The following is a 41946-nucleotide window of genomic DNA, read 5'->3' as shown; positions in this document are numbered from 1 at the left end:
GGGCCGACGTGGTCGTCGTCGACGCGGACGCGCGCCCGACCCGGGTCATGAGACGCGGGCGCTGGCTGGACGCGGCGCTGCCCTAGGCTCGGTCGGTGACTTCTCCCCGCTGGTCCACCGCTGTCTTCGACCTCGACGGCACGCTGGCCGACACGATCAACCTCATCGTCGAGTCCTACCAGCATGCCTTCCGCACGATCCTCGGTCGCGAGGAGGACCCGACCGTCATCCGCTCGTGGATCGGCCGACCGCTCCTCAGCGCCTTCCGCGACCACTCGCCGGAGCAGGCGGACGAGCTCTACGCAACGTACCTCCAGTGGAACGCCGACAACACCGAGCGGCTCATCCGGGGCTACGACGGCGTCCGTGAGGTGCTCCGCGAGCTGCGCGCGGCCGGCGTCAACGTCGGCGTCGCCACCTCGAAGCGCCGCGAGTCGGCGCAGCAGGCCATGGACATCCTCGGTCTCAGCGAGCACGTCGAGGTCCTCGTCGCCATGGAGGACACCGAGCGGCACAAGCCGGACCCGACCCCGCTGCTGCTCGCGCTCGAGCGGATGGGCCGCGGCTCGAACGACGCGGTCTACGTCGGTGACGCCGTCGTCGACGTGCTCGCCGGCAAGGCGGCGGGCATGGACACCGTCGCCGTCACGTGGGGCGCGGGGCTGCCCGAGGCGCTCCACGGCGTGCGGCCGACGGTCGTCGCGCACGACGCCGACGAGCTGCGCACCGCCCTCCGGGGCTGAGGCGCGGCTCCGCCCCGCCCGCGCTCGGACCCATCCCGCCCCATCCCGCGCGGTCCCGCGCGATCCCGCCCCATCCCGCCCCATCCCGCCTCATCCCGCCCCATCCCGCGCGAAGCGTCCGAGGGCCGGAGGGGTCGGGCCGTAGGGCCTAGCATCTGTGCGTGCACAGCTTCGACAAGGACGCCGACCACGTCGCCGTCGACAAGGTCCTCCGCTACGCCCGCGAGCGCCTGCTCATGGACCCGATCCCGCTCGACGGCGCCCAGACCGAGAAGCACCTCCGGTCGGCCGCCGGGCAGACCATCACCGCGGCGGGCCTCGGCTCGACGCGGGCGATGGAGCTCTTCGAGCACACCCTGGCGCCGGCCTGCCTGTCGACGGACCACCCCCGCTACCTCTCCTTCATCCCGTGCGCGCCGACACGTGAGGCCGCGGCCTTCGACGTCGTCGTCGGCGCCTCGTCCATCTACGGCGGGTCGTGGATGGAGGGCGCGGGCGCGGTCTACGCCGAGAACCAGGCGCTGCGCTGGATCAGCGACCTCGCGGGCCTGCCCGAGTCCGCGGGCGGCGTCTTCGTGCCCGGCGGCACGGTGGGCAACCTGTCCGCGCTCGTCGTGGCACGGCATACGGCCAGGGCTCGCGCCACGGAGGCCGGCACGGGCGCCCGGCCCTTCCGGATCGCCGCGACCGACAACGCGCACTCGTCCGTCGTGTCCATGGCGGCCGTCATGGACGCCGAGGTGTGCGGCGTGCACGTCGACGAGAAGCTGCGCCTGACCGGCCCCGAGCTGCGCAAGACCCTCGAGGAGCACGGTCCCGAGACCTTCTTCGCCGTCGTCGCGACGAGCGGCACGACGAACTTCGGCGTCGTGGACGACCTGGCGTCGGTCGCCGAGGTCTGCCGCGAGTTCGGCCTGTGGCTGCATGTCGACGGCGCCTACGGTGGCGCCGGGCTCGCCGCACCTTCCGTGCGGCACCTCTTCCAGGGCATCGAGCACGCCGACTCGTTCATCGTCGACCCGCACAAGTGGCTCTTCGCCCCCTTCGACTGCTGCGCCCTCATCTACCGCGAGCCCGAGCTGGCCCGCGTCGCGCACACGCAGGAGGCGGGCTACCTCGACGTCATCACGAAGTCGGCCGAGTGGAACCCCACCGACTACTCCATCGGGCTGACGCGCCGGGCGCGAGGGCTGCCGCTCTGGTACTCCCTCGCCGTGCACGGCACCGACGCCTACGTCGAGGCGATCGAGAGCACGCTCGAGGTGACGCGCTTCGCCGCGGACGAGATCGGCCGCCGCGCCTACCTCGAGGCGGTGCGCGAGCCCGACCTCTCGGTCGTGGTCTTCCGGCGCCTCGGGTGGGGCCCGGCGGACTACCAGGAATGGACCGACCGGCTGCTGGGGGAGGAGTTCGCGTTCGTCGTGCCGACGACCTTCCGCGGCGAGACGCTGACGCGCTTCGCCATCGTCAACCCGCAGACGACGAAGGAGGACGTCAACGCCATCCTCGACACGATGTCGTAGGGGTCGAACTGGTGTGGGAGTGACCGGTGTGACGGGTGTTCCAGACGGGTCGAAGCGGCCCCGCGACGCGCCCGCGCCTGCGGCGGGCGGCGAATGACACCCCTGTCATTTGGGTCTAGGGTGTGACCGGAGCCAACGCACGGCGCGAGACGCAGCACGACTGCAGCGAGACGGGGACATGAGCACAGAACACGCCACGGCGCAGCCGGACCGCCACGACTCCGAGAGCGGCCTCAGCGCGCGCGACCTCGAGATCCTGGCCTTCGAGCGCCAGTGGTGGAAGTACGCCGGCTCCAAGGAACAGGCGATCAAGGAGCTCTTCGACATGAGCTCGACCCGGTACTACCAGGTGCTCAACGCGCTCCTCGACAGCCCGGAGGCCCTCGAGGCCGACCCGATGCTCATCAAGCGACTGCGCCGGATGCGCGCGAGCCGTCAGCGCGCGCGCACGAGCCGCCGCCTCGGCATCAACGTCTGAGATCAACGTCTGAGCCGTCCCAACGGTTGAGCGGACCCACCCGGCGGGGCCACGGGTGCGCGCCCTTCTTGCGCAGGCATGGTTCACTTCCCTCATGGCCGAGGTGACCATCCGTCGCGCGTCGGCTGACGACGCCCTCGTCGTCGCCGCCCTGCACCTGCAGTTCGCCCGCGAGCTCGGTATGCCGTCCGAGCCCGGCTACCTCGACCGTTTCGTCGACGCGTGGCTGGCCGAGCGGCCCGACCGGCCGACGTGGATCGCGGAGAGCCGCGGCCAGCACGCCGGCATCCTCGAGACCCGACGCATCCGGGCGCTGCCGTGGCCGGGGCGCAAGGACGTGTCGTGGCTGCACGTCGGCGGCCTGTTCGTGGCGCCCGGCTGTCGTGACCGTGGGGTGGGCCGGGCCCTCACCGAGGCCATGATCGAGTGGTCGCGCACGACCGACGTCAAGTGGATCCGGCTCAACGCGCCCGACGACCGTGCGCAGGAGTTCTACGAGCGACTCGGCTTCACCTTGCCCGGGCGGCTCATGGAGTTCGACCTGCGGGACCCGCGGTGAGCGGTCCGGCCTGGGTCCCCGCGCCCGGCCCGACGAACTCGCTCGTCGACGTCGCGGGCCTGCGGGTCGGCCACTGCACCCGGGACGAGCCGGGCTGGCTGACGGGCGTCACCGTCGTCGTCGCGCCGCCCGGTGGAGTGGTTGCCGGCGTCGACGTCCGCGGCGGTGGTCCCGGCACGCGGGAGACCGACGTCCTCGACCCCCGCAACCTCGTCGACCGGGTGCATGCCGTCGTCCTCGGAGGCGGGTCCGCCTTCGGGCTCGCCGCCGCCGACGGCGTGATGGACGCGCTGGTTGCCGAAGGCATCGGCTGGCCGGTCGGCGAGCGCGGACAGGTCGTGCCGATCGTGCCGTCCGCGATCCTCTTCGACCTGGGGCGCGGCGGCGCGTGGGGTCACCGCCCGCGCGCGGAGGACGGCAGGGCGGCATACGCCAGCGCGTCGGCAGCCGCCGTGGAGCAGGGCTGCGTCGGCGCCGGCACGGGAGCGAAGGTGGGCGGCTTCAAGGGCGGCATCGGCTCGGCGAGCGTCGTGCTCGCGTCGGGCACCACCGTCGCCGCGCTCGTCGCCGTCAACGCGGTCGGCTCGGCCGTCGACCCGGCCACCGGCCTGCCGTATGCCGTCGGGCTCGGCCTCGGGGACGAGCTGGCCCAGGTGAGGCGCCCGAGTGCCTCTGAGCTCGAGGAGTCACGGGCCCGGGCCGAGGCGCTGCCCGCGAACGCCGGCCGCCCCGGCCTGGCGACGACGATCGGGGTCATCGCGACCGATGCGACGTTGACGAAGGGGCAGTGCCAGAAGGTGGCCGGCATCGGTCACGACGGGTTCGCGCGGGCGCTCAAGCCGGTGCACACCCTCTTCGACGGCGACACGCTCTTCGCCCTGGCGACGGGCGAGCGGTCGGCGCCCGATCCCGTGGAGCAGACGCTGCTCATGGAGGCCGGGGCCGACTGCGTCGCGCGGGCCATCGTCCACGCCCTGCTCGCCGCGACGTCGGTCGACCGCTCGGCCGACGGCGGCGTCGCCCTGCGGTCGTGGTCCGACGCCTTCCCGTCCGCGATCCCGGGCTGAGTCCGGCCCGAGGCTTGCAGTTGAGGTGGTGGAGTTCTTTCGCCACCTGGTGCCGATGAAGCTCCTCGACCGTGGAGCACCACAGCCGCCCACATCCCCTCACCGGGGCCCTCGGTCATCCACAGGCGCGGCCGGCACTGGGCCGCCTGAGGCGCAACTCGGTCACGCTCTCGGGCATGGACCTGTCGCCGGTCGACCGCGTGCTTCGACATCAGGACGGGGTGGTCTGGAGAGCGCAGGCACTCGAGTGCGGCCTCGACGACAACGCCCTCGAGCGACTGCTGCGCCGCCGACAGCTGGCTCGGGTCCACCCCGGCGTCTACGTAGGCCACACCGGGCCCCCACGTGGTCGCAGCGAGCCTGGAGCGCCGTGCTCTTCCACTGGCCCGCGGCGCTTGCGGGACCCTCAGCGCTGCGTGCGCACGGGCTCAGACCCTCTCCGACCCACGACCCCCGGGGCGCTCTCACGGTGATGCCGCCTGGACCGCAGGAACCGCAGGACGCGCAGGCACCGAACCGGTCCACGTCGTCGTGGCGGCGAGCCGGCGCGTCGTGCCACCGTCCGGGGTGATCGTGACGCGCCGAACCGACTTCGACGGGCGCGTCCAGCTCCATCTGTCGCCGTCCCGGCTCCGTCTCGACGAGGCTCTGCTCGACGTTGCCTCTGCCTGCTGGGACGAAGCAGGCGCCGTCGCACTGCTGGCCGATGCCTGCCACGAAGGGGCGACGACAGCCGCTCGCCTGCACGCCACGCTGTCCGGGTGAGGTCGACTGCCCCGGCGGCGCCTGCTGCTGGCCATCCTCGATGATGTCGCTGCGGGCTCGATGTCGGTGTTCGAACGTCGCTACCGGCGCGATGTCGAGCGGTCGCACGGCCTTCCGGTGGCCCGGCGCCAGGTTCGGGGGGTGACGAGACAGGGCGTGACGTTCCGAGACGTGGAGTACTCGGACTTCAGAGTCGTCGTGGAGCTCGACGGACGGCTGGTCCACTCCGGTCTCCGACGGGAGTGGACCGATCTGGAGCGGGACGTCGAAGCCATGGTGCGGGGCGAGGCGACCATCCGGTTCGGGTGGGGGCAGGTCCTCGAACCCTGTCGGGGCAGTCGCGTCGTCGGGCGCCTGCTCCAGTCCCGGGGTTGGACGGGTGACCTCAGACCGTGCGGTCCTGTCTGTGACGCAGTCCCCTCACGACGTCGAGCGGCCTGAGGGAATGACTGGCGGGTGACCTCGTGGAGTTCTTCCGGCACCTGATGCCGACGAACCTCCATGACGTCTGCGTGTCAGGTCAGGTCAGGTCAGGTCAGGGGGGCGGGCGGGCGGGGCGACGTGGTCCCAGCCGCGCCGGATCGCCGAACCGAGGTGATCGAGCGGGTAGGGCAGGCGCGGGTCCGGTTCGCGCAGCGCCTCCTCGAGGCGGACCTCGCCGAGCCGGCGCTCGCGGATCACCGCCGCGACGGCAGCGACGTCGTCGCGCTGACGCGTCACGAAGGCCTCGTCCACCGGACGCCCGTGCCCCGGGACGACGACGGTGCGCTCCGACACCTGGACGAGGTGGGATGTCAGGGTGTCGGCCCACTCGAGGGGCCAGCAGTCGTCGCCGAACGACGGGGGCGCGCTCTCCTCGACGAGGTCGCCGAGGAACATCGTGTCCGTGTCGGGCACGAGCACGGCCACGTCGCCGTCGGTGTGGCCGCGGCCGGCATACGCCATCGTCACGACCCGGTCACCGAGGTCGATGGTCGCGTTGGAGCCGAAGGTGCGGTCGGGGCCGCGCACCACCGTCGCCATCACCTCGGCGGCGTCGCGCTCGGTGTAGCCGTACTCCGGTCCCGCTCCGGGGTCCGCGCGGAAGGCGGCCTTGATGTGCTCGGCCGCGGTTACGGTCGTGCGCCCGACGTTGTCGTGGGCGTGGACGATGGCCGTCTCGAAGGCGGCGTTGCCGAAGGTGTGGTCGAAGTGGACGTGCGTGCTGACGACGTGGCGCACGACGACGTCCCTGCCGAGGCGGCGGATGTCGTCGAGCACCTGGGCGCCCTGGACGTCACTCGCCCGCGTGTCGACGACGACCGCGCCGTGGCGTCCGAGCACGAGGCCGACGTTGACGTCCCACTGGCGGTAGCGCGCGACGAAGACCCGGTCGGCCACCTCCACGAAGCCCGCCGTCGACGGGCCGAGGTCGCCGCCGGACGCTCGGGCGGTCACGCGGCCCACTCCGACGTGACCCACGGCTCATTGAGCATGGAGCCACCGTAGCGGCCTCCATCGGCCTGGGCGCGGTCCCCGCGTTTGTCGCAGACGGCACGGCTCGCCGGCGCGTGGGAGCCTGTCGCCATGGACTGCGTCTTCTGCTCGATCGTGTCCGGTGAGACGCCCGCCGACGTCGTGCTCGACGAGCCGGACCTCGTCGCCTTCCTCGACCGGCGCCCCGTCTTCAAGGGCCATGTGCTGCTCGTGCCGCGCCGGCACGTCGACACCCTGCTCGACCTGCCCGCGGAGCTGCACGCCACGCTGCTGGGGGCGGCCCAGCGGCTCGCCGCGGCTGCCGTCGAGGGGCTCGGCGCCCAGGGCAGCTTCGTGGCGGTGAACAACGTCGTGAGCCAGTCGGTGCCGCACCTGCACGTGCACGTCGTGCCGCGCACCAAGGGGGACGGGCTGCGCGGTTTCTTCTGGCCCCGCACCAAGTACGCCTCGGACCAGGAGTCAGAGGAGTATGCCGCCCGTATCGCAGGCGTGCTGGCCCCGGCCGTGGGCGCCTGAGCCGGGCACACGGCATACGCACGGTCGTGCGTGGCGGTTCGGGGGTGCTCGGGGGCGCAGGCCGGCTACGGCCGTGAGCTCCCGAGTGTTTGCACTCTCACCCCGAGAGTGCCAATAATGGCGTTAGCACTCTCCCTAGGGGAGTGACAGAAATGGGCCGTATGCCGAGGGGTCGGGTCCGCAGCGACATGAAGCTGGGGAGACCGGTCCCGTCCGTCGCGGGCGTCGTGCGGTCCACCACCAACGTTTCGTGTGGGAGGAACCACCCGAATGGCCAAGACCATTGCTTTTGACGAAGAGGCACGCCGCGGTCTCGAGCGGGGCATGAACATCCTCGCCGACGCCGTCCGCGTGACCCTCGGCCCGAAGGGCCGCAACGTCGTCCTGGAGAAGAAGTGGGGCGCCCCCACGATCACCAACGACGGCGTCTCGATCGCCAAGGAGATCGAGCTCGACGACCCGTACGAGAAGATCGGCGCGGAGCTCGTCAAGGAAGTTGCCAAGAAGACCGACGATGTCGCCGGTGACGGTACGACGACGGCCACCGTGCTCGCCCAGGCGATGGTGAAGGAAGGCCTGCGCAACGTGGCCGCCGGCGCCAACCCGATGGCGCTCAAGCGCGGCATCGAGAAGGCCGTCGAGGCCGTCACCGCCCGCCTGCTCGAGCAGGCCAAGGAGATCGAGACCAAGGAGCAGATCGCCTCGACCGCCAGCATCTCGGCGGCCGACGAGGAGATCGGTGGTCTCATCGCCGAGGCGATGGACAAGGTCGGCAAGGAAGGTGTCATCACCGTCGAGGACTCCAACACCATGGGCCTCGAGCTGGAGATGACGGAGGGTATGCGCTTCGACAAGGGCTACATCTCCGCCTACTTCGTCACCGACACCGAGCGCATGGAGGCCGTCCTCGACGACGCCTACGTGCTCGTCGCGAACTCCAAGATCGGCAGCATCAAGGACCTCGTCCCGCTGCTCGAGAAGGTCATGCAGTCCGGCAAGCCGCTGCTGATCATCGCCGAGGACATCGAGGGTGAGGCCCTCGCGACGCTCGTCGTGAACAAGATCAAGGGCACGTTCAAGTCCGTCGCCGTCAAGGCTCCGGGCTTCGGCGACCGCCGCAAGGCCATGCTCACCGACATCGCCATCCTCACCGGTGGCCAGGTCATCTCCGAGGAGGTCGGTCTCAAGCTCGAGAACGCCACCCTCGACCTGCTCGGCCGCGCTCGCAAGGTCGTCGTCACCAAGGACGAGACGACCATCGTCGAGGACGCCGAGGACCGCTCGCAGATCGAGGGCCGCATCGCCCAGATCAAGGCCGAGATCGAGAAGTCGGACTCCGACTACGACCGCGAGAAGCTCCAGGAGCGCCTCGCCAAGCTCGCCGGCGGCGTCGCCGTCATCAAGGCGGGCGCGGCCACCGAGGTCGAGCTCAAGGAGCGCAAGCACCGCATCGAGGACGCCGTCCGCAACGCGAAGGCTGCCGTCGAGGAGGGCATCGTCGCAGGTGGTGGCGTGGCCCTCATCCAGGCCGCCAAGGCGCTCGACGAGCTCACGCTCGAGGGTGACGAGGCGACCGGCGCCAACATCGTGCGCGTCGCGACCGAGGCTCCGCTCAAGCAGATCGCGATCAACGCCGGTCTCGAGGGTGGCGTCGTCGCGGAGAAGGTGCGCGGTCTCGAGGCCGGCCACGGTCTCAACGCGGCCTCCGGTGAGTACGGCGACCTGCTGGCCGCCGGCATCATCGACCCGGTCAAGGTGACCCGCTCGGCGCTGCAGAACGCCGCCTCGATCGCGGCGCTCTTCCTCACGACCGAGGCCGTCATCGCCGACAAGCCGGAGAAGGCCGCTCCGGCCATGCCCGGTGGCGACGACATGGGCGGCATGGGCGGCATGGGCTTCTGAGCCCAACGACCCACGGTCACCCAGCACCACGCTGGAAGGGCGGTTCCCCTCAGGGGGAGCCGCCCTTCGGCGTCTGAGGGAGCGGCCACGGGCCCGCGTCGACCGCTCAGCGGGCGAAGAGGGCGCGCGTCGCGTTCTCGTGCTCGGCGTAGGCCGACGACGCCTTGAGCGTGAGCTGGCCGACGTCGGCGAGCGCCTCGGTCATCTGCGCCTGGATGCGCTGGTAGTCGTGCATGACGCGCTCGAACTCGACCTTGGCCGGGCCCTGCCAGTCCGCGCCCATGCCGGCCAGCCGGCCGCGCAGCTCGGAGGTGCTCGACGTGATGGTGTCGGCGAGCCGGTTGATGTCAGCGGCCGCTGCGGCGATGCGTTCGGTGTCAACGACGGAACGGGACATGGGTCTACTCCTCGATCGGGGCCGGCAGGACGCCGGCCACTGCGTTCGAGGCTAGGTGGAGCCGAAATCCTGCGACCGGCGTCATCCACAGGGCCCGGCGGCAGACGCCCCCACGCTGGCCTAGGCTGCGAGTCATGACCGTGTGGATCGACCAACCGATCTGGCCTGCCCACGGTCGGCTCTTCGCCCACCTCGTCAGCGACGTCTCCTACGACGAGCTGCACGAGGTCGCGCAGGCCGCCGGCCTGCACCCGCGCTCGTTCGACGGCGACCACTACGACGTGCCCGAAGGTCGGTGGCAGGACGCCGTCGACGCCGGCGCGACCCCGACCGGTGGGCTCGAGCTCGCCCGTCGCCTCAACGCGTCGGGCCTGCGGCTGCGCAAGCGCAAGCGCGACCGAGGAGTGCGCCGCATCCTCGACGTGAGCTTCCCCAACGGGGCGAGCGACGTCGACCTCGTTGCGTCCGACGACCCGGTCGACTCGACGCGCGTGCTGGCGGCCATGGTGTTCGTTCGCGACCGACGGGGCGACTTCGTCGTCGTGCACAGCGTGCGCCGGAGTGAGTGGGGCTCGCCGGGCGGGTGGCGCGAGGGCGACGAGACGCCCGTCGAGAACGCCGTCCGCGAGACGTTCGAGGAGACAGGCCTCCGGCTGCGCCACCCGGACGTGCTCCCTTGCGGCTACGAGCGTTTCACGGCCCGGACCGAGGACAACCTGTTCTCGCGCGACAAGCCCTACCTCCAGGTCTTCCGCACCCGGCTCGACGATGCCCGACCGCCCATCAGCGACGGCGACGACGGCATCCATGAGACCCGTTGGGTCACACCGGAGGAGTATGCCGAACTCTGCGGCCACCTCTTCTGGTGGCCGCTCGCGGTCGAGGTCTTCCCGGACCTGCGCGGTCTCGCCCGCCCACTCTGAGACGCACGTATGCCGCCCGCTGCGGCGGACGGCATACGTGGTCTGTCGTGGTCGGTCCGCCTGTGCGCCAAGCGAACCCGTGGTGTCAGCGCTGGTTGGTGAATGTCAGCGCGACGTCGAGGTCGGCCTCGCGCAGCATCCGCTGGACGGCCTGGAGGTCGTCGCGGGACTTGCTCGAGACGCGCAGCTCGTCACCCTGGATCTGGCTCTTGACGCCCTTGGGCCCCTCGTCGCGGATCAGCTTGTTGATCTTCTTCGCGTTCTCCTGGGAGATGCCCTCCTTGAGGGGCGCGTCGAGGTGGTACTCCTTGCCGGAGAGGCGCGGCCCGGCGTCGGGGACGTCGAGGTGCTTGAGGCTGACCTTGCGCTTGACGAGGTGCGTCTGGACGACGTCCAGCACGGCGAGACAACGCTCCTCGGTGTTCGCCTTCATCTTGATGACCTCCCCGGCGAGGTCGACGGAGGCACCGACGTTCTTGAAGTCGTAGCGCGTCGCGATCTCCTTGCTGGCGCTGTTGACCGCGTTGGCAATCTCCTGCTTGTCGAACTTGCTGACGATGTCGAACGACGAGTCGGCCATCGGTGGGGTCCTTCCGCGTGCTGTTGTCTGGTCTGTCGGACGGTGCCGAGGGGCTCACCTGGTGGCCCACGGACACGACGAAAGCCTCGCCGGGGTCCCGATTTCGGACCGCGCCCGATCTCTTGCTATCCTTCCAGACGCACCAAGGCAGGTTGTCCGAGCGGCCAATGGAAACGGACTGTAAATCCGTCGCGAGAGCTACGAAGGTTCGAATCCTTCACCTGCCACCCAGTGCCCCGAGGGGCCCTGACCAGCGGAAACGCCGGTCAGGGCCTCTCGCATGTACCTGGGAGGGGTATTTGGTGCTGCGGATTCCGAAGGCTTTTGTGCAAGCCCCTGACCTGCGGAAACGCGGCGGCCCGATCGCTCCGTGGGGAATACGTTCGGAGATTCTGCTGGTGACAGGTTGCGCGCTGCGGGGCCGCAACGCCTGACCTGCGCTGACGCGGGGGGTATGCAATCGCGGCGGACTTCTGCGCCGCCGCGATTCTCTGGGCCGGCGCGGTGTGGACCACCTCGGCGGCAAGCAGGGTGACGACCCGCTGGCCAGCCCGGCGCACACCGACTTGAGCGGGCTTCCGCCCCTGATCATCGAGGTGGGCTCGCACGAGGTGCTGCGCGACGACGCGATCCTGTTCGGCAGGGCCGCGCGGGCCCAGTCCAGGTGACACTCACGGTCACCGCGGGGGTTTCGCACGTCTTCCCTGCGTTGGCCGACGTTCTGGACGAGGGCGGCAGCGCGCTCGAACGCATCGGCACCGACCTCGACGCGGCGCCGGCGGCCCCGACCGTCGGTGACAGGACGGTGAGCGACGAGATGTGGTTAAGCGCGGATCACGTCGCCCGAGCGCAACGCGTTCGACCTCGTCACGGACGCCTACTCACCGCGCAGGACGCCCTTGGTGAGCAGGAAACAGGAAAACGGGCGGGGATCGGAGGTGTGGACGACGGCGAATGCCGTTGCTGCTGCCTCGTAGAACGCTGACCGTTCCAGCGGGTGGGCGCGAACCTGACGTCCCTCTGCCCTCGCCAGCTCCGCCTCGAAATCGTCGTGGGACGGGGATCGGAAGCTGCGGTCTCCGTCCGGGACCATCCGCAGTGCGGCCGGCTCGACGAAGTCGTCGAGAGGCAGGAGCGCCATGACCGCTTGTGTGGCTTGGAACGTGTCCGCGCCGAAGATCGTGTGCACCCGCGGGTGTCGGGACGCCGCGGGGTAGTTGCTGTCCACGACCGCAAGGCGATCTCCGTGCCCCATGAGCCCAAGGGAGTGGAGCAAGTCGGGGCTGATCAGGGACGGGATGTGCTTGAGCATCGTCAGTCTCCTCCATTTGCTTCTGAGCCCTCAAGGGGTGGACGTGCGCCGCGCCATGTGACGGCCTCGCTCGCGGCGGAGACCGCCGCTCCGACTGCGATGGTCAATTCCTCCCCGCGCGCGAGATGCGCGGCGAGTGTGCCGACGAAGGTGTCGCCGGCGCCGGTGGTGTCCACGACCGTCGATGCCGCTAGGGCGGGCACGAAGTCATCGCCACCGTTCGCGCTGATCGAAACGCCGACCGGCCCCAACGTGACGAGGACCGTGCGGGCCTGCGTAACCTCGCGCACTCTTCGAGCGAGGTTCTTCGGCGGCAGATCTGCCCCCGCCAAGCCGCAGGCGTCACGGGCCTCGAGCTCGTTCACGACGAGAGGGTCGGCTCGGCGCAGTGTGCTCGGGGCCAGGCCCACCCAGGGCCCGTTGTTGAGGACCACCCTGCTGGCGGACGCCTGACTGGCGGCGCGGTCGACCAGCCGCGGATTGATCTCCGTCTGCAGGATGAGAACGGCAAGCTCACCGGCCTGGGCCATGGACGTGTCGACGTGCCCGACATCGAGGTGCTCGTTCGCTCCGGGGACGATCACGATGGCGTTCTCGCCGTCAGGCGTGACCGTGATCATGGCGATGCCAGTGGGTGCATCTGCGATGGTGGCGACGGAGTCCGTGCGCACAGCCCGGCGGCGCAACTCGTCGAGCTCATGGATGCCCGCCTCGTCGTCCCCGGCCGCGGCGACGAGCGCGACGTCGGCTCCGGCACGCGCCGCCGCCGCCGCCTGGTTGGCGCCTTTGCCGCCGGATGAGCGCTGGTAGCCGGTCGCGATGACGGTCTCCCCGCCAGTCGGTCGATGCTGCGTCCTGGCGACCATGTCGACGTTGATCGCTCCCAGCACCAGGACGCGCCCGGTCATATTGGACTCCCTGCGAGGGCCGCACCGAGACGGCGCAGGTGGCGTGGGGATCGATGGGTGGTACGCCGAGGGTTCCTCATAGCGCTGTCCTCCTGAATGCGTATTCGCCATTGAATCGTGAGGGCGATCGGAAGGCTGGCCCCGTGCGAGGGCAATGTCAAGAGGGCATCCGCGCGCAGCTCGCGCGCGCCGGTCCGTTCGGAGGCCGGGAATTCGGCAAATCGTTGACACGGCGCCGCCCGCTGGGCATCATCGTCGTATGTTCGTTCAATGGCGAATGGGTATTCAGTCGAAGGCGACGACTCGAACCCTCGTAGGTCTGGCAACGGCCCTCGCGATCAGCGGGTCCGTCGCGGGGTGCTCGCACGTCCCCGGCGTCTACACCTATGTCCCTGCGGGCCAGGAGAAGGCGCCGGGAGCTGGCGGGTCAGCCGCCTTCGACGCCAAGACCTACGTCAACGGCATCTGGGACAGCAAGGTGCTGCCGACCGTCCAGAAGGACGCCGTCGCCGCCTCGGAACTACTACCCGCGCTCGTGGCCGGGCAGGAGGCCGCCAGCAAGAAGTACGGCAACCAGGCCGGTACCGGCAGCCCCTACGCCTTCCTCGTCAAGGGCACCGGCACCGTGACCGGCGTCGACGCGGAGGCGCCGACCCACCCGCTGACGGTCAAGGTCGACGGGCTCAATGGCAAGGCGGCGGACGTCCAGGTGGTCACCGGGCCGGTGATTGCGGGCACCGCCCTGCGCGACGCCGTCAAGTTCATCAGGTTCGGCGACTTCACCAACCAGCTCAACTACGCCGACGCCGCCACACAGCTGAACACCAAGGTCAAGTCCGACGTGCTGTCCAAGGTGAAGGCCAAGGACCTCGTCGGCAAGAAGGTCACCTTCGCCGGGGCCTTCTCGCTCGTCGCCCCGGGTGTGGTGCTCATCGTCCCGACCCAGCTCGAGGCGGCGTCGTGACTACCGCTCCCGAACCGACGGCCGCCCCCGCGGCCGACTATGCGGTCGTCCTACGCGCCGTCGACGTGACGAAGACCTACGGCGGCGTGCGCGCCCTCAAGGGCGTCAACTTCGAGGCCTTCCGAGGCAAGGTCAACGTCCTCGTAGGCGAGAACGGCGCCGGCAAGTCGACCCTCATGAAGATCCTCGCCGGCGCCGAGCAGCCGAGCTCGGGCACGATCCTGCTCGACGACGAGCCCGTCAGCATCGGCAGCCCCCGCGACGCGATCGCGCACGGCATCGGCATCATCCACCAGGAGCTGAGCCTCTTCCCGAACATGTCGATCGCCGAGAACCTCTTCGCCGGGCGCGAGCTGCGCCGGGCCGGGCGGTTCGTCGACCACGCGGCGCAACGGCGGCACACCACCGAGGCCCTCCAACGGCTCGGACAGGACCTCGACCCCGACATGCTGGTCGGTGAGCTGCCGATCGGCAAGCAGCAGCTCGTCGAGATCGCCCGGGTGCTCCTCGAGGACGTGCGCATCCTCATCATGGACGAGCCGACCTCGGCCCTGTCCAACCACGAGGTCGACGTCCTCTTCAAGGTCATGGACGACCTGCGCCGGGACGACGTCACCATCATCTACATCTCCCACAAGCTCGACGAGTTCCGCCGCATCGGCGACTACGTCACCGTCCTGCGCGACGGGGCCCTCGTGGCCCATGAACCGATGACGGGCACCGACACCGCGTGGATCGTGCGCCAGATGGTGGGCCAGGACCCGAACGCCCTCTTCTCGCGGTCCGCAGGCGACATCGGTGACGTCCTCCTGGAGGTCTCGGGCCTGACCGTGCCCGGCTCGCCGCGCGAGCTCGTCGCCGACGTCTCCTTCCAGGTGCGTGCCGGTGAGGTCGTCGGCATCTACGGCCTCATGGGCGCCGGGCGAACGGAGCTGTTCGAGGCACTGATGGGCACCCGCACGTCCACCGGTGAGGTGGCCGTCCGGGGCGAGCTCGTCAGGGACGCCAGCGTCCGCGCACGTCAGGCCGCAGGTCTCGCGCTGGTGCCCGAGGATCGTCAGCGAGACGGGCTCGTCCAGACCATGAGCGTCGGCGACAACGTCCTGCTCTCCACGATCGGCAAGCTGGCCCGACGCGGCCTGGTGCCGCAGAAGGCCGAGCGCAGCGTCGCGGGTGACAAGGTGCGCGAGCTCTCGATCAAGATCCCGGCACTGACCGCCCCTGTCACCTCGTTGAGCGGCGGCAACCAACAGAAGGTCGTCCTGGCCCGAGCGCTGCTGACCGAGCCGGTCGTGCTGCTGCTCGACGAGCCGACGCGCGGCGTCGACGTCGGCGCCAAGAGCCAGATTGCCGAGATCATGAGCGACCTCGCCGAGGCTGGCTACGGAGTCCTGTTCATCTCCTCCGAGCTCGCCGAGGTCATGGCGATGGCCGACCGCGTGCTCGTCATGGCGCGCGGGCGCGTCACCGCTGAGCTGTCCGGCGACGCCTTGACCGAGGAGGCCCTCGTCTCCGCATCCGCCTCCGACGCCGTGCTCGCCGCCGCGGCCGCCGGCACCGACATCCTCTCCACACCAGCCACGGAGGTCCCCGAATGAGCAACACGGACGTCGCGCCCGCCACGTCGACCCAGACGCCGCCCACCTCGCCGGCCGAGCCGACCCGGCGTGGCGACACCCTGGCGCGGATCGGCCTGCTGCTGCTGCGCGGCCGGACGCTCGTCGTGCTCGTCCTGCTCATCATCCTCTTCGGCACGATGTCGCAGGACTACCTCACCTCGAGCAACCTCATCGTGATGACCAAGCACGTGGCCATCAACGCGATCCTCGCGATAGGCGTCACCTTCGTCATCCTCACCGGCGGCATCGACCTGTCGGTCGGGTCCGTCGCCGGCCTGTCGAGCATGATCGTCGGCGGCCTGCTCTTCGCGGGCCTGACTCTTCCGGGCGGGGGCGTGCTGTGGCTCTCGGTCGGCGCCGTCATCCTCGTGGGCATCCTCATCGGCTGCTTCGTCGGCTGGGTCAACGGCATCCTCATCACGAAGTTCCGGGTGGCACCGTTCATCGCCACCCTCGGCATGCTCTACGTCGCCCGTGGCGCGGCCCAGCTGCGCAGCAACGGCGGCACGTTCCCCGACCTCGCCGGCAGCGAGGCCCACGGCAACACCGGATTCTCGGTCATCGGCGTTGACAGCTGGTTCGGCATCCCCGTCGCAGTGTGGATCATGGTCGTCGTCGCGGTCGTCGCCGTCGTCGTCACGACGAAGACGCCGTTCGGCCGGCGCATCTACGCCGTCGGCGGCAACGACCGCGCGGCCGTCCTGGCCGGCATTCGCGTTCCGCGGATCACCATCGCCGTGTACGTCATCAGCGGCGCCTGCGCTGCCCTGGCCGGCATGCTGCTCACCTCCGAGCTCGGCGCGGCCTACCCCGACACGGCGACGACCTACGAGCTCAACGCCATCGCCGCCGCCGTGCTCGGTGGCACCGCCCTGAGCGGTGGACGCGGCACCATCGTCGGCACCGTCATGGGCGCCTTCGTCATCGGCTTCCTCGCCGACGGACTCGTCCTCGTCGGGGTCTCCACCTTTTGGCAGTCCGTCGTCAAGGGCGCCGTCATCATCCTCGCGATCGTCCTGGAGCAGGCCCAGCAGCGGCTGCAGACGTCGTTGTCGCAGAGGGCCGCCTGACCCCTCGGGGCCAGTGCCCGGCCGCAGTTTCCACCGATCCAGCAGTGAACCAGTTCAGCAACCCCTGAAAGGACCTTCATGTTCCGTCACACCACTCGCATGAGCCGGGCGCTGCTGCCCGTCGCCGCTGCGGCCCTCGTCCTCGGCACCGCTGCCTGCGGCGGCAGCTCGGGCGGATCGACCGCCGGGAACACCTCGTCGGCGGCTGCGGCCGCGGGTTCGGGCTCCAAGCTCGTCGTCATCATCACGCCCTCGCCAGACAACGTCTTCTTCAAGGCTGAGCAGGACGCGGCGGCGGCCAAGGCGAAGGCGCTCGGCTACGAGACGCTCGTCATCAGCCACGACGACGACCCGACGAAGCAGAGCCAGGCGTTCGACACGGCGATCTCGCGCAAGGCCGCGGCGATCATCCTCGACAACGCCGGTGCCGACGTCACCGTCACCGCGGTCAAGAAGGCCAAGGACGCAGGCATCCCGTCGTTCCTCATCGACCGCGAGATCAACCAGACCGGTGTCGCGGCGGCGCAGATCGTGTCGAACAACGCACAGGGTGCTTCGCTCGGTGGCCAGGAGTTCGCCAAGCAGATGAACAACGCCGGCTCGTACGCCGAGCTCACCGGCAAGGAGACCGACACCAACGCCGGTGTGCGCTCCAAGGGCTACCACGACATCCTCGACCAGATCCCCGGACTGAAGATGGTCGCCCAGCAGACCGCGAACTGGGACCAGGCCGAGGCGCTGGCCAAGACGCAGACGATCCTGCAGGCGCACCCCGACATCAAGGGCATCATCGCCGGTAACGACACGATGGCCCTCGGTGCCCAGGCCGCCCTCGACGCGGCCGGCAAGAAGGGCGTGGTCGTCGTCGGCTTCGACGGCAGCCCCGACGTCGTCGGCTCGATCAAGGCCGGCAAGATCAAGGCCACCGTGCTCCAGCCGGCCAGCCAGATCGCCGAGATGGCGGTGCAGCAGGCCGACGCGTTCATCAAGGCCGGCGGCAAGGCGTCGCAGCCGGAGAAGCAGTCGGTCGACTGCATCCTCGTCACGAAGGACAACGCCGCCAAGGTGAACAACTTCGCCGTCGAGGGCTGACACCACGCGTCACCCCACAGCAGGGGCGGCCGCACCGCGGCCGCCCCTGTTCGCGTCCACGCCCACGCGCCGCGTCGAGGTGGCCCCACCCAGGGCGCCTCACTGCAGCGGGAAGGGCGGCTGCATCCACCAGGGTCGTGGGTCGACGCGGACCTCGTCGACCCACTTGACCCACCAGAACCCCCGGCGTCCGGGGGCCACGAGCCGGACCGGGGCGCCATGGCCGGGTAGGAGCGTCTCGCCACCGACATGCGTTGCCAGCAACAGGCTCCGGGCCTCTGCGGCCGGGAAGTACCTGGTGTAGCCGGTCACCGAACGCACCACGATCGATCCCTGGCGCGGTAGGCCGAGGACGGTGTCGAGCTGCACGCCGCGCCAGCTCTGTTCGGCCCACCAGCCGCCGGTGCAGTCGAGCGCCACCGACTGGACCGCGCCACCCATGCCCAGCAGGTCGTCGTACGAGAGCCGCAGCGTGGACCCGGCGGCTCGCGCCACCTCGAGCCGGTAGGCGGCCACGTCGACGCGGGGCACTCCGTCGGTGAACCACTGCGTCACCGGCATCGCAGCCGGGACGCCGGACCCCGCCTCGTAGGACCCGGTCGCGCGACGCCGTGCCGCGGGAAGTCCGGCGAGGGACGCGACGGACCCCTGGGCCGCGTACGCCAACGCTGTCACGGCCGCCAAGCCGGCTGCCCGTAACACGGTCCGTCGGGTGAGGTCCGTCCGCCGGGGCCGCTGTCGCCGACGGATCACGTGGCTGACAGCGAGCGGCACGGCGACGACCGCGGCTGCGACGTGCACGGTGAGCGCGGGGACACCGGCGACCTCGACCCGACCGAAGCCGGCATGCGCGATCCCAGCGACCAGGATGACCGCGAGGACGACGGCGAGCACGACCCCGACCACGTGCGTGTCCCCGGTCCGAAGACCACGCCTCACGATCACGGTCTTCCACGGCGCCAGCACCACGATGCCGAGGCCGAGGACGCCGTGGGCCACCGTGGCAGCCTTTGACCCGGGCAGGTCGCCGACCCCGAACGCCACCCAACCGGTCACGAAGGAAGCCCCCAGGAGCACGAGGAGGGCGAGGTTGGTCCGCCGGCCGGGTCGGCGAGATGCCGCCATCAACCCAGTGTGCGCCGCGCGCCCGAGCCGACGATGCGGATGCGGGGCGAGAGCCGTTTCGCCTCGTGCGGGCGTTCGCGTCCGGAACACCTCTGTCGGACGGCGCCGTGCTGGAGGATCTTGTCGTGAAGCTCAAGCTGGACCTGCACGACATCTACAACCGGGGCGACGAGATCGACCGAGCCCTTCGCGCGATCATCGACGAGGCGATCCGGAAGAGGGCGCCGCTGGTGCAGATCATCCCCGGGAAGGGCTCCGGTCAGCTCCGAAGCGAGTACTGCGGTTCCTGGACCGCAAGGACATCAAGACCCTGTACCACCGGGTCGAGAAGGACTCCGACAACTTCGGCCGCGTCTTCGTCCACTTCCGGTGGAAGTAGGCACGGCCACCGGCGCCTCTGCCGGCCACTGACACGAGGGTTGAGCGAGCCGGGCCGTGTCCCGCCCTCACGACGAGGGGACACCGGCCCGGCGGATCGGGGACGCAGCCGAGCCGGGGGATCAGCGCCGGTCGAGGATCTCTCGCGCGGCTGACGTGATGCCTTCGGCGCTGATGCTGAAGTGGTCGAGCAGCCACTCGACCGAGCCCGTCGGCGCGAACGTGTCGGGCACGCCGACGAAGCGCAGCAGCGTCGGACGACGCGTCGAGAGGTACTCGGCGACGGCGCCGCCGAGGCCCGAGGTGAGCGCCTCCTCGACGGTGACGATGCCGGCCGTCTCCTCAGCGGCAGCCAGCAGGGCCTCGCCGTCGAGGGGCTTGATCGTCGGCATGGCGAGCACCCGCGCGTCGACGCCGTGCGCCTCGAGGAGGTCCGCCGCCTCGAGGGCCCGGGCCACGGCGGTGCCGGTCGCGACGACCGTGACGTCGTTGCCGTCGCGAAGGCGCACCGCGCGGCCGAGGACGAACTCGTATCCCTCGGGCATGACGTCCGGGACACCCATCCGGCTGACACGGATGAAGACGGGGGAGCCGGCGCCGGCGGCCCAGCGGACGGCCTGGGCCGTCTCGGTCGGGTCGGTCGGCACGATGACCGTGAGGCCCGGGATCGTGCGCAGCCAGGCGAGGTCCTCGATGGAGTGGTGCGTCGGACCGAGCTCGCCGTAGGCCATGCCCGGGCTCTGCCCGATGAGGACGAGGTGGTGCTGCGAGTACGCCGCATCGACCTTGATCTGCTCCATGGCGCGCGCGGTGAGGAAGCACGCGGCCGCCGAGACGAACGGCACCTTGCCGCCGTTGGCGAGCCCGGCCCCCACCCCGACCATGTCCTGCTCGGCGATGCCGACGTTGACGAGACGCTCGGGGAACCGCTCCTGGAACGGGCCCAGCTTGCTCGAGCCGACCGAGTCGTTGACGACGGTGACGATGCGCTCGTCGGCCTCGGCGAGCTCGATGAGGGCGGCGACCCAGGCGTCACGGCAGTCGTGCAGGGGCAGAGGAGCCGTGGCCGTCGTCGGCGCAGAGGTTGCGGTCATGAGTGCTCCAGCTCGGTGAGGGCCTGGGTCACCTGGTCGGCCGAAGGGACCTTGTGGTGCCAGGCGACGTTGTCGGACATGAAGGAGATCGGGTGGCCCTTCATCGTGTGCGCGATGACGGCCGTCGGCTTCCCTGACGCCGCAGGGACGTTCGCGAAGACATCGAGCAGCGCGCCGTGGTCGTGGCCGTCGACCTCGACCACCTCGAGGCCGAAGGCGGCCAGCTTGTCGGCCAGCGGCTCGAGGTCGTTGGTGTCGGCGACGCGCGCCCCCTGCTGGAGCCGGTTGCGGTCGACGACGACGCACAGGTGCGAGAGGCGGTGGTTGCCGGCCGTCATGAGCGCCTCCCAGTTCGAGCCCTCCTGCAGCTCGCCGTCGCCGACGACGACGAAGGTGCGCCGTGCCGAGCCGTCGAGCTTGCCGGCGAAGGCCGTGCCGACGGCGATCGGCAGGCCGTGACCGAGCGGCCCGGTGCTGGCCTCGACGGCGGCGATCTTCGTGCGGGCCGGGTGGCCGTTGAGCTGCGACTGGGGCTGCATGAACGTCCCGAGCTGCGACGGCTCGAGGAACCCGGCCATGGCCAGCGTCGTGTAGAGCGCGGCGGCGGCGTGTCCCTTGGACAGGATGAAGCGGTCGCGCTCGGGGTCGTCGAGCTGGTCCGGCGAGACGTTCATGGCGTGCAGGTACAGCGTGACGAGGACGTCGATGACGGAGAACTCGCCACCGATGTGGCCGAGCCCCGCGGCGCGCACCATCTCGAGGTCGCGCCGGCGGACGAGCCGGCCCGCCTCGGCCAGGTGGGCCACGGCCTGCTCTCGCGTCGCGCCCGCGGGCACCCGCCCGAGGACGGTCAGCGTGTCGTGGGGCACGGCCTCGGCGTCGACGTGGGGGACCAGGTCCTCGGCCGTGCTCATACCTCCTCCCTGATGTTCGCGAAGAGGACGTCCTGCACGAGCTTCTGGGCGCCGAGAGCGTCCTGGCGGGACTGGGCGGCCTTGAGCGCCTCGATGTCGAGCTGCTCGAGCGAGCGCCAGATCGCCTTGAGGAAGCGGATGGAGAGCTTGGCAGCCTCGACGGTGTCCTCGCGGAAGGGGAACTGGTCGAGCTGCCAGACGCCCTCCCAGCCGTTGATCTTCAGCGTGTAGAAGTACTCGAACAGCTCGATCGGGTGCACCGTGCCGACGACCATGTCGTCGTCCCAGCTGCGCAGGTTGTCGTTGACGTCCATGGCCCAGAGCAGGTCGTGGTCGATGAGCAGCTGCGCTGCGGCAGCGGGGGACTCGCCCCCGAAGAGGGCATGGCCGAAGTCGAGGAGGACGCCGACGTTGTCCACACCCATGGCCTTGATGCCGAGAGCGGTCTTGGCGGCGGAGTCCCAGAACATCTTGTTGCGTGGCTCGCGCGGCTTGTACTCGATGACGATCTTGATGTCGGGGTTGGCCTGCGCAAGCTCGCGCATACCGGAGACCGCCAGCTCCCACTGCTCGTGGTGGTTGACCTGCAGGGGGTAGTCCCAGCCGTCCTGGCCCGGCCACACCTTGAGGTACTTCGCCTCGAGGGCGCGCACCACGTCGGCGGCCTCGTTGAGAGCGGCGAGCGCGGCGGCGCGGACCTCGGGGTCGGGGTTGGTGAAGGCGCCCTTGCTGAACCGGCGCATGTAGATCTCGGGAGTGACGCCAATGGCCTGAAGCCCATTGTCGGCCAGGGCCTGCTTCACGTCGTCGACCGTGACACCCTCGCTGAAGGGGTAGGGGACATCGACGTAGGACAGGTCGCCGACCGAGCCGGCTCGCGCGATCTGCTCCAGCGTGGAGACCTCGGGCGCGTAGCCGTCGGTGGCGTACCGGTCGACGTACGATGCGAAGTGCCACAGGCCCGCTCCGAAGGGTGGGTAGTCGGTCATGAGTCTTTCCTCTCGATGGTCTCGTCGGGCGGCGCTGAGTCCGCTTGCGACACAGTCATTCCGCGTGAGCGGGCGATGGCTCGTCTCCAGTCGCGGCGTGCGTCGCCGGACGTGGAGGAGGTGGGGGTGACGCAGCGGCCGGCCTCGACGGGGGGAATCGCGACGCCCAGCTGCTCGGCGGCGAGGCGGGCCGCTCCCAGCGCGGAGGCCGCGGGGCTGCCCGCCACCTCGAGCGGGCGCCCGAGCAGGTCGGCCTGGACCTGCATGAGCAACCCGGATGCCGTCGCGCCCCCGTCGGCGTGCAAGGTGTCGATCCGGGTGGTGCCGTCCGACTCCATGGCCTCGACGACGTCCGCGACCTGGTGGGCGACCGCGTCGAGCGCGGCACGGGCAAGGTGGCCGCGGGTCGTCCCGCCGGAGACGCCGACGAGCACGCCGACCGCCGAGCGGTCCCAGTAGGGGGCGCCGAGGCCCGAGAAGGCGGGCACGAAGCACACGCCGCCGCTGTCGGGGACCTCGCCCGCGAGGGCGGTCAGGTGCGCCCCGCCGACGGTGCCCTCCGGCACGCCGAGCGTCGAGGCCATCCAGTCGAGGGCCGAGCCCGAGGCCACGATGTTGCCCTCCCGGGCATAGGTGGGTCGGCCGTCCACGTGCCAGGCCACCGTGGTGGCGATGCCGTGCGGTGCCGGGCTCGAGTCGGTCGTCGGGCTCATCACCGACGTGCCCGTGCCGTACGTGGCTTTGCCGGTGCCGGGTGTCGTGCACCCGTGGTGGTAGAGCGCGGCGTGCGAGTCGGCGAGGACGGCGACCACCGGGACACCGGCCGGCAGTCGGCCGTGGGCTCTCGACGTGACGCCGAACGACGCGTCGGACGGACGCAGCTCGGGGAGGTGGGCGACGTCGACCCCGAACAGCGACAGCAGCTCGTCGTGCCAGGTCAGGCCGGCGAGGTCGAGCAGCAGGGTGCGCGAGGCGTTGCCGAGCTCGGTGACGTGCTCACCGGTGAGCCGCCAGACGAGCCACGCGTCGACGGTGCCCACCGCGACGTCGGCCGGGTCCGCACCGGCCGCCACGGCGGCGTCGATCGAGGCGCGGAACTTCGGCGCCGAGAACATGGAGTCGAGGGAGAGCCCGGTGCGCTGCCGGATCGTCTGAGCCGCAGTGGGTTCACGCTCGAGAAGGGCGGCGCACCAGGCCGCGGTCCGGGCGTCCTGCCAGCCGAGGGCCGGACCCAGTGCGCGTCCGGTGCTGCGGCTCCAGCACACGACGGTCTCGCGCTGGTTGGAGATACCGATGCCGAGCACCTCGGCGTCCGGGTGCTGCTCGAGGCAGCCGTCGACGGCGGCCATCGTGGCGGTCCACAGCCGCTCGGCGTCCTGCTCGACCCAGCCCGGTGCGGGGAAGGAGATGCTGGTGGGGGCGGACGCCTCCGCGACGGCGCGGCCCGTGGCGGCGTCCAGCAGCATCGCCTTGGTGTTCGTCGTGCCCTGGTCGATGGCGAGCAGCACTCCGCCGCGCACGGGGCGGGTGATCTCTGGACTCGTCATCGAATATCCATTCGCTAGTGAATGAAGACAGTGTCAGGGTAGGGGCGCTCCGCCGTGGCTGTCAACGGATCCGGTCGCACCGCCTCTCGCCGGGCTCGGCCATGGCGTCGAGGGCAGGACGGAACAGCGCCGGCCCCGACGGAGGTGGGGCCGGCGCCGTTGTGCCGGTGGGGGCCGGTGAGGAGGCTCAGCGCGCGGCGTCGCGCAGGTAGGTCGCCGTGGCGCTGTCGGTGACGAGCGTGTTGATCCAGCCCCCAAGCAGGGCGGCGCGGATGGCCTCGTGCTTGCGGCGCCCGCCCGCGACGCCGATCCGGCGGTGGATGGCCAGGAGGGCCGCGTTGTCGATCCCGAGGATGCGGTTGTCGAGGTGGCTCTTGACCGGCCTGCCGTCGGCGTCGAAGTAGCGCATGCAGACGTCGCCCACTGCGCCCTCCTTCCGGAGCAGCTCCTCGTCCTCCGTGCCGACGGCGTTGCCGCTCGCGCGCAGGAGGGCCGACGGGAGCAGGCTGCCGATACCGGCGAGCAGAACGGTGAGGTCGGGGAAGGCGTCGATCGCCTGGGCGATGCTGTCCTCCTTGAGCAGCGCCCGGCGCGTCGCGTCCGACGTGACGAGCCCCGGCGCCGGCAGGTACGTGGCCTTGGCGCCGGTGACCTGCACGAGGCGTCCGACGAGATGGGTGGCCCGGGCCTGCGCGGAGGGCTGGCCGAGGCCGCCGAGCACCTGGACAACCGACTCGCACTCGTGGCTGTTGCGGGGGCGCATCGAGTCGACGGTGGCCAGCAGCGTCGAGCTCCACGACGACACCCCGATGCGCTCGCCGCCGGTGAGCGTCGTCTCGAGGTAGAACGCCGCGGCGGCGCCGAGGGCCGGCGCGATGACGAACTCGTCGTCCTCCTCGGCGGTGTCGGCGACGACGACCTCCTGCAGGCCGTAGCGCTGCTCGATCTCGTCCTCGATCTCGGCGAAGACGCCTCGGGGGGCCACGACGGTCGTGCGGACGATCCCGGTGGCGACCGCCTTCTTCAGCAGCCGTGAGACGCGAGGCTGGGAGATGTTGAGGCGCTTGGCAATCTCCGGCTGGCGCACGCCCTGCTCGTGGTACAGGCGCGCCACCTTCGTCATGAGGCGCGTGTCCTCTGAGGTCGTGAAGACGCTCGCCGCCGCGTCGCCGGCCTCCAGTGGATTGACCATCATGCCTCCGGAGTCACAGGACGGGATGCGGGGAATTCTCGCACGCCCGGGTCTCCGCCACGTGCGACTCGAGCCGGGTCGGCCGACGGGGATGGTGCGCGGTGCTGACCTCTTGACACGTTAGGTCTCCTTTGATGAGGTTCGCTCGCCCTCACGATTCAGTAACGAATATACATTCAGCAGCACGTGCGAGGCATGACTAGAGCAGTTCTGGCGGGCTTTGCCGCCGCGTTCTTCGCAGATTGCCGACCGCATGGAGTCCTGATCGCGGTCAGTTTCAGAGGACTGGCTAGGCACGGAGAAGCGCAATCCTGTGTCGCCGGTTCGCTCGTCATGTCTCGTGTGCTTCCCACGTGGTGGGCCACTGGTGGGCTTGCTACCGGGCGCTGGGCTCGGCTTCGCGCTTCTGACATTCGTGCTGGCCGAGCGCCGTTACCGTGCCTGGCCCCGAGCTTTCGGTGGCGAATGGGCGCCCGGTGTCCGGAAGCTAACTGGTACTCGCGTCGGTGACGGCCATAGCTCTGCTCCGGTTCGGGGCTCTGGCGCTCACGTTGCATGGGCTGCAGGGCTGCGGTCAGGGACAAGGGCGGAGGGGCTCAAGCCAGTCCGAGTAGAGCCGGTCATGCGCGGTGGTAGGCGAGTGCCTGTGCACAAACCGTGCGGAAGTTTGCGCTGAGTCCGCGTCGATGCAGGTCGGCGAATTCTCCTCTGCGGCCTGTAAATCCGTCGCGAGAGCTACGAAGGTTCGAATCCTTCACCTGCCAACCAGTGCTCGGAAGGGCCTCTGACCAGCGGAAACGCCGGTCGGGGGCCCTCCTGCTGCGTCGTGGGACGTCTGGTGTCGCGACGTCTGGAGTCGCACCGCCCGGGGCGCCGGGCGCCAGTCACAGGACGTGGACCCGCGAGGCCAACTCGTCTCAGATCTCCGGACGCAGAAGCGGTCGAGTCCCTTGCCCGGTGCCATGACCCGAGCCGTGGCTCCTCGTCGGCGAGGAATGCTCACTCGACGAGCGAACCGGATTGGACGCGCCGTCGCGGTGAGCGTGCTGAGGGTCCCCACGCCCTGGCGTCGGGGGTGGGCGTTGACACGTTTTCGGCGGTTTAATCCGCATCATCCTTTTCCGTCCTTTTTCCACATTTTTGGGCTGGATCGGGCATAGGCTCACGCACGTCATCCAGGCTGGTCACGTCTCCCGGTCAGTTGGACACCAACCCTTACTGACGGAGAGGTGCTTTCTCATGCACAGCAAGATCGTCGACCAGCATGTCGGACCCCAGCGCACTCACGTGATCTTCTTCGACCCGGGCGAGGAGTGCATCCAGGGCCTGACGGACTACGTCACGGAGCGAGGCATCGACAGCGCCTCGTTCACGGCGATCGGCGGCTTCGAGCGCACTCGTCTGGGCTTCTTCAACCTCGAGACCCGTGGCTTCGACGAGATCGCGTTCCATGAGGAGCAGGTCGAGGTGCTGAGTCTGTCGGGGGACATCCTCACCTCCGAGGAGAACGTCCTGACCGTGCACGGCCACGTCGTCGTGGGTCGGCGGGACGGCACGACGGCTGGCGGACACCTGCTCGAGGGCGCGGTGGACCCGATCCTCATCGTCACGATGGTCGAGCTCGAGTCACACCAGCTGCACCACCACCACTGAACTTCCAGACATCGGAGCCCGACATGAGCATGGACCCAGCACAGGACCCCAACAAGATCATCCAGGTGCCGGCCGGTGCCGGTCACGGCCTGTGGGTCTTCGGCGATCTCGACCTCATCAAGGTGGCCGGCGAGGAGACGGGGGGTGAGCTGACGCTGGTGGAGACCACGGTGCCGGCTCGGTCGGGGCCCCCGATGCACATCCACCAGAACGAGAGCGAGTCGATCTACGTCCTGGAGGGACAGGTCCGTGTCGTCGCCAACGGTCGCGACTTCACGTTGAACCCCGGCGGGTTCTGCTACATGCCCAAGGGAAGTCTCCACATGTTCGAGAACACGCTCGAGGAGCCCAGCAAGATCCTCCTCTTCTTCACCCCCTCGGGCATCGAAGGGTACTTCGAAGGTCTGGGCACCCCCTACGTGCAAGGTGAGCCGTCTCCGGGCCGGGTGATGGACCGCGAGCTCCTCGACCGTGTCGCCCCCGCCTACGGCATCGTGCCGTTCTTCGATGACGAGAAGAATGGGTCCCGATGAGCGAGGAGGTCGCGGCTCCGCAGCCCGCCGTCGGAGGACTCCACCTGCGTGAGTGGGCGGCCGAGCTCGCCGGCACGGCCATCCTCGTCTTCGCGGCCCTGTCCACCGTCACGATCATGTTTCACCGCGGGTCCGTGTTCGAGGAGTGGATCCCCTCGAAGTCGGCTCGGCTCCTCCTCTTGGGGGTGCTCTTCGCCCTCTTCATCGTCAGCATCGCGACGAGCCCGCTCGGGCGCCTCAGCGGGGCGCACCTCAACCCCGCGGTGACCCTGGCGTTCTGGATCACCGGGCACGTGCACCCGCACGACCTTCTCGGCTACTGGGCCTCGCAGCTGCTCGGTGGCCTGCTCGGTGCATCCGCCCTTCGTCTCGTGTGGGGTGACACCGCCGCGACGATCAACTTCGGCGCGATCAGTCCGACCGTCAGCCCCGGGGCGGCGGTGCTCGTCGAGGGTCTGATGGTGGGGCTCATCGTCTGTGCGATGTTCGTGTTCCTCTCAGCGCGTCACCTCGTGCGATGGACCCCGGTGGCGGCCGGCGCGATGGTGGCTCTGAACACCTGGCTCGGTTCTCCCCTCACGAGCACCGGGCTCAACCCCGCACGTACGTTCGGTCCCAACCTGGTGTCCGGTCAATGGCTCGACTGGTGGGTGTACTTCGCCGGCCCGGTCGTCGGAGCCGTCGTCGTCGCAGTCCTCTGGCGCAGCGTTCCCCGGGCGATCCTCACGGCGAAGCTCTTCCACGACTCGTCGTACCGTTCCGTGCTGCGCACGCACCTGCCTGCTCAGCCGTATGCGGACGCGGCGCCGGCTGACAACGCCGCGTCGTCCGACGTCACGCAGCCCAAGGCGCCTGTGGCGCAGTGAGATCGGCTGGCCCCGCCCTCGAAGACCGGGGGCGGGGCCAGCCGGCCACTCCGACCTGGCCGGCTACACCCGCGCGGCGATCTGGACCTTCGCGAACGTGTCGCGCATGAATCCGATCGCATCGGCTGCGAAAGTGTCCTTCGACGCGAAGGTGTTGCGCCACACGTGCGCCTTGGTCGAGAGTCCCGGGACGTCGGCGGCGAAGGCCTCGGCCGCCACCCAACCGTCGTAGCCGATCTCCTGCAGGGCCGCGGCGGTGCTCGCCCAGGCGACCTGACCCGCCCCGAGACCTCCACGGTTGTTCTCACTGGCCTGCACGTGCCTGATGGCCGGCCCGTGGGCGGTGATCGCTGCGAAGACGTCGTCCTCCTCCGCGTGGGCGTGGTGGGTGTCGTAGAGGACCCCGAACGAGGGGTGGTCGACCCGAGCGGTGAGCGCCGCAGACTGCTCGAGGGTGTTGATGAGGTAGCCCTCGTGTCGGTTGAGGAACTCGACGGCGAGAACGACCCCGGCCTGCGCGGCGTGCTCGGACGCGGCACGGAGCACGTCGGCAGACCAGCCCAGCTCGACCTCCGTGGGTCCGGCTCCGGTGAAGACCGCATACGCCGTCTGGAAGGGTCCGCTCAGGACGGTGCTGCCGAGGACGTGCGCCGCGTCGATCCCGAAGCGGATCTCGTCGAGGCCTCGTTGCCGGGTCGCGGCATCCGGGCTGACCGGGTTCGCCTCCGCAGCCAGGTTGAGGATGGTCGTACAGCCCAGGCCGGCGTCGTCGAGTGCGCGGCGGATGTCCCGGTTGTCGGCAGCGAGAGCGGAGCCGACGGGGATCTCGGCTCCGTCGTAACCGAGCTCCGCCAGCGTGGAGAAGAGGGGGTAGTGCTCCGGGCCGACGTCGGTCGTCCACAGGTACATGCCGATCCCGAACTTCATGGTGACCTTTCGATGGGGCGGTCGCAGTGGTGCAGAGGGGCTTCGGTCCACGGCCGTGACCGCTCTCCGTGACGGGCGGAAATCTCCCGGAGCATATCGAGGCGCCGGTGTTGCAGCCCGCGAATCGCGCACCTTTTGCGAAGAATGAGAGATCAGGGACCCTTCCCCGCACGAGCATCGCGTGGCGTCGAGAGGCGCCTTGTTCCCGCTGGTACGTTCACGCGAGCCTCCGCACCCGGTGGTGAATCCTTCGGAGAGAGGCACCGAGCATGGCGGCGGAAAGCACCAAGGGCCACGGAGAGGCGATCCTCGAACGTCCGGCTCGGCGGGGCGCGGACCCGGGGGAGCGCCAGCGCGACCTCGAGCGGTTCCTGACGTTCCTCGACGCGGTCGTCGCGATCGCCCTCACGCTGCTCGTGCTGCCCCTCGTGGAGATCGCGGGGGGTGAGTCCGAGCTCTCGCTCGACGCGTTGTTCCACGAACACACGGAGCAGATCTTCAACTTCCTCCTGAGCTTCCTGGTGATCGCGTTGCTGTGGTTCGCCCAGCACGACATCGTGCGCTCGGTCATCGTCCAGGACCGCATCGTCACCCGCGCTCTCATGGGGTGGGCGTTGACGGTGGTGGTGCTACCGGTGCCGACCGCCCTCGTCGCGGGGTCACACGAGGGGGACAAGACCGAGGTGCTCTACATCGGCACCATGGCGCTGAGCAGCCTGTGCCTGACCGTCGCGGCCTGGCGGGTCGCGAGGACCCCGTCGATCCGTGACGACGGGGCGCCGCCCGAGGTGACGGAATCGGTCACCTCGTTCGTGATTCTCGTCGTCGCGACCGTGCTGTCCCTGGTCATCCCCGGCGCCGGCTATCTGCCGCTCCTGCTTCTCCTGCTCAGCGAACGCATATCGGCTGTCGTCAGGTCGCGACGTCGCCGCCGCCGAGCATAGGCCGCCAGCGAATTCGACATTTTTGTCCGACTTTCTCCGGTTGCGTCCATATGCCATACCGGCGCATCTAGGGTGAGGACCCTACCGAGCGTCGGGCGCACCTCCGCGCGCCGACCGCATCGTTGGGGTTGAGCCTGGCGGGGACATTGCCGCGTCGCAGTGACCAACGACATGCAGAGACAGACTCCGAGAGGAAATCCCCCGTGTTCCCAGCTGGATCAGTGCGTGTTGCCGCGGTGCCGAATGCCTGGGTGAATGATGATCTGCCCGAGCTCGGCAAAGGCACGTCGTTCGAGCAGATCATCAGCGAGATGGCCCTCGCGGGCTACGAGGGCAGTGAGCTCGGCAGCACCTATCCGACCGATCCCGAGGTCCTGAGCGCGGCGCTCGGCGCTCGCGGGCTCGCGCCCTCGGGCGGGTGGGTGTCCACGTGGTTCGCCTCGAAGGGCGGCGCCTACGAGCAGACCCTCGACGCGTTCCGCGAGAAGATCCCCTTCTTCACCGCCATCGGTCTGCAGGACGTCTATGTCGCGGAGGTGACCGGGGCCGTCCACCAGCAGCCCGTACCGGCACTGGCCAACCGTCCTGTCTTCACCGACGCGCAGTGGGCGGCGCTCACCAGTGGCCTGCACGACATGGCCACGATCGCCGCCGAGCACGGGCTCCGGATCAACTACCACCACCACACCGGCACCGGGGTTCAGTCCGCCGAGGACATCGACATGCTGATGGCGGAGACCGTGGCGGGGGAGACCTGGCTGCTGCTGGACACCGCCCACCTGCTCGTGGGCGGGGGAGACCCGATGGCCGTCCTTCGCAGGCACGAGGGCCGCATCGGGCACGTGCACCTGAAGAACCTCCGTATGCCCGTGCTCGAGCGGATGCGGCACGAGTCCCTCAGCTTCTGGGACGCCCTGCGCGCGGGCATCTTCACGGTGCCCGGGGACCCCGAAGGGTGCCTCGACTTCGCACCCTTGCTGCGTCAGCTGGCCGACGACCGTTGGGGCGGCTGGCTCGTCGTGGAGGCGGAGCAGGACCCTGCGGCGGCGCCCCCTCTGGAGGCCTTCACCCTCGCTCGCCGTCACATCACCGAGCTGACGGGTCTCTAGACGTGGCAACGGCGGAGGAGCAGCGACTGAGCGACGCCAACACGGCTGGGGTGCCGTGGCGGCGGTGGGGGCCCTACCTCTCGGACCGGCAGTGGGGAACGGTGCGCGAGGACACCTCGAGCGGTGGGGACGCCTGGAACTCCTTCCCCCACGACCACGCGCGGTCCCGCGCCTATGCGTGGGGTGAGGACGGCCTGCTCGGCATCAGTGACGACACGCAGCGGCTGTGCTTCGGTCTTGCCGTCTGGAACGAGGCCGACCCCATCGTCAAGGAGCGGCTCTTCGGCCTGACGAACAGCGAGGGCAACCACGGCGAGGACGTCAAGGAGTACTACTTCTACCAGGACTCGACGCCGACCCACTCCTGGATGCGCGCGCTCTACAAGTACCCGCACGCCTCCTTCCCCTACGAGGACCTGCTGCGGACCAACGCAGAGCGTGGCAGGGACGGCGCGGAGTACGAGCTCGTCGACACCGGAGTCTTCGAGGACGACCGCTACTTCGACGTCGAGGTCGTCTACGCGAAGGCGGGACCGGAGGACCTGCTGATCCGTGTCACCGCCACCAACCGTGGCCCCGAGCCCGCCGCCCTCCAGCTGCTCCCGACGCTGTGGCTGCGCAACACCTGGGGTGACGACCCCGAGGCTCCCCGTCCTCGGCTGACAACGGACCTGTCGCGCCGACGGGTAAAGGTGGACTGTCCCGAGCTGGGCCCCTACGCGCTGGCGTGGGAGGACGACGTCGACGTCCTCGCCACCGAGAACGAGACGAACTGGGCGAGGATCGCCGGAGGCGACAACGCCACGCGCTTCGTCAAGGACGGCATCAACGACGCCGTCGTGCAGGGCCGCCTGGACGCAGTGAACCCGGAGCTCAGCGGGACCAAGATCGCGCTGCGTCTGCGGGAGCTCGTCGGGGCGGGCGACTCCGTGACGATGCAGCTCCGGTTGTCGGCGGCTCTGCCGGACGCCGCCTTCGGCGTCGACGCCGACGCGATCATGGTGCGGCGCCGTGAGGAGGCCGACGACTTCTACGCCTCCATCACGCCTCCCTCGACCTCGGCCGACGGTGCGATGGTCATGAGGCAGGCGTTGGCCGGCATGCTCTGGTCCAAGCAGTTCTACTGCTACGACCTCGATCGATGGCTGAGCCAGCGCAACGTGCACCCGTTGCGCGACGAAGCGGGACTCGACCACCGCAACGCCAGGTGGTTCCACATGGTCTGCGGCGACATCATCTCCATGCCCGACTGCTGGGAATACCCCTGGTTCGCCGCCTGGGACCTCGCGTTCCACACCGTGACGCTGGCCATGGTCGACACGGTCTTCGCCCGGGACCAGCTGCAGCTGCTCCTCGGTGAGCACTACCTTCACCCGTCAGGCCAGATCCCGGCATACGAGTGGAACTTCTCCGACGTGAACCCGCCCGTCCACGCCCTCGCGACCCTGTTCAGCCACCAGCAGGCGGTGGACACGGGCGCCGAGGACGACCACGACTTCCTTCGCGACATGTTCAACAAGCTCACCCTGAACTTCACGTGGTGGGTCAACCGCAAGGACGTCAACGGCGCGAACGCCTTCGAGGGCGGCTTCCTGGGGCTCGACAACATCGCCGTGTTCGACCGTAGCGCGGCCCAGCTCCCGACCGGTGGCAGGCTCGAGCAGGCCGACGGCACGGCCTGGATGGCGTTGTACTGCCAGAGCATGCTGGAGCTCGCGCTCGAGCTGGCGAAGTCGGACGACCAGTACGAGCCGATGGTCCTGAAGTTCCTCGAGCACTTCCTCTACATCTCGGCCGCGATCGAGCGCGGTGACGGGATGTGGGACGAGGAGGACGGCTTCTTCTACGACGAGCTGAGGAGCCCGGATGGCTCCGGGCAGCGGCTACGGGTGCGCTCCATGGTGGGGCTGATCCCGCTCTGCGCGGTGACCGTCGTGCCCGGCGCTGCCTTCGAGCTGGTGCGCGAGCGCCTGGAGGAGTTCATGGGTCGCCACCCCGACCTGCTCGCCCAGCTCTCGGACCCGCTCGCCCCGGGGGTGGCCGACCGCAGGCTCCTGTCGTTGCTCAACGAGGACCGACTGCGGAGCGTGCTGTCCTACCTCCTCGACGAGGACGAGTTCCTCAGCCCCCACGGGATTCGGGCACTCTCGCGGTACCACCTCGACTCCCCGTTCTCCATGGAGGTCGACGGACAGACGTTCGGGGTGGGGTACCTCCCGGCCGAGTCGGACAGCGGCATGTTCGGTGGGAACTCCAACTGGCGCGGCCCCGTGTGGATGCCGGTGAACTTCATGATCATCCGGGCTCTGTTGCAGTACTACCTCTTCTACGGCGACGCGTTCACCGTCGAGATGCCCACCGGGTCGGGCAAGCAGCGCACGCTGTTCGAGGTGGCGCACGAGCTGTCCGACCGCCTCGTCTCCATCTTCCTGCGCGACGGCGACGGGCGCCGAGCGGTCTTCGGTGGGGTGGAGCTCTTCCAGAACGACGAGCACTGGCGCGACAACGTGCTCTTCTACGAGTACTTCCACGGAGACAACGGTGCTGGCATCGGCGCATCGCACCAGACCGGCTGGACGGGCCTGGTGGCAAAGCTCATCCAGCTCTTCGGGACCCTCGACGCGGCCACCGTGCTTGCCGACGAGCGAACGCATCCCACCACGACCATGTTCCGGCGAGGTGTCAGCTGATCTCGAACACGTTGTAGCCGTGGGCCGGCAGGTCGAGGAAGAGGCCGTTGGCGGCCATGTCGGCGACGTCGCGGTCGTATGCCGTCCCCTCGCTCAGCCGGTCGGTCAACCTCGCCAGCGGCGAGGCCCACGGGACGTCCGTCAGCACGACTCGCGCCTGGGCCTGGCCGCCGCTCAGATTGGCGACGACCAGCCACCGCAGCGGGTCCCCCGGTCCGCGTGACCACCCGAAGACGAGGTATGCCTCGTGCGTCGGGTTGCCCGACCATGCGGGCGCGGTGTCCAGCAGCTGCCAGCGGCCGTCCCGGAGCACCGGGTCGGTCAGGACCTGAAGCAGCCGGTCATACAGCTCCTTGACGACGGGGTCGGCCTCCTCCGTCGGCCGCCGGCGGAGGTGGAGTGGGGCCTTCGTGCGACGTCCGACGAGCTGACCCTCGTGGAAGAACCGCAGACCGGTGACGAGGTAGGTGACGACGGCGGCGGCACCGTGCACGTCGGCTTCGCCGAAAGTGGCTGCCGCGCGAGGTTCGTCGTGGTTCTCCAGGAACCGTGCCGAGCGCCGCTGGAACTCAGCAGCTGCGGCGAGGTGCCCACGTGTGCCCGCGACGTCCCCGTCGCGGAGGCGGTCGTAGAGCCTCTTGTCGTAGGTGTAGTCGAACCCGTGCTGCTGCAGCTGCCACTCGAGGTCCCAGTACACCTCGGCGATCATCATGAAGTCGGGGTGCTGGGCCCGCACCTCGGTGATGGCCGCGGGCCAGAACTGCTCGTCGACCGGCGGCGTCCCGTCGACCGGGAGGGAGCGATCGCCCCAGGTCCTCAGGAACACCTCCGGTTCCAGCAGCATCGCCATGTCGCACCGCACTCCGTCACAGCGTTCTGCCACCTGCTTCAGCTGCGCGAGCATTGCTGCACGCAGGTCGGGGTGGCGGTAGTTGAGCTGGGCGGTGTCGGGCCATCCGTCGAAGTAGGGGTCCCGGCCGTGGGCGATGACGTGGTCACCGACTCTGAAGTAGTTCTGTGGTTCGTCACGCAGGTCGGTCTCGGAACCCCCGACATAGCGGTGCGGCGCGTCCGTGAGCCACGCGTGGTCGATCGCAGAGTGGTTCGGCACGAAGTCGAGCAGCAGCTTCAGGCCGCGGTGGGCGAGCCTCTCGCGCAACCGCGCCAGGGCCTCGTCGCCCCCGAAGTCGGAGTGCGTCACGTAGTCCAGGATCGCGAACGGTGAACCGACCACGTCCTCCACGGTGAAGTCCGGCAGTGCCGCGTGATACTCCGCTAGCCACTCGGCGTTGGTGGCGGAGACCTGGCGCCCCGCCTCGCCCGTCTGCCAGACACCGAGCATCCAGACCCAGTCGAAGCCTCGGGCCGAGATCTCGTCGAGGAACGGGTCTGTCACGTCGTCGAGAGTTGCGGACCTGCCCAGCTCGAGACCGCGCTCGTGGAGCGCCACACGCGTATTCACCTGATACATGAGCGGGTTCACGTGTTCTCCTCTGATTTCGACCTAAATATGTCAATATGTGACCGTACTCGTTGCCGGTCATGTCCAGCCGACGATTCGTGGGGTTTCACACCCGCGCCATCCACCCCGGAGTACGACTCGTCGAGAGGCCCACCGTGCCCAATGAGATCGACCACGCCGCAGCGGCGAAGACCCAGTACGACGTGCTCGTCGTCGGCTCAGGCGTGAGCGGTGCGGTGATCGCCCGCTCCCTGGCAGAGCGCGACCTCCGCGTGCTCGTGGTCGAGGCAGGACCCGGCGACGAGCTCTCCTCGGCCGAGTACGGGACGCACCTGACGAGGTTCTACGGCGCCGCGGCCAAGGACAACAACTCCGCGTACGAGGTCAACCCCAACGCGCCGATGCCGCGCTCCCCGGATGTCCGCCGACTGCAGGCCGGGGCCCCGGACTCCACGAGCTACCTGGTCCAGAAGGGCCCGTACGAGATGGACAGCACCTACACCCGGGTGCTCGGCGGCACCACCATGCACTGGGAGGGCAAGGCCATGCGCATGCTCCCCGAGGACTTCCAGATGCGCAGCCGCTTCGGCCAGGGCCGCGACTGGCCCATCGGCTACGACGACCTCGAGCCGGACTACCGACGGGCCGAGCGCGAGCTCGGGGTGTCCGCCGACGTGGCGGACCAGAGCTTCTACGGCGTCACCTTCCCGCCGGGCTACGAGTTCCCGATGCACGGACTCCCGCAGTCCTACCTCGACAAGCTGCTGGCGCGTGACCTCGACGGCACGAAGGTGAAACTCGGCGACACAACCTGCACCATCTCGATCCGGCCGACCGCACAGGCGCGCAACGGCATCCCCAATCCCGCCTACGACGGTGGCAAGGGATACGTGCCCGTCGGGGCGGTGAGCACGCACCAGATCGACCAGGGCGACCGCTGCCAGGGCAACATGAACTGCGTCCCACTGTGCCCCGTGCAGGCGAAGTACAACGCACGCAAGACGCTCTCGTTCGGCCTGCGAACCGGTCGCGTCGACATCCTGACGCAGACGGTCGTCTCGCGGGTCCACGTCGACGAGGACGGCCAGGTCAGCCGCGTCGAGTACAAGGCGTACGGCTCCACGGCCTCACCTGAGCACGTCACCGGGTCTCTCCGCGCCAAAACCTACGTGCTGGCCGCCAACCCGGTCGAGAACGCTCGGCTGATGCTGGCCTCGGGGCTTCCCGGCAGCAGTGGACAGATCGGGCGCAACCTGATGGACCACGCATACCTGCTCACCTGGGCGACCCTGCCCGAGATTGCCGGAACGATGCGTGGGGCCCAGTGCACGTCCGGCATCGAGGACTTCCGCTCGGGCGACTTCCGGAGCAGGCACGCCGCGATGCGCGTGAGCGTCCACAACGACGGCTGGTCATGGCCCACCGGCGCCCCCTACGCCGACCTGATCGAGCTCGTCGACGACGCCAACGCCTACGGGGCGACACTGCGCCGGGGCCTGGTGGATCGCATCTCGCGCCAGCTGATGCTCTCGTTCATGATCGACCTGCCCCCGGAGCCGAGCAACCGCATCACGGTCGACGGGCGCTACATCGATGCGCTCGGCAACCCGCGGCCCGTACTCTCCTACTCGTTGCCTGACTACACGATGGACGCCGTCGCGGCCAGCCGGCGCATCTCGCGTCGACTGTTCCAGCGACTCGGTGCTGAGGACCGTACGCACTACGACCCGCTCGACCCCGGCTTCGTGTCGCACGAGGGGGAGGGGTACATCATTCGCGGCGGCAACCACTGGGCCGGCACGCACATCATGGGTTCGTCGAGCCACGACTCCGTCGTCGACAGCTACCAGCGGTCGTGGGACCACCAGAATCTGTACCTCGCTGGGTCCGGGAGTATGCCGAGCATCGGAAGCTCCAACACCACCCTGACGTTGGCGGCGCTGTCCTTCCGAACCGCCGACCACATCGTGTCCCAGCTGGCCACCCGTCCCTCCATCACGATCGCGAGCTGAGCCATGGCCCTCCACCGCATTGCCACCGTCGAGGACTTGCGCGACCATCTGCAAGTCGCCTTGCAGCTCGAGCACGCCACTATCCCGCCGTACCTCACGGCCCTGTACTCCCTCCACCCGACGACAAACGCTGATGCCTACCAAATCATCCGCGTCGTGGTGGTCGAGGAGATGCTCCACCTGACGCTGGCCGCCAACTTGCTCAACGCCGTGGGCGGAACTCCTCGCCTGGACGACGACGGATTCGTGCCGGTCTACCCGGCTCACCTGCCTGACGGTGAGGAGGACTTCGAGATCGGTACTCGCGCCTTCTCTCGCGAGACGGTCCAGAGTTTCCTCAACATCGAGCGCTCCGGCGAGGCCACCGACGAGCGCTTCGTACCGCGCGACAAATCTCCCCGTGCCATCCTTCCCACGGTCGCCGCTCCGGGGGAGGAGGAGCTCCACTTCTTCAGCATCGGCGAGTTCTATGCGGAGATCGGGGAAGGACTGCAGCGCCTGCATGCCGAGATGGGTCCCGACCTTTTCTGCGGTGACCCGTCGCGCCAGGTCAGCGCTCAGTACTACTACTCGGGAGGCGGCGGGCTGGTCGAGGTCACAGACGCGGCGTCGGCTGCAAGGGCGATGCGGGTCATCAGTGAGCAAGGTGAGGGCCTGGGTGGTGGCATCTTCGACGAGGAAGGTGAGCTCGCCCACTACTTCCGGTTCGAGCAGCTGCTGCTCGGGCGCTACTACCAGCCCGGAGACGAGCCGGGCAGTCCCTCCGGTCCGACTCTCGACGTCGACTGGGAGGCCGTCTACCCCGTCATGCCTGACGCGGACTTCCGGCACTACACCGAATCTGGTGAGCTGCAGGACGCCGTGACAGCGTTCAGCGTGGCATACGGCATGTTCCTGACGCGACTGACGGAGGCGTTCAACGGGCAGCCCGACCTGCTCGTACCGGCGGTCGTGGATATGTTCCACATCAAAGAGCTTGTCTCCCGGATCATCCGCAACCCCATGCCCGAGCAGGCCGGGGTGAATGCCGCCCCGGTCTTCCGTGGGCCGGCCCTGGTGGAGGTGTCCTGACATGACCAACGATGTGCGTGAGGCTTTCCTCAGCCTGTCATCCATCCTCACCGGCTACTCGAAGTTCCGGTTGTCCGGCACCGGGCAGTCCGACAACTACTTCGCTGCCACGTGTGAGGCGGTCGGGGCCGACGTCGTCGCAGAGCTCGTTGCGGCCTTCGGCGAGGTACAAGGCGAGGCAGCCGGCGACGAGTCGGTCCTGGACCGCGGGATGCGGCTTCGAATTCTCAGCGACGACAAGTTGGGTCCGATCACGCGCAACATCACCAAGATGTGGTTCGTGGGCACGTGGTACGAGCTCCCCCAGGAGTGGCGTGACCTGTATGCGACCGGTGAAGCGGTCTCAACGCACGTGGTGTCGCCCGGGTCGTACACCGAAGGGCTGCTCTGGCCCACGATCGGCGCGAACCCGCCCGGCGCCAAGGGACAGGGATTCGCCAGCTGGACGGGGCCACCGACCATCGAAGAGGTCTAAAGGCTGGGCGCCTGACGTGGTTGCGCCACCGCAGTCGAAATCCGGCGAAGAGCTGCCGCCCGGGAAGGCAGGGAAGAGGTCGATCGGGGTTCAGGCCGGCGTCCGATCGGCCGAACGTCCGTGGTGGACGTCGTGTGTTCGTGAGGAACTCGTGGGGAAGTTCCGGTAGGTAATGCGTCGATGCTGGCCAGCGAATTGCATTGCCGGGACTGTAAATCCGTCGCGAAAGCTACGCAGGTTGGAATCCTTCACCTGCCACCCAGTGCTCGGAAGGGCCTCTGACCAGCGGAAACGCGGGTTTGAGGCCCTTCTGTTGTCTGTGCTCGGTGTCCGGCTGAGGGGGGCCGTCAGCGGTTTCACACGGGTGCCCGTACAGAACCGGTGGGAAGTTTCAAGATCGCCGCGAGGACTGGCAGCCCCGACCACGCCCTACTGACTTCCTAGCGGGCTCCACGCGACGTCGGGAGGAGTCGTCCTGACGCCCACTCCCGATGGGTAGACCCCCAACAACACGTTCACGCGGGCGTCACTGCTGCATAACGAGATCCAGCCGGGTGAGCCTCCGCGGCATTGAGAACCCCTGCGGGTCCCAAACCGGCCCCCGACCTGCGCGGGTCCCGGGAGTGCCCATGAACCCACCCCAAGCCCTCCGTCGTTGCGTCGGTGTCCACCGTCCTTGTTCTCCTGCTGGACGTTGCCGCCTGTTCGGCTCATGGCGCGGACGGGGGTTCCTCAACGTCCCGGGCCAGCCTGCCCACCCAGTCGACGACCCAGTCCACCGATCAGCCGGCAACCGGCTCGATGACCTCCATCCCCGAGCAGACCACGACCGCCGCCCGCGTAGCCCCCTCTGCCGGCCGTGAGCGCCCGCAAGATCTCTACCCGGCGCTGCGAGTGCGTGCGACGGCGAGCAGCACATCCTGAACATCGGGCCGCTGCCCAGCAAACTGGCCCTACCCGCGCTGACCGGCGACGCCACGAGCGGTCCGAGCGGCTACGCCATCCTCGTCGAGCACTGACCCGCGAGGCCAAACCGACCGCTCCGGGCACCACGAGAACCCTGGAACGACCCTCTTGCCCGAGCTTCCATTCGGACCAAGCGCGTGTGAGGGGTCCTTATTGGCGGGGCGGCAGTCCGGGCGCGTGGCCCGTCAGGACGACCTCTTCGGCCACGAGCCGCAACTTCCGGTTGCTGTGCTGGCTCGCCATCTTCAGGAGCTCGAAGGCCCTGACGTCGCTGACGCGGTAGAGGGTCATGACGATTCCCGTGGCGGCACCGATCACTCGAGCGGTTTGCAGAGCGATCTCGAGGTGCGCCGCCTGCGCACTGCTGATGAGCCCTTCGGCCTGCAGTTCGGCGATCATCGCCTCGTGGACGTCGAGTCGGCCCTCGACGTCTGCGATACTGCGACGGTCGTCCCGTGAACGCACTGCTTGCGCGTCCGCCCGGCCTTCGGCCTCGTCGGCTCGGGTTGCGCTGTCATCAGCCCGCAGCTCAGCCTTGTCGGCGCGGGATTCGCTGGCGGAAGCCCGCTGGTCGGCGGCGTCGGCCCGGGCACGCAAATCGTCGATCTGTCCCTGCAGGTCGGCGTTGCCGTCGGGCTGATCCGCATCCATGGGGAACAACCTAAGTCACCGTGCGCGACAGCGGGCGGTTCAGGCTCGACCAACGACCCCGGGAGCCACGGCACCCACAGAGCCATCGTCCTTCCTCGGCGCCCAGCTCGCCTCCTCGGTCGCGGCCGGCTCCGGCAGGCCGTGCTTCCGACCGGCCCTGGCGTGGTCCTCCAGGCCAGGCAGCAAGCGTCCTAACGTCTGACACGGCCACGACTACTCGTTGTCGGCCACTACCGGCGCACTTCGCGCGCTGGCGCAGGACCTGCCTGCCGGGCGGCACGCCCGGATAGGTCCCTGACTGGACCGTGGGGCGGTGTCCTCGCGCTGCCAGCGGTGCCCTGTCGGGGAACAGCACGGCTGATGTCTCCCGCGCGAGTAGATTGATGAACCTTCCGGCTGCGGAGTGGGGATGAGGTCAATGTCCACCGACGACAACAAGCGGGTTGTTTCAGAGTTCGTTCGACGTTGTCAGGATCAGCATGACCTTGCTTACGCCGATGAGGCCTTCCATCCCGGGTTCGTGAACCACTACCGGCCTGAGGGGAGGGCCGTGCCGAGCACGGAGCGGCCTGCGGGCGGGTTCCAAGCCTTCTACGGGCAACTGCTGCAGGCGTTCCCGGATGCGCGCATGGAGATCAACGACCAGATCGGCGAGGGCGACCTGGTCAGCACCCGGAAGACGTTGCGCGGTACGCATCGCGGCGAGCTTTGGGGCATGGCGCCGTCCGGGAACCATGTCGAGTTCGAGTTCATCGACATCTTCCGAATTGTCGACGGCCTGTTGATGGAGCACTGGACGTCCATGGACCTTGGCGCCTTGAAGAGCCAGATGCAGATGCCGAGCGAGTAGGAACCCCGAGGCGCCCCGGCGGCGGGTGGAGCGTCGGCTTGGGGCGGAACGGAACGTCGACGCCGAACTGGTCCTCGCCCTCGGCGGTCCGCCCGCGCGATGGGCCGTCGCAGGGGAGCCTTCGGGGCCGCCGTACTGGTTGAGGGTCTGGGCGCTGCGCGGGCTGCTTGGGCCTGGGACGAGGCGGCGCTTCCGCCCTTTCGGGCCCTCCGCCGAACGCCTTTCCCTGCCGCGCTGATGGGCACAGCGCCCGTGGTCCGCACGTGGCCTGTCCGGGCTCGGTGAGAGCTCGCGACGACCCGCGGGTCATCGCAGCCGGGAAGGCGCAGGTGGCGAGCCAGCTCGAGTCCTGCCGGTGAGCAGCGTGACCGCGGCGAGGACGCACAGTGCGGTGCCGCCGATGGCGGGCGCCGAGGCCCACGTGGCCGTGCCGATCCCGGCGTCGGACTGGAAGCCGGTGCCCACCTCGAGCACCAGCAGGTAGGCGGCGGCCGAGACGTTGGCGGCCGCCGCGAGCACGGCCCCCCAGGCGCGACGGGTCCACAGCAGGACGCCGGAGACGATGAACGCCGGCGCGAGCACGCCGAGGTCGAGGGCGTAGACG

41 protein-coding genes and 1 tRNA gene are annotated in these 41946 nt (G+C 69.4%); 27 read left to right on the top strand and 15 right to left on the bottom strand.

What is annotated here, in order from left to right:
• Positions 1-95 precede the first annotated feature (95 nt).
• The 7 genes from AC1DP0_RS00895 to AC1DP0_RS00865 all read left to right on the top strand — a co-directional run bounded on the left by AC1DP0_RS00895 (position 96) and on the right by AC1DP0_RS00865 (position 5135).
• Positions 96-743: an HAD family hydrolase gene (locus AC1DP0_RS00895; RefSeq protein WP_478081914.1), complete on the top strand. Its 648-nt coding sequence runs from the start codon at positions 96-98 to the stop codon at positions 741-743.
• Positions 744-904: 161 nt separating this feature from the next.
• Positions 905-2266: a pyridoxal phosphate-dependent decarboxylase family protein gene (locus AC1DP0_RS00890; protein WP_478081912.1), complete on the top strand. Its 1362-nt coding sequence runs from the start codon at positions 905-907 to the stop codon at positions 2264-2266.
• A gap of 178 nt (positions 2267-2444) precedes the next feature.
• Positions 2445-2744, top strand: coding sequence for a DUF3263 domain-containing protein (locus AC1DP0_RS00885; protein WP_478081910.1), 300 nt, complete (start codon positions 2445-2447; stop codon positions 2742-2744).
• 94 nt (positions 2745-2838) lie between these two features.
• Entirely contained in the window at positions 2839-3303 is a 465-nt protein-coding gene (locus AC1DP0_RS00880) for an N-acetyltransferase family protein (RefSeq protein WP_478081908.1), read from the top strand.
• Positions 3300-4370 carry a P1 family peptidase gene (locus AC1DP0_RS00875; RefSeq protein WP_478081906.1) on the top strand — a complete coding sequence of 357 codons (1071 nt, stop codon included), beginning with the start codon at positions 3300-3302 and terminating at the stop codon, positions 4368-4370. Before AC1DP0_RS00880 ends, AC1DP0_RS00875 begins: the two co-directional genes overlap by 4 nt.
• Positions 4371-4546: 176 nt before the next feature.
• Entirely contained in the window at positions 4547-4843 is a 297-nt protein-coding gene (locus AC1DP0_RS00870) for a type IV toxin-antitoxin system AbiEi family antitoxin domain-containing protein (protein WP_478081904.1), read from the top strand.
• A 100-nt stretch (positions 4844-4943) separates the two neighbouring features.
• Positions 4944-5135 carry a hypothetical protein gene (locus AC1DP0_RS00865; protein WP_478081902.1) on the top strand — a complete coding sequence of 64 codons (192 nt, stop codon included), beginning with the start codon at positions 4944-4946 and terminating at the stop codon, positions 5133-5135.
• A 525-nt stretch (positions 5136-5660) separates the two neighbouring features.
• Here AC1DP0_RS00865 and AC1DP0_RS00860 read toward each other — a convergent pair.
• A complete protein-coding gene (locus tag AC1DP0_RS00860; protein WP_478081900.1) occupies positions 5661-6572 on the bottom strand; it encodes an MBL fold metallo-hydrolase in 912 nt (303 codons plus the stop codon).
• A 129-nt stretch (positions 6573-6701) separates the two neighbouring features.
• Here AC1DP0_RS00860 and AC1DP0_RS00855 point away from each other — a divergent pair, with 129 nt between their 5' ends.
• Both AC1DP0_RS00855 and groL read left to right on the top strand, forming a co-directional pair.
• Positions 6702-7127, top strand: a complete 426-nt coding sequence (locus AC1DP0_RS00855) for an HIT family protein (protein WP_478081898.1) — start codon at positions 6702-6704, stop codon at positions 7125-7127.
• A gap of 270 nt (positions 7128-7397) precedes the next feature.
• Entirely contained in the window at positions 7398-9029 is a 1632-nt protein-coding gene (gene groL / locus AC1DP0_RS00850; protein WP_478081896.1) for a chaperonin GroEL, read from the top strand.
• 106 nt (positions 9030-9135) lie between these two features.
• Here groL and AC1DP0_RS00845 read toward each other — a convergent pair whose 3' ends face one another.
• Positions 9136-9426 (bottom strand): WXG100 family type VII secretion target, encoded by a 291-nt coding sequence (locus AC1DP0_RS00845; protein WP_478081894.1) that lies wholly within the window; start codon positions 9424-9426, stop codon positions 9136-9138.
• 134 nt (positions 9427-9560) lie between these two features.
• Between AC1DP0_RS00845 and AC1DP0_RS00840 the strand changes: the two genes are divergently transcribed.
• Positions 9561-10349, top strand: coding sequence for a DUF4031 domain-containing protein (locus tag AC1DP0_RS00840; RefSeq protein ID WP_478081892.1), 789 nt, complete (start codon positions 9561-9563; stop codon positions 10347-10349).
• A gap of 85 nt (positions 10350-10434) precedes the next feature.
• On the opposite strand, the gene AC1DP0_RS00835 is transcribed toward AC1DP0_RS00840, so the two are convergent.
• Positions 10435-10929: a YajQ family cyclic di-GMP-binding protein gene (locus tag AC1DP0_RS00835; RefSeq protein ID WP_478081890.1), complete on the bottom strand. Its 495-nt coding sequence runs from the start codon at positions 10927-10929 to the stop codon at positions 10435-10437.
• A gap of 146 nt (positions 10930-11075) precedes the next feature.
• Here AC1DP0_RS00835 and AC1DP0_RS00830 point away from each other — a divergent pair.
• Positions 11076-11156 (top strand) — tRNA-Tyr (locus tag AC1DP0_RS00830).
• A 279-nt stretch (positions 11157-11435) separates the two neighbouring features.
• Positions 11436-11597: an alpha/beta hydrolase fold domain-containing protein gene (locus AC1DP0_RS00825; protein ID WP_478081888.1), complete on the top strand. Its 162-nt coding sequence runs from the start codon at positions 11436-11438 to the stop codon at positions 11595-11597.
• 209 nt (positions 11598-11806) lie between these two features.
• Here the strand turns inward: AC1DP0_RS00825 and AC1DP0_RS00820 are convergent, their stop codons facing one another.
• Both AC1DP0_RS00820 and AC1DP0_RS00815 read right to left on the bottom strand, forming a co-directional pair.
• Entirely contained in the window at positions 11807-12241 is a 435-nt protein-coding gene (locus tag AC1DP0_RS00820; RefSeq protein WP_478081886.1) for an RbsD/FucU family protein, read from the bottom strand.
• 2 nt (positions 12242-12243) lie between these two features.
• Positions 12244-13149, bottom strand: a complete 906-nt coding sequence (locus AC1DP0_RS00815) for a PfkB family carbohydrate kinase (RefSeq protein ID WP_478081884.1) — start codon at positions 13147-13149, stop codon at positions 12244-12246.
• A 277-nt stretch (positions 13150-13426) separates the two neighbouring features.
• Here AC1DP0_RS00815 and AC1DP0_RS00810 point away from each other — a divergent pair, with 277 nt between their 5' ends.
• The 4 genes from AC1DP0_RS00810 (at position 13427) to AC1DP0_RS00795 (ending at position 17894) form a co-directional block, all read left to right on the top strand.
• Entirely contained in the window at positions 13427-14113 is a 687-nt protein-coding gene (locus AC1DP0_RS00810; protein ID WP_478081882.1) for a DUF2291 family protein, read from the top strand.
• On the top strand, positions 14110-15711 hold the full coding sequence (locus AC1DP0_RS00805; protein WP_478081880.1) for a sugar ABC transporter ATP-binding protein: 1602 nt from the start codon (positions 14110-14112) through the stop codon (positions 15709-15711). The genes AC1DP0_RS00810 and AC1DP0_RS00805 overlap by 4 nt, the downstream gene beginning before the upstream one ends.
• Positions 15708-16802, top strand: a complete 1095-nt coding sequence (locus AC1DP0_RS00800; protein ID WP_478081878.1) for an ABC transporter permease — start codon at positions 15708-15710, stop codon at positions 16800-16802. Before AC1DP0_RS00805 ends, AC1DP0_RS00800 begins: the two co-directional genes overlap by 4 nt.
• A gap of 99 nt (positions 16803-16901) precedes the next feature.
• A complete protein-coding gene (locus AC1DP0_RS00795; RefSeq protein WP_478081876.1) occupies positions 16902-17894 on the top strand; it encodes a substrate-binding domain-containing protein in 993 nt (330 codons plus the stop codon).
• 99 nt (positions 17895-17993) lie between these two features.
• On the opposite strand, the gene AC1DP0_RS00790 is transcribed toward AC1DP0_RS00795, so the two are convergent.
• Positions 17994-19019, bottom strand: a complete 1026-nt coding sequence (locus tag AC1DP0_RS00790) for a molybdopterin-dependent oxidoreductase (RefSeq protein ID WP_478081874.1) — start codon at positions 19017-19019, stop codon at positions 17994-17996.
• Here AC1DP0_RS00790 and AC1DP0_RS00785 point away from each other — a divergent pair.
• A complete protein-coding gene (locus AC1DP0_RS00785) occupies positions 19010-19552 on the top strand; it encodes a Smr/MutS family protein (RefSeq protein ID WP_478081872.1) in 543 nt (180 codons plus the stop codon). The two genes, AC1DP0_RS00790 and AC1DP0_RS00785, sit on opposite strands and share 10 nt — an antisense overlap.
• On the opposite strand, the gene AC1DP0_RS00780 is transcribed toward AC1DP0_RS00785, so the two are convergent.
• The 5 genes from AC1DP0_RS00780 to AC1DP0_RS00760 form a co-directional block, all read right to left on the bottom strand.
• Positions 19520-20491 carry a transketolase family protein gene (locus tag AC1DP0_RS00780; protein ID WP_478081870.1) on the bottom strand — a complete coding sequence of 324 codons (972 nt, stop codon included), beginning with the start codon at positions 20489-20491 and terminating at the stop codon, positions 19520-19522. The two genes, AC1DP0_RS00785 and AC1DP0_RS00780, sit on opposite strands and share 33 nt — an antisense overlap.
• A complete protein-coding gene (locus AC1DP0_RS00775) occupies positions 20488-21405 on the bottom strand; it encodes a transketolase (protein WP_478081868.1) in 918 nt (305 codons plus the stop codon). The genes AC1DP0_RS00780 and AC1DP0_RS00775 overlap by 4 nt, the downstream gene beginning before the upstream one ends.
• Positions 21402-22394: a sugar phosphate isomerase/epimerase family protein gene (locus tag AC1DP0_RS00770; protein ID WP_478081866.1), complete on the bottom strand. Its 993-nt coding sequence runs from the start codon at positions 22392-22394 to the stop codon at positions 21402-21404. The genes AC1DP0_RS00775 and AC1DP0_RS00770 overlap by 4 nt, the downstream gene beginning before the upstream one ends.
• Positions 22391-23941: an FGGY family carbohydrate kinase gene (locus tag AC1DP0_RS00765; protein WP_478081863.1), complete on the bottom strand. Its 1551-nt coding sequence runs from the start codon at positions 23939-23941 to the stop codon at positions 22391-22393. The genes AC1DP0_RS00770 and AC1DP0_RS00765 overlap by 4 nt, the downstream gene beginning before the upstream one ends.
• Before the next feature lie 187 nt (positions 23942-24128).
• Positions 24129-25136: a sugar-binding transcriptional regulator gene (locus tag AC1DP0_RS00760; protein ID WP_478081861.1), complete on the bottom strand. Its 1008-nt coding sequence runs from the start codon at positions 25134-25136 to the stop codon at positions 24129-24131.
• 1236 nt (positions 25137-26372) lie between these two features.
• Here AC1DP0_RS00760 and AC1DP0_RS00755 point away from each other — a divergent pair.
• Genes AC1DP0_RS00755 through AC1DP0_RS00745 form a run of 3 tightly spaced genes read left to right on the top strand, consistent with a single transcriptional unit; the run spans position 26373 to position 28185 of the window.
• Positions 26373-26786, top strand: coding sequence for a PPC domain-containing DNA-binding protein (locus AC1DP0_RS00755; RefSeq protein ID WP_478081858.1), 414 nt, complete (start codon positions 26373-26375; stop codon positions 26784-26786).
• A 23-nt stretch (positions 26787-26809) separates the two neighbouring features.
• Positions 26810-27319, top strand: coding sequence for a cupin domain-containing protein (locus AC1DP0_RS00750; RefSeq protein WP_478081856.1), 510 nt, complete (start codon positions 26810-26812; stop codon positions 27317-27319).
• Positions 27316-28185: an MIP/aquaporin family protein gene (locus tag AC1DP0_RS00745; RefSeq protein ID WP_478081853.1), complete on the top strand. Its 870-nt coding sequence runs from the start codon at positions 27316-27318 to the stop codon at positions 28183-28185. The genes AC1DP0_RS00750 and AC1DP0_RS00745 overlap by 4 nt, the downstream gene beginning before the upstream one ends.
• A 63-nt stretch (positions 28186-28248) precedes the next feature.
• Here the strand turns inward: AC1DP0_RS00745 and AC1DP0_RS00740 are convergent, their stop codons facing one another.
• The gene (locus tag AC1DP0_RS00740) at positions 28249-29112 is read right to left on the bottom strand and encodes a sugar phosphate isomerase/epimerase family protein (RefSeq protein ID WP_478081851.1); all 864 of its coding nucleotides are present in this window, start codon (positions 29110-29112) and stop codon (positions 28249-28251) included.
• A gap of 269 nt (positions 29113-29381) precedes the next feature.
• On the opposite strand from AC1DP0_RS00740, the gene AC1DP0_RS00735 reads away from it, so the two are divergent.
• The 3 genes from AC1DP0_RS00735 to AC1DP0_RS00725 all read left to right on the top strand — a co-directional run bounded on the left by AC1DP0_RS00735 (position 29382) and on the right by AC1DP0_RS00725 (position 33855).
• The gene (locus tag AC1DP0_RS00735) at positions 29382-30056 is read left to right on the top strand and encodes a TMEM175 family protein (RefSeq protein WP_478081849.1); all 675 of its coding nucleotides are present in this window, start codon (positions 29382-29384) and stop codon (positions 30054-30056) included.
• A gap of 203 nt (positions 30057-30259) precedes the next feature.
• Positions 30260-31165: a myo-inosose-2 dehydratase gene (iolE, locus tag AC1DP0_RS00730; RefSeq protein WP_478081847.1), complete on the top strand. Its 906-nt coding sequence runs from the start codon at positions 30260-30262 to the stop codon at positions 31163-31165.
• Positions 31166-31167: 2 nt separating this feature from the next.
• The gene (locus AC1DP0_RS00725) at positions 31168-33855 is read left to right on the top strand and encodes an MGH1-like glycoside hydrolase domain-containing protein (protein WP_478081844.1); all 2688 of its coding nucleotides are present in this window, start codon (positions 31168-31170) and stop codon (positions 33853-33855) included.
• Here the strand turns inward: AC1DP0_RS00725 and AC1DP0_RS00720 are convergent.
• Positions 33848-35338 (bottom strand): alpha-amylase family glycosyl hydrolase, encoded by a 1491-nt coding sequence (locus AC1DP0_RS00720; protein ID WP_478081842.1) that lies wholly within the window; start codon positions 35336-35338, stop codon positions 33848-33850. The genes AC1DP0_RS00725 and AC1DP0_RS00720 overlap by 8 nt on opposite strands.
• 134 nt (positions 35339-35472) lie before the next feature.
• Here AC1DP0_RS00720 and AC1DP0_RS00715 point away from each other — a divergent pair, with 134 nt between their 5' ends.
• The 3 genes from AC1DP0_RS00715 to AC1DP0_RS00705 are packed head-to-tail and all read left to right on the top strand — an operon-like array spanning position 35473 to position 38875.
• On the top strand, positions 35473-37329 hold the full coding sequence (locus AC1DP0_RS00715) for a GMC family oxidoreductase (RefSeq protein ID WP_478081839.1): 1857 nt from the start codon (positions 35473-35475) through the stop codon (positions 37327-37329).
• 3 nt (positions 37330-37332) lie between these two features.
• Entirely contained in the window at positions 37333-38400 is a 1068-nt protein-coding gene (locus AC1DP0_RS00710; protein ID WP_478081837.1) for a ferritin-like domain-containing protein, read from the top strand.
• A 1-nt stretch (position 38401) separates the two neighbouring features.
• The gene (locus tag AC1DP0_RS00705; protein WP_478081835.1) at positions 38402-38875 is read left to right on the top strand and encodes a hypothetical protein; all 474 of its coding nucleotides are present in this window, start codon (positions 38402-38404) and stop codon (positions 38873-38875) included.
• 1116 nt (positions 38876-39991) lie between these two features.
• Here the strand turns inward: AC1DP0_RS00705 and AC1DP0_RS00700 are convergent.
• Positions 39992-40492, bottom strand: coding sequence for an ANTAR domain-containing protein (locus tag AC1DP0_RS00700; protein ID WP_478081833.1), 501 nt, complete (start codon positions 40490-40492; stop codon positions 39992-39994).
• 418 nt (positions 40493-40910) lie between these two features.
• Between AC1DP0_RS00700 and AC1DP0_RS00695 the strand changes: the two genes are divergently transcribed.
• Positions 40911-41342: an ester cyclase gene (locus tag AC1DP0_RS00695; protein ID WP_478081831.1), complete on the top strand. Its 432-nt coding sequence runs from the start codon at positions 40911-40913 to the stop codon at positions 41340-41342.
• A gap of 306 nt (positions 41343-41648) precedes the next feature.
• On the opposite strand, the gene AC1DP0_RS00690 is transcribed toward AC1DP0_RS00695, so the two are convergent.
• A partial coding sequence (locus AC1DP0_RS00690) for a hypothetical protein (RefSeq protein WP_478081829.1) occupies positions 41649-41946 on the bottom strand: 298 nt, incomplete at its 5' end.

It is taken from the genome of Terrabacter sp. P5_B1, from assembly GCF_056400505.1.
Note: the sequence above shows the minus strand (reverse complement) of the source record. Positions and strands in the feature narration are given on the sequence as shown.

Bases quoted from the DNA above. Each gene is read 5' to 3' on its own strand.
- AC1DP0_RS00885 (WP_478081910.1), top strand. From the start codon at position 2,445: ATGAGCACAGAACACGCCACGGCGCAGCCGGACCGCCACGACTCCGAG.
- AC1DP0_RS00880 (WP_478081908.1), top strand. From the start codon at position 2,839: ATGGCCGAGGTGACCATCCGTCGCGCGTCGGCTGACGACGCCCTCGTC.
- AC1DP0_RS00870 (WP_478081904.1), top strand. From the start codon at position 4,547: ATGGACCTGTCGCCGGTCGACCGCGTGCTTCGACATCAGGACGGGGTG.
- AC1DP0_RS00855 (WP_478081898.1), top strand. From the start codon at position 6,702: ATGGACTGCGTCTTCTGCTCGATCGTGTCCGGTGAGACGCCCGCCGAC.
- groL (WP_478081896.1), top strand. From the start codon at position 7,398: ATGGCCAAGACCATTGCTTTTGACGAAGAGGCACGCCGCGGTCTCGAG.
- AC1DP0_RS00845 (WP_478081894.1), bottom strand. From the start codon at position 9,426: ATGTCCCGTTCCGTCGTTGACACCGAACGCATCGCCGCAGCGGCCGCT.
- AC1DP0_RS00840 (WP_478081892.1), top strand. From the start codon at position 9,561: ATGACCGTGTGGATCGACCAACCGATCTGGCCTGCCCACGGTCGGCTC.
- AC1DP0_RS00835 (WP_478081890.1), bottom strand. From the start codon at position 10,929: ATGGCCGACTCGTCGTTCGACATCGTCAGCAAGTTCGACAAGCAGGAG.
- AC1DP0_RS00820 (WP_478081886.1), bottom strand. From the start codon at position 12,241: ATGCTCAAGCACATCCCGTCCCTGATCAGCCCCGACTTGCTCCACTCC.
- AC1DP0_RS00815 (WP_478081884.1), bottom strand. From the start codon at position 13,149: ATGACCGGGCGCGTCCTGGTGCTGGGAGCGATCAACGTCGACATGGTC.
- AC1DP0_RS00810 (WP_478081882.1), top strand. From the start codon at position 13,427: ATGGGTATTCAGTCGAAGGCGACGACTCGAACCCTCGTAGGTCTGGCA.
- AC1DP0_RS00800 (WP_478081878.1), top strand. From the start codon at position 15,708: ATGAGCAACACGGACGTCGCGCCCGCCACGTCGACCCAGACGCCGCCC.
- AC1DP0_RS00795 (WP_478081876.1), top strand. From the start codon at position 16,902: ATGAGCCGGGCGCTGCTGCCCGTCGCCGCTGCGGCCCTCGTCCTCGGC.
- AC1DP0_RS00785 (WP_478081872.1), top strand. From the start codon at position 19,010: ATGCCGCCATCAACCCAGTGTGCGCCGCGCGCCCGAGCCGACGATGCG.
- AC1DP0_RS00790 (WP_478081874.1), bottom strand. From the start codon at position 19,019: ATGGCGGCATCTCGCCGACCCGGCCGGCGGACCAACCTCGCCCTCCTC.
- AC1DP0_RS00780 (WP_478081870.1), bottom strand. From the start codon at position 20,491: ATGACCGCAACCTCTGCGCCGACGACGGCCACGGCTCCTCTGCCCCTG.
- AC1DP0_RS00775 (WP_478081868.1), bottom strand. From the start codon at position 21,405: ATGAGCACGGCCGAGGACCTGGTCCCCCACGTCGACGCCGAGGCCGTG.
- AC1DP0_RS00770 (WP_478081866.1), bottom strand. From the start codon at position 22,394: ATGACCGACTACCCACCCTTCGGAGCGGGCCTGTGGCACTTCGCATCG.
- AC1DP0_RS00765 (WP_478081863.1), bottom strand. From the start codon at position 23,941: ATGACGAGTCCAGAGATCACCCGCCCCGTGCGCGGCGGAGTGCTGCTC.
- AC1DP0_RS00760 (WP_478081861.1), bottom strand. From the start codon at position 25,136: ATGATGGTCAATCCACTGGAGGCCGGCGACGCGGCGGCGAGCGTCTTC.
- AC1DP0_RS00755 (WP_478081858.1), top strand. From the start codon at position 26,373: ATGCACAGCAAGATCGTCGACCAGCATGTCGGACCCCAGCGCACTCAC.
- AC1DP0_RS00750 (WP_478081856.1), top strand. From the start codon at position 26,810: ATGAGCATGGACCCAGCACAGGACCCCAACAAGATCATCCAGGTGCCG.
- AC1DP0_RS00745 (WP_478081853.1), top strand. From the start codon at position 27,316: ATGAGCGAGGAGGTCGCGGCTCCGCAGCCCGCCGTCGGAGGACTCCAC.
- AC1DP0_RS00740 (WP_478081851.1), bottom strand. From the start codon at position 29,112: ATGAAGTTCGGGATCGGCATGTACCTGTGGACGACCGACGTCGGCCCG.
- AC1DP0_RS00735 (WP_478081849.1), top strand. From the start codon at position 29,382: ATGGCGGCGGAAAGCACCAAGGGCCACGGAGAGGCGATCCTCGAACGT.
- AC1DP0_RS00710 (WP_478081837.1), top strand. From the start codon at position 37,333: ATGGCCCTCCACCGCATTGCCACCGTCGAGGACTTGCGCGACCATCTG.
- AC1DP0_RS00705 (WP_478081835.1), top strand. From the start codon at position 38,402: ATGACCAACGATGTGCGTGAGGCTTTCCTCAGCCTGTCATCCATCCTC.
- AC1DP0_RS00700 (WP_478081833.1), bottom strand. From the start codon at position 40,492: ATGGATGCGGATCAGCCCGACGGCAACGCCGACCTGCAGGGACAGATC.
- AC1DP0_RS00695 (WP_478081831.1), top strand. From the start codon at position 40,911: ATGTCCACCGACGACAACAAGCGGGTTGTTTCAGAGTTCGTTCGACGT.